The organism is Cupriavidus sp. 21MJTG02-4, from assembly GCF_057798975.1.
In genome coordinates this window covers 1-56,677 of sequence record NZ_JBYOJP010000024.1, presented here as the reverse complement: position 1 = coordinate 56,677, position 56,677 = coordinate 1, and the positions used below count along the sequence as shown (strand labels likewise).

General features: G+C 61.8%; 50 protein-coding genes, 1 rRNA gene and 1 pseudogene (1 of these 52 cut by a window edge). 25 read left to right on the top strand and 27 right to left on the bottom strand.

Annotation, left to right across the window (positions count from 1 at the left end; genetic code table 11):
• From AC3FKH_RS31360 to AC3FKH_RS31335, 6 genes are all read left to right on the top strand, one after another.
• Window positions 1–448, top strand: partial view of a MaoC family dehydratase gene (locus AC3FKH_RS31360; protein ID WP_488679575.1) — the 3' portion only. The gene continues 23 nt to the left of window position 1, outside the view; only the last 448 of its 471 coding nucleotides appear in the window; its start codon lies beyond the left edge, outside the window; its stop codon occupies window positions 446–448.
• A 181-nt stretch (window positions 449–629) separates the two neighbouring features.
• Window positions 630–1,505 carry an HpcH/HpaI aldolase/citrate lyase family protein gene (locus tag AC3FKH_RS31355; RefSeq protein WP_326348415.1) on the top strand — a complete coding sequence of 292 codons (876 nt, stop codon included), beginning with the start codon at window positions 630–632 and terminating at the stop codon, window positions 1,503–1,505.
• 26 nt (window positions 1,506–1,531) lie between these two features.
• On the top strand, window positions 1,532–1,993 hold the full coding sequence (locus tag AC3FKH_RS31350; protein ID WP_042877232.1) for a MaoC family dehydratase: 462 nt from the start codon (window positions 1,532–1,534) through the stop codon (window positions 1,991–1,993).
• Window positions 1,994–2,017: 24 nt separating this feature from the next.
• On the top strand, window positions 2,018–3,184 hold the full coding sequence (locus AC3FKH_RS31345) for an acyl-CoA dehydrogenase family protein (RefSeq protein ID WP_326348416.1): 1,167 nt from the start codon (window positions 2,018–2,020) through the stop codon (window positions 3,182–3,184).
• Window positions 3,185–3,328: 144 nt separating this feature from the next.
• Window positions 3,329–4,012, top strand: a complete 684-nt coding sequence (locus tag AC3FKH_RS31340; RefSeq protein WP_488679574.1) for a nitroreductase — start codon at window positions 3,329–3,331, stop codon at window positions 4,010–4,012.
• 211 nt (window positions 4,013–4,223) lie between these two features.
• Window positions 4,224–5,027, top strand: a complete 804-nt coding sequence (locus AC3FKH_RS31335) for an IclR family transcriptional regulator (protein WP_488679573.1) — start codon at window positions 4,224–4,226, stop codon at window positions 5,025–5,027.
• Window positions 5,028–5,068: 41 nt separating this feature from the next.
• Here AC3FKH_RS31335 and AC3FKH_RS31330 read toward each other — a convergent pair whose 3' ends face one another.
• Complete coding sequence (locus AC3FKH_RS31330; protein ID WP_488679572.1) at window positions 5,069–5,824, bottom strand: IclR family transcriptional regulator; 756 nt, start codon at window positions 5,822–5,824, stop codon at window positions 5,069–5,071.
• 347 nt (window positions 5,825–6,171) lie between these two features.
• Here AC3FKH_RS31330 and AC3FKH_RS31325 point away from each other — a divergent pair, with 347 nt between their 5' ends.
• The 3 genes and pseudogenes from AC3FKH_RS31325 to AC3FKH_RS31315 all read left to right on the top strand — a co-directional run bounded on the left by AC3FKH_RS31325 (window position 6,172) and on the right by AC3FKH_RS31315 (window position 10,929).
• Window positions 6,172–6,921, top strand: a complete 750-nt coding sequence (locus AC3FKH_RS31325) for an SDR family NAD(P)-dependent oxidoreductase (RefSeq protein ID WP_488679571.1) — start codon at window positions 6,172–6,174, stop codon at window positions 6,919–6,921.
• 183 nt (window positions 6,922–7,104) lie between these two features.
• Window positions 7,105–7,332 (top strand): hypothetical protein, encoded by a 228-nt coding sequence (locus AC3FKH_RS31320; RefSeq protein ID WP_488679570.1) that lies wholly within the window; start codon window positions 7,105–7,107, stop codon window positions 7,330–7,332.
• 93 nt (window positions 7,333–7,425) lie between these two features.
• Window positions 7,426–10,929: pseudogene (locus AC3FKH_RS31315) on the top strand (pyruvate carboxylase).
• Window positions 10,930–11,106: 177 nt separating this feature from the next.
• Here AC3FKH_RS31315 and AC3FKH_RS31310 read toward each other — a convergent pair.
• The 4 genes from AC3FKH_RS31310 to AC3FKH_RS31295 form a co-directional block, all read right to left on the bottom strand.
• The gene (locus tag AC3FKH_RS31310) at window positions 11,107–11,889 is read right to left on the bottom strand and encodes a flavodoxin family protein (protein ID WP_488679569.1); all 783 of its coding nucleotides are present in this window, start codon (window positions 11,887–11,889) and stop codon (window positions 11,107–11,109) included.
• Window positions 11,890–11,966: 77 nt separating this feature from the next.
• The gene (locus tag AC3FKH_RS31305) at window positions 11,967–12,602 is read right to left on the bottom strand and encodes an SDR family oxidoreductase (RefSeq protein ID WP_488679568.1); all 636 of its coding nucleotides are present in this window, start codon (window positions 12,600–12,602) and stop codon (window positions 11,967–11,969) included.
• A 91-nt stretch (window positions 12,603–12,693) separates the two neighbouring features.
• Entirely contained in the window at window positions 12,694–13,629 is a 936-nt protein-coding gene (locus tag AC3FKH_RS31300) for an alpha/beta hydrolase (RefSeq protein WP_488679567.1), read from the bottom strand.
• 217 nt (window positions 13,630–13,846) lie between these two features.
• Window positions 13,847–14,767: an alpha/beta hydrolase gene (locus AC3FKH_RS31295; RefSeq protein ID WP_488679566.1), complete on the bottom strand. Its 921-nt coding sequence runs from the start codon at window positions 14,765–14,767 to the stop codon at window positions 13,847–13,849.
• 203 nt (window positions 14,768–14,970) lie between these two features.
• On the opposite strand from AC3FKH_RS31295, the gene AC3FKH_RS31290 reads away from it, so the two are divergent.
• The gene (locus tag AC3FKH_RS31290; protein ID WP_488679565.1) at window positions 14,971–15,945 is read left to right on the top strand and encodes a LysR family transcriptional regulator; all 975 of its coding nucleotides are present in this window, start codon (window positions 14,971–14,973) and stop codon (window positions 15,943–15,945) included.
• 170 nt (window positions 15,946–16,115) lie between these two features.
• Here the strand turns inward: AC3FKH_RS31290 and AC3FKH_RS31285 are convergent, their stop codons facing one another.
• From AC3FKH_RS31285 to AC3FKH_RS31275, 3 genes are all read right to left on the bottom strand, one after another.
• Window positions 16,116–17,540 (bottom strand): MmgE/PrpD family protein, encoded by a 1,425-nt coding sequence (locus AC3FKH_RS31285; protein ID WP_488679564.1) that lies wholly within the window; start codon window positions 17,538–17,540, stop codon window positions 16,116–16,118.
• A 521-nt stretch (window positions 17,541–18,061) separates the two neighbouring features.
• Entirely contained in the window at window positions 18,062–18,724 is a 663-nt protein-coding gene (locus AC3FKH_RS31280) for a DUF2889 domain-containing protein (protein WP_488679563.1), read from the bottom strand.
• 28 nt (window positions 18,725–18,752) lie between these two features.
• Window positions 18,753–19,187, bottom strand: a complete 435-nt coding sequence (locus tag AC3FKH_RS31275; RefSeq protein WP_326348430.1) for a YybH family protein — start codon at window positions 19,185–19,187, stop codon at window positions 18,753–18,755.
• A gap of 1,334 nt (window positions 19,188–20,521) precedes the next feature.
• Between AC3FKH_RS31275 and AC3FKH_RS31270 the strand changes: the two genes are divergently transcribed.
• Window positions 20,522–22,219, top strand: a complete 1,698-nt coding sequence (locus AC3FKH_RS31270) for a site-specific integrase (protein WP_488679562.1) — start codon at window positions 20,522–20,524, stop codon at window positions 22,217–22,219.
• A gap of 75 nt (window positions 22,220–22,294) precedes the next feature.
• Here the strand turns inward: AC3FKH_RS31270 and AC3FKH_RS31265 are convergent, their stop codons facing one another.
• Entirely contained in the window at window positions 22,295–22,456 is a 162-nt protein-coding gene (locus AC3FKH_RS31265; RefSeq protein WP_488679561.1) for a hypothetical protein, read from the bottom strand.
• Window positions 22,457–22,618: 162 nt separating this feature from the next.
• Here AC3FKH_RS31265 and AC3FKH_RS31260 point away from each other — a divergent pair, with 162 nt between their 5' ends.
• From AC3FKH_RS31260 to AC3FKH_RS31205, 12 genes are all read left to right on the top strand, one after another.
• Complete coding sequence (locus AC3FKH_RS31260) at window positions 22,619–22,867, top strand: helix-turn-helix domain-containing protein (RefSeq protein WP_488679560.1); 249 nt, start codon at window positions 22,619–22,621, stop codon at window positions 22,865–22,867.
• A 103-nt stretch (window positions 22,868–22,970) separates the two neighbouring features.
• On the top strand, window positions 22,971–23,381 hold the full coding sequence (locus AC3FKH_RS31255) for a PH domain-containing protein (protein WP_488679559.1): 411 nt from the start codon (window positions 22,971–22,973) through the stop codon (window positions 23,379–23,381).
• Window positions 23,378–23,683 carry a hypothetical protein gene (locus AC3FKH_RS31250; RefSeq protein ID WP_488679558.1) on the top strand — a complete coding sequence of 102 codons (306 nt, stop codon included), beginning with the start codon at window positions 23,378–23,380 and terminating at the stop codon, window positions 23,681–23,683. Before AC3FKH_RS31255 ends, AC3FKH_RS31250 begins: the two co-directional genes overlap by 4 nt.
• Window positions 23,684–24,152: 469 nt before the next feature.
• A complete protein-coding gene (locus AC3FKH_RS31245; RefSeq protein ID WP_488679557.1) occupies window positions 24,153–24,710 on the top strand; it encodes a superinfection exclusion B family protein in 558 nt (185 codons plus the stop codon).
• Window positions 24,711–25,029: 319 nt separating this feature from the next.
• Window positions 25,030–25,656, top strand: coding sequence for a hypothetical protein (locus AC3FKH_RS31240; RefSeq protein WP_488679556.1), 627 nt, complete (start codon window positions 25,030–25,032; stop codon window positions 25,654–25,656).
• A gap of 54 nt (window positions 25,657–25,710) precedes the next feature.
• A complete protein-coding gene (locus AC3FKH_RS31235) occupies window positions 25,711–25,980 on the top strand; it encodes a hypothetical protein (RefSeq protein ID WP_488679555.1) in 270 nt (89 codons plus the stop codon).
• Between the two features lie 426 nt (window positions 25,981–26,406).
• Window positions 26,407–26,883, top strand: coding sequence for a hypothetical protein (locus AC3FKH_RS31230; protein WP_488679554.1), 477 nt, complete (start codon window positions 26,407–26,409; stop codon window positions 26,881–26,883).
• A 243-nt stretch (window positions 26,884–27,126) separates the two neighbouring features.
• Window positions 27,127–27,405: a hypothetical protein gene (locus AC3FKH_RS31225; protein ID WP_488679553.1), complete on the top strand. Its 279-nt coding sequence runs from the start codon at window positions 27,127–27,129 to the stop codon at window positions 27,403–27,405.
• Between the two features lie 114 nt (window positions 27,406–27,519).
• Window positions 27,520–28,002 (top strand): hypothetical protein, encoded by a 483-nt coding sequence (locus AC3FKH_RS31220; protein ID WP_488679552.1) that lies wholly within the window; start codon window positions 27,520–27,522, stop codon window positions 28,000–28,002.
• A 446-nt stretch (window positions 28,003–28,448) separates the two neighbouring features.
• Window positions 28,449–30,173, top strand: a complete 1,725-nt coding sequence (locus AC3FKH_RS31215; RefSeq protein ID WP_488679551.1) for an SIR2 family protein — start codon at window positions 28,449–28,451, stop codon at window positions 30,171–30,173.
• Complete coding sequence (locus AC3FKH_RS31210) at window positions 30,170–30,805, top strand: hypothetical protein (RefSeq protein ID WP_488679550.1); 636 nt, start codon at window positions 30,170–30,172, stop codon at window positions 30,803–30,805. Before AC3FKH_RS31215 ends, AC3FKH_RS31210 begins: the two co-directional genes overlap by 4 nt.
• Window positions 30,802–33,234, top strand: a complete 2,433-nt coding sequence (locus AC3FKH_RS31205) for an AAA family ATPase (RefSeq protein WP_488679549.1) — start codon at window positions 30,802–30,804, stop codon at window positions 33,232–33,234. The genes AC3FKH_RS31210 and AC3FKH_RS31205 overlap by 4 nt, the downstream gene beginning before the upstream one ends.
• Before the next feature lie 85 nt (window positions 33,235–33,319).
• On the opposite strand, the gene AC3FKH_RS31200 is transcribed toward AC3FKH_RS31205, so the two are convergent.
• The 3 genes from AC3FKH_RS31200 to AC3FKH_RS31190 all read right to left on the bottom strand — a co-directional run bounded on the left by AC3FKH_RS31200 (window position 33,320) and on the right by AC3FKH_RS31190 (window position 34,759).
• Entirely contained in the window at window positions 33,320–33,820 is a 501-nt protein-coding gene (locus AC3FKH_RS31200) for a hypothetical protein (RefSeq protein ID WP_488679548.1), read from the bottom strand.
• A gap of 211 nt (window positions 33,821–34,031) precedes the next feature.
• Entirely contained in the window at window positions 34,032–34,349 is a 318-nt protein-coding gene (locus tag AC3FKH_RS31195) for a hypothetical protein (RefSeq protein WP_488679547.1), read from the bottom strand.
• A 104-nt stretch (window positions 34,350–34,453) separates the two neighbouring features.
• On the bottom strand, window positions 34,454–34,759 hold the full coding sequence (locus AC3FKH_RS31190; protein WP_488679546.1) for a hypothetical protein: 306 nt from the start codon (window positions 34,757–34,759) through the stop codon (window positions 34,454–34,456).
• Between the two features lie 506 nt (window positions 34,760–35,265).
• On the opposite strand from AC3FKH_RS31190, the gene AC3FKH_RS31185 reads away from it, so the two are divergent.
• Window positions 35,266–35,586 (top strand): hypothetical protein, encoded by a 321-nt coding sequence (locus AC3FKH_RS31185; RefSeq protein WP_488679545.1) that lies wholly within the window; start codon window positions 35,266–35,268, stop codon window positions 35,584–35,586.
• Window positions 35,587–35,685: 99 nt separating this feature from the next.
• Here the strand turns inward: AC3FKH_RS31185 and ybgF are convergent, their stop codons facing one another.
• The 10 genes from ybgF to katG all read right to left on the bottom strand — a co-directional run bounded on the left by ybgF (window position 35,686) and on the right by katG (window position 48,083).
• Window positions 35,686–36,444 carry a tol-pal system protein YbgF gene (ybgF, locus tag AC3FKH_RS31180; protein WP_488679544.1) on the bottom strand — a complete coding sequence of 253 codons (759 nt, stop codon included), beginning with the start codon at window positions 36,442–36,444 and terminating at the stop codon, window positions 35,686–35,688.
• Between the two features lie 392 nt (window positions 36,445–36,836).
• Window positions 36,837–37,040, bottom strand: coding sequence for a cold-shock protein (locus tag AC3FKH_RS31175; RefSeq protein WP_488679543.1), 204 nt, complete (start codon window positions 37,038–37,040; stop codon window positions 36,837–36,839).
• Between the two features lie 263 nt (window positions 37,041–37,303).
• The gene (locus tag AC3FKH_RS31170; RefSeq protein WP_488679542.1) at window positions 37,304–37,525 is read right to left on the bottom strand and encodes a hypothetical protein; all 222 of its coding nucleotides are present in this window, start codon (window positions 37,523–37,525) and stop codon (window positions 37,304–37,306) included.
• Window positions 37,526–37,808: 283 nt separating this feature from the next.
• Window positions 37,809–39,242: an HDOD domain-containing protein gene (locus AC3FKH_RS31165; RefSeq protein ID WP_488679541.1), complete on the bottom strand. Its 1,434-nt coding sequence runs from the start codon at window positions 39,240–39,242 to the stop codon at window positions 37,809–37,811.
• Between the two features lie 8 nt (window positions 39,243–39,250).
• A complete protein-coding gene (locus AC3FKH_RS31160; RefSeq protein WP_488679540.1) occupies window positions 39,251–40,954 on the bottom strand; it encodes a putative bifunctional diguanylate cyclase/phosphodiesterase in 1,704 nt (567 codons plus the stop codon).
• A 450-nt stretch (window positions 40,955–41,404) separates the two neighbouring features.
• Window positions 41,405–41,854, bottom strand: a complete 450-nt coding sequence (locus AC3FKH_RS31155) for a potassium channel family protein (protein WP_488679539.1) — start codon at window positions 41,852–41,854, stop codon at window positions 41,405–41,407.
• A gap of 15 nt (window positions 41,855–41,869) precedes the next feature.
• Window positions 41,870–42,910 (bottom strand): DUF2955 domain-containing protein, encoded by a 1,041-nt coding sequence (locus AC3FKH_RS31150; RefSeq protein WP_488679538.1) that lies wholly within the window; start codon window positions 42,908–42,910, stop codon window positions 41,870–41,872.
• On the bottom strand, window positions 42,900–44,018 hold the full coding sequence (locus AC3FKH_RS31145) for an HlyD family secretion protein (protein ID WP_488679537.1): 1,119 nt from the start codon (window positions 44,016–44,018) through the stop codon (window positions 42,900–42,902). The genes AC3FKH_RS31150 and AC3FKH_RS31145 overlap by 11 nt, the downstream gene beginning before the upstream one ends.
• Window positions 44,011–45,561, bottom strand: coding sequence for a TolC family protein (locus AC3FKH_RS31140; protein WP_488679536.1), 1,551 nt, complete (start codon window positions 45,559–45,561; stop codon window positions 44,011–44,013). Before AC3FKH_RS31140 ends, AC3FKH_RS31145 begins: the two co-directional genes overlap by 8 nt.
• Window positions 45,562–45,896: 335 nt before the next feature.
• The gene (gene katG / locus AC3FKH_RS31135; protein WP_488679535.1) at window positions 45,897–48,083 is read right to left on the bottom strand and encodes a catalase/peroxidase HPI; all 2,187 of its coding nucleotides are present in this window, start codon (window positions 48,081–48,083) and stop codon (window positions 45,897–45,899) included.
• Between the two features lie 371 nt (window positions 48,084–48,454).
• On the opposite strand from katG, the gene AC3FKH_RS31130 reads away from it, so the two are divergent.
• Window positions 48,455–48,919, top strand: a complete 465-nt coding sequence (locus AC3FKH_RS31130; RefSeq protein WP_483711335.1) for a ferritin-like domain-containing protein — start codon at window positions 48,455–48,457, stop codon at window positions 48,917–48,919.
• 3 nt (window positions 48,920–48,922) lie between these two features.
• Here AC3FKH_RS31130 and AC3FKH_RS31125 read toward each other — a convergent pair whose 3' ends face one another.
• From AC3FKH_RS31125 to rrf, 5 genes are all read right to left on the bottom strand, one after another.
• A complete protein-coding gene (locus AC3FKH_RS31125; protein WP_488679534.1) occupies window positions 48,923–49,387 on the bottom strand; it encodes a (2Fe-2S)-binding protein in 465 nt (154 codons plus the stop codon).
• A 15-nt stretch (window positions 49,388–49,402) separates the two neighbouring features.
• Complete coding sequence (locus AC3FKH_RS31120) at window positions 49,403–51,688, bottom strand: xanthine dehydrogenase family protein molybdopterin-binding subunit (protein ID WP_488679533.1); 2,286 nt, start codon at window positions 51,686–51,688, stop codon at window positions 49,403–49,405.
• Between the two features lie 7 nt (window positions 51,689–51,695).
• Window positions 51,696–53,543 carry a GMC family oxidoreductase gene (locus AC3FKH_RS31115; RefSeq protein WP_488679532.1) on the bottom strand — a complete coding sequence of 616 codons (1,848 nt, stop codon included), beginning with the start codon at window positions 53,541–53,543 and terminating at the stop codon, window positions 51,696–51,698.
• A 31-nt stretch (window positions 53,544–53,574) separates the two neighbouring features.
• Window positions 53,575–56,103, bottom strand: a complete 2,529-nt coding sequence (locus AC3FKH_RS31110; protein WP_488679531.1) for a hypothetical protein — start codon at window positions 56,101–56,103, stop codon at window positions 53,575–53,577.
• A 282-nt stretch (window positions 56,104–56,385) separates the two neighbouring features.
• Window positions 56,386–56,499 (bottom strand): 5S ribosomal RNA (rrf, locus tag AC3FKH_RS31105).
• Window positions 56,500–56,677: the final 178 nt, after the last annotated feature.

Sequence of the window (56,677 nt, the reverse complement as noted above, 5' to 3'; positions counted from 1 at the left end):
CTACTTCGAGGACTTTGTCATTGGCAGTGCCAGCCGGCATGCCATCCGCAAGACCATCTCGGAGGCAGATAGCCTCCTGTTCAGCACGCTGACCTATGGCATGGAGCCATTGCACGTGGACCAGGCGTATGCCGAAGCCGCGCCATATGGCATGCGTGCCGTCAACAGCATCCTCCTGCTGGGGCTGGCATGCGGCATCGGTGCGGCCGGACTGGCACGGGGCCCGGTGTCAGGCACTGTTGCCTTCAGCGACGTGCGATTCACGCGGCCCGTCTTCATCGGCGACACCATTCATATTGAAAGCGAGGTGCTGGACAAGCGCGAAGACCCCGCGTGCCCCGACGCCGGCCTGATCGAACTGGAGCGTCGCGCCTATAACCAGCGCAACGAGGTGGTGGCCAAGTTCCGCTGCCTGCAACGGTTGCCGAGACGCCATCCGGCGGGCTGAAGCCGTCCGTGCATCGCCGGTTCGCGCAATGCGAATCGGTGGTTCGCCAGTCACTACTTGAGCAAAACGACCTGGCCCATCTAGCATCAAGGCCACGGGATTTCCCAAAAATTTTTTGCCGTTCATCTAACGATTGTAAGGCAGCAATCATTACCAGGAGACCAGGATGAGTGTAAGTGCCATGAAACCGATTCGATCCATGATGTTCGTACCGGGCAACAAGTCGAGCTGGATCGAGAAATCTGTGGCATCCAAAGCGGATGCGCTGATCCTGGATCTGGAGGACAGCGTGCCGCCGGCCCAGAAGGTCGAGGCGCGCGAGATCGTCAAGTCCAGGCTGGACTGGCTGGCCGGGCAGAAACCGCGCATCTGGGTGCGCATCAATCGCAGCGCACATCTGTACGACTTCGAAGACATCCTGGCCATCGTCCATCCGGTGGTCGAGGGCATCGTGATTTCCAAGCCCTGCGGCCCCGAGGACATTCATACCGTCTCGTCCATGCTGGCCGAGGCCGAATACCGCGCCGGCATGCCGGTGGGCCACACCCGGGTGATTCCGCTGCTGGAGACCGCCCGCTCGCTGCAATACGCCTACGAGATCGCCCAGCACGAGCGCGTGCCTGCCATCGTCGGCGCCACGGCCAAGAACGCCGACGTGGCCCGTGCCCTCAAGACCGTCTGGTCGCTCGAAGGGCGCGAGACCTTGTACCTGAAGTCGCGCATCGTCATGGCCGCCCGCGCCGCGGGCAAGCTGCCCATCGGCGGAGTATGGCAGCAGGTGCATGACCTCGAAGGGCTTAAGGTCTCGTCCGCCAACGACCGCCAGCTTGGCATGAGCGGCGAGCTGGTGCTGCACCCCTCAAACGTCGAGATCGTCAACAAGACCTACAGTCCCACCGAGGAGGAAGTGGCGTTCTACCAGGGAATGATCGACGCACTGGAAAAGGCAGAGGCCGAGGGGCGCGCCTCGTGCATCTATGACGGCGAGCACATCGACATCGCGCATGTGAAGACGGCGCGCGAAATCATCGAGCTCGCACAATCGTTCAACAACTGATTGCGAATACCCAAGGAGATAGAAAAATGGCAGGCCTTTACTTCGAAGAATTCAAGCCCGGCATGGTGATCGAGCATGCCATCCGCCGCACCGTCACCGAGACCGACAACGTCCTGTTCTCGGCCATGACCTACAACTGCGCACCGCTGCACATCGACGCCGAGTACAGCAAGAATACGTTCTACGGCCAGCGCCTGGTCAACAGCATGTTCCTGCTGGCGCTGGTGGCCGGCATCACGGTGTACGAGACCACGCTGGGCACCACGCTGGGCAACCTCGGCTTTGGCGAGATTGCTTTCCCCAAGCCCACCTTCCACGGCGACACCATCCGCGTCGAGACGGAAATCATCGAAACGCGCATCTCCAAGAGCCGTACGGACTCTGGCATCGTCACCTTCAAGCACGTTGCCAAGAACCAGCGCGACGAAATCGTCTGCACTGCCGTGCGCACCGGCCTGATGATGCTGCGCCCTGCCGACAAGGCCTGATCTGACACCTGATGGAGTGAAGCGATGGATTACAAACTCAGCGCCGATCAGCTCGCCATTATTGATGCGGCAGAAAAGATCTGTGCGGACTTTCCGCTCGAGTACTGGCGGAACAAGGACAAGAACCACGAGTTTCCGCACGAGTTCTTCGAGGCTGTTGCCAGCGGCGGCTGGCTCGGGATCTGCATGCCAGAGGAGTTCGGCGGGGCGAATCTTGGCGTGACTGAAGCTGCGCTCTTCTTACGTACCGTGGCCGAGTGCGGCGGGCAAGCGGGCGCGTCCACGATCCACATGAACATCTTCGGCTTGCAGCCGGTCGTGCATTTCGGCACGGATGCCCAGAAGAAGGCCTGGCTGCCGCCCTTTGTCCGTGGCGAACACAAGGCGTGCTTCGCGGTCACCGAGCCGGACACGGGCCTTGATACCACCAAGCTCAAGGTCGTGGCGAAGAAGCAGCCCGATGGCAATTACCTGATCTCGGGCAAGAAGGTCTTTATTTCGACCGCGCAGGTCGCCGACCACATGCTGATTCTCGCGCGCACCACACCGGTCGAGGAGGTCAAGAAGCACGGCGAAGGGCTGAGCCTGTTCTACACCAAGCTCGACCGCAAGTATGTGGAGATTCGGGAGATCGACAAGCTTGGCCGCGCCGCCGTCGACACTAACGAGTTGTTCATCGACGATTTGCCGGTTTCCAAAGACTCGCTGATCGGTGAGGAAGGTAAGGGCCTGAAGTACATCTTCCACGGCATGAACGCAGAGCGCGTTTTCGTCTCCGCCGAGCAGGTCGGTATCGGCCGCGCGGTACTCAAGCTTGCCACGCAATACGCTAAGGACCGCGTCGTCTTCGGTCGTCAGATCGGCAAGAACCAGGGTGTCCAGCATCCGCTGGCCCGCAACTGGGCAGAGCTCGAGGCTGCCAACCACATGCTGCTCGCCGCTGCCGATCTCTACGACAAAGGGATCTCCTGCGGCTCCGAGGCCAACGCGGCCAAGCTGCTGGCATCCGAGGCCTGCATGAACGCTTGCCAGACATCGATCCTCACGCATGGCGGCTTCGGCTACGCGAAGGAATATCACGTGGAACGATTCATGCGCGAAGCCTGGATCGGCTACATTGCGCCCGTCACCCCGCAGCTTATCCTGTCGAACATCGCCGAACGCAAGCTCGGCCTGCCGAAGTCTTATTGACCGGTTCGTGGCCCACAACCTGCTGGGTCCGAGCAAGTCGTTCTGATGGGCCATGGCGCCAACCTTCTCGTGTTCGGGGAAGGTTGGCGAGCATCGCCGGGGCCGCCGCCCGGCACGAACTAACTCCTGGAAGGACTGGTCCCCATGACCGCACACCATGCCGATATTGATGCGCTACGGCGCTTGATCTTCGGGCGCGCCACGTGCCGCGCCTATTTGCGCGATGGGGTGCCGGAGGACGTGATCCGCAGCATCGTCGACGCCGCGCGCGGCACCGCCTCGTGGTGCAACACGCAACCCTGGGATCTGGTAATTACTTCGGGCGGGAGCACTGAAAAGTTCAGGAATGCGCTGATGGAGCAGGTGCGGAAGCACCCCGAACTGGACTCTGACTTCCCGTTTCCGGACGAATACCGTGGCGTGTACCTCGACCGTCGTCGCCAAGCCGGCTTTCAGCTCTATGAAGCGCTGGGGATTGGCCGCGGCGACAAGGAGCAGCGCGAAAGCCAGTCGTTCGAAAACTTCCGCCTGTTCGGTGCGCCGCATGTGGCGATCGTCACCGTGCCGGAGGAGCTGGGTGCCTATGGCGCTGTGGACGCGGGCGGCTTCGTCAGCGCCTTCCTGTTGTCTGCCCAGGCTCATGGCGTGGCCACCACGCCGCAGGCAGCACTGGCCATGCAGTCCAGCTTCATCCGCAAGTACTTTGCCATTCCGGAGGGACGCAAGGTGGTGTGCGGCATCTCCTTCGGCTACGCCGACAGGGCACACCCGGTGAATGGCTACCGCACCGAGCGTGCCCGGGTCGACGATATCCTGCGCCTGGTCTGAGGCGCGCGCCGGGCTCTCAGCGGGCGGGGCAGACTGGGCCGGCGTTATCCAGTGCCGGCCGCCCGGCACGCGGGGTGCTGGATCGCGGTTGGCGAATCGCCGCGTCGCGGAAGACAACTGGGCGCCTCGCCGCCAGCCGATTACGCTTGAGGCGTGACGGGAATAACGGCACGGTCCAATGAAGGCCGGGCCGGCAACAATGGAGACAGCCATGGCAACCGTTCAAGCCGCGAAGCAATCGAACCGTAATCTCGACAAGGGTGACGTGCGGGTGGTGCCGCTGGCCCGCGGCCTGGCCGTGCTGGCTGCATTCAGCGCCGAGCATCCGTGGATGGGCAACCAGGAGATTGCCGTGGAGACCGGCATTCCGGCCCCTACCGTGTCCCGGATGCTGCATTCCCTGGCAGCACTCGGCTACGTGCGCTACGACGAGAGCCGGCGCAAGTTCCGGCTTGCCTCGGCCGCATTGACCCTGGGCTACGCGGCCGTCTCGGGCGACAGCGTGCAACGCGCCGCCCGCATCGAGATGCAGAGATTCGCCGACGCCAGCGATACGCATGTCATCCTGGGTGCGCGCGACCGGCTCGATGTCATTGTCAATGAATCGCAGATTGGCAAGAACGTCTATCTTGACACGCACCTTGCCGCCGGGATCCGCGTGCCGATTGCTTCGTCCCCGATGGGCTGGGCGCTGCTCGCCGCATTGCCGGAACGGGAGCGCTTCTACCTACAGAGCAACGTCGAACGCAAGAGCGGCCGTGACTGGCCTTCGCTGCGCAGGCAGATGGCCGAGGGCATGTCACAGCTCCACCAGTACGGCTTTTGCATGTCGCCTTGCGGGCGCGAGCTGGCTTCGGTTGCGGTGCCTGTCAGTGTGCCGGGACATCCGTCAGTGGTGCTGGCCAGCGTTGGCCGCAGCGCGCGCATGAATCGCGCCAGGATGGAGCGGGAGTTGGGCCCGAGGCTCGCTGCGACGGCGCACGCCCTGGAGGAGCGCCTGAGTACACGTCACTGATGCCACAGTGGCGCCCAGGGGAGGGCGCCACGGACTGACCGTCAGATCTGCGTATCAACGTCCCGGAGCAGCTCGACGAGGTCGGCTGCCGCGGCCTTCAGCACAGGCGCGAGGCGTTCTGTGATGGCTGCCATGTCCGGCTCCAGTTCAACCGCGCCGCAGCTCAGCGACATCAGTGTGGCCGAGCGTCCCACCGTGACAGGAAGGGCAATCCCGTAAGCGTTGCGCTGATACTTGCCCAAGGAGGTACAGACCTCAAGGGTCTGCAGGTCCTCGAAAGCCGCAGCGATGCCGCGTTCGAGTTCGGCGATGCGCGCGCCATCTGCGCGCTTGAGCGTTTCCAGGTATTCATGCCGGGCCTCGGGGTGCAAGCCCCACAGCCAGGCACGGCCGGTCGCCGTCCAACCCATCGGTAGCAGCGAGCCCACGCCGAGGCGCAGGGTCGCAATGCGCGAACTGGTTCGATGTGCGATATAGAGCATATCGAGCTGATCGGGCACGGCAAGGGCGACCGACACATTGAGTCGGTCCGCCAGTTCCTGCAGGAAGGGATTCACGCGATCGGTGACCGGGTTGGTTTCCAGGTAGGTGTCGCCGATTTGGAGGGAAGCCGGGGCCAGCTCGAACTGAGTGCTGCCGGCGACGCGGCGCAGGAACCCCAGCGCGATCAGGGTGGTGGTCAGGCGCGACACCGTCGCTTTCGGCAGGCCGGTGCGCTTGACGATCTCGCTGTTCGTGAGCGGCGTACGTTCGGCACGGAAGGCACGAAGAACATGAAGGCCCCGTTCCAGGGTCATCGTGATTTGTGCGGGAGGTGTCATGAACGGGTTGCCCTTTCAGCGCACCACTCCGGGAGGGTGCTTGTCTGATCTCTTGTCAGCGCCTTGCGCTGCGTTTTCCATACCGCTGGAACTGATGGTAGAGGCGGCAACCGCGCGACTCAAATGCCGATTCGCGAGCCGGCGATTGCCGGAACGCGAACCAGGCCGGCCGGTGTTCGCGGGCGGCGAACCGCAGCTTCACCAATTACCAATTGATTCGGTGCGGCTCGACTTATACGATTCCGGTGTCCGTTCGGCGCTGGTGCCGGACCGCCTGTCTATCGCGATGGCATCCGCCGCCGCGGCAAATGAAAAGGAAGGAAATGGATCTTCAGATCAAGGATCGTGTCGCCATCGTTACCGGTTCGGCACGAGGCCTGGGTGCGGCAACGGCGCGCCGGCTGGCGGAAGAGGGCGCGCGCGTGGTCGTGACGGACGTGCTCCGCGAGCGGGCAGAGGAGACTGTCGCAGCGCTGCGTGCTGATGGCCTGCAAGCCCATTGTGTAATCGCCGACATCACCAAGTCTGAAGACGTGAGCCGGCTGGTGGAAGAAACGGTTACTCAATTTGGCGGGGTGCACATCCTCGTCAACAACGCCGGATTCCCGCGGGACAAGTATCTGGTGAAGATGAGCGAGGAAGACTGGGACCTCGTCATGGAGGTCATGCTCAAGGGGGCGTTCCTGGCGACCCGGGCCGTGATGCCGCATTTCATCGAGCAGGGCTGGGGCCGCGTCATCAACATCAGCTCGCGCGCGCATTTGGGCAATCCTACGCAGGCCAACTATTCGGCGGCGAAGGCAGGGCTGATCGGCATGGCCAAGGCACTGGCCATCGAGGAAGGGCGCTATGGCGTCACGGTGAACTGCGTGGCACCTGGATTTATCGAGACGGAGATGGTGCAGGCCTTGCCTACGTATGAAACCATCAAGGAGCGTGCCGTGCAGATGCAGCCTATCAAGCGCGTTGGTCGTCCGGGAGATATCGCCGACGCGGTTGCCTTCCTGGCCTCCGAGCGCGCGGGCTTCATTACCGGCGAGGTACTGCACGTGAGCGGGGGGCGCTTCGGCTAAGCCAGGCCAGGGGGCATGAACTGCGAGCCTATCTGGTTGCCATGTAAGCGGAGCGGCTTGATCGGATCGCTGCCGGGCTACGCGCGCCATTCTTGCGCCAAGACGATCGGGTGGGCACGCATCTGGTTGTGCCGGCAAATTTTCCGTCGCCTGGCTCTCGCGCTACGTTGCAGGACAGGCGCCTTGGATTTGGAAGAGGAAGGCACCGCGATGTACTACGAAAGAAATGGAGCCGGCGCGGACAGCCGCGAGCTTGCCGGCGATGACCGCAAGCCCCGTGCCGGACAGACGGGAAGCGAGCGTTTCGATAGCAATAAGCAGTCGCCAAGGCGGAAAAATTGGGCGTGGGCGGCTACGACAGGGCAATACGACTGGATGGATTCGCACCCCATTTTTGCCCATTACAACTGACGGCAGCGCGGGCCTCAGGCACAGCGCTGCATCCCCGATCATCTGACATGCCGTGACGCTTGTGCACGGCATTGCCCACTTTCTTGTGCGCCCATGAGTTACACCCCGATCAAATCCCTGCTGATTGCCAACCGCTCCGAGATCGCGATTCGCGTGATGCGCGCCGCGGCCGAGATGAATATCCGGACGGTAGCGATCTATTCGAAAGAAGACCGCCTCGCGCTCCATCGCTTCAAGGCGGACGAAAGCTACTTGGTTGGCGAGGGCAAGAAGCCGCTCGCGGCCTACCTCGATATCGACGACATCCTGCGCATCGCCCGGCAAGCGAAGGTTGACGCCATCCACCCCGGCTATGGCTTTCTCTCGGAGAACCCAGATTTCGCACAAGCCGTGATCGATGCGGGGATCCGCTGGATCGGCCCGTCGCCGGAGGTCATGCGCAAGCTGGGGAACAAGGTGGCGGCTCGCAATGCGGCGATCGAGGCGGGCGTGCCGGTCATGCCGGCGACCGATCCGCTGCCCCACGACCTGGACAAGTGCAGGCGCCTGGCGGCCGGCATCGGCTACCCGCTGATGCTCAAGGCGAGCTGGGGCGGTGGCGGGCGCGGCATGCGCATGCTGGAGAACGAGCAGGATCTCGAGACCGCGCTGCCGGCCGCGCGGCGCGAGGCATTGTCGGCATTCGGCAACGACGAGGTCTACGTCGAGAAACTGGTGCGCAACGCGCGCCACGTAGAAGTGCAGGCGCTCGGCGATACGCACGGCAACCTGGTGCACCTGTATGAGCGCGACTGTACCGTGCAGCGTCGCAACCAGAAGGTGGTGGAGCGCGCGCCGGCCCCTTACCTGGACGATGCCGGCCGCGCGGCACTGTGCGACGCGGCCATGCGGCTGATGCGTGCAGTCGGGTACACGCATGCGGGCACGATCGAATTCCTGATGGATGCCGATTCCGGCCAGTTCTATTTCATCGAAGTCAACCCACGCATCCAGGTCGAGCACACGGTGACCGAGATGGTCACGGGCGTCGATATCGTCAAGGCGCAGATCCGCATCACCGAGGGCGGCCATATCGGCATGACCGAGAACACGCGCGATGCCGATGGCAAGATCGTCGTGCGCGCTGCCGGCGTGCCGGAACAGGCGGGGATCTCGCTGAACGGGCATGCGCTGCAATGCCGGATCACGACCGAGGATCCCGAAAACGGCTTCCTGCCGGACTATGGCCGGCTCTCCGCCTACCGCAGCGCGGCAGGCTTCGGCGTGCGCCTGGACGCCGGTACGGCCTACGGCGGCGCGGTGATTACGCCGTACTATGATTCGCTGCTGGTCAAGGTCACCACTTGGGCGCCCACCGCCCCCGAGTCGATCCGGCGCATGGACCGCGCGCTGCGCGAGTTCCGTATCCGCGGCGTCGCGTGCAACCTGCAGTTCCTTGAAAACGTCATCAACCATCCCGCCTTCCGCTCCGGCGACGTCACCACGCGCTTTATCGACAAGACGCCGGAACTGCTGGCCTTCACCAAGCGCCAGGACCGTGCGACCAAGCTCCTGCGCTATCTCGGCGATGTGTGCGTCAACGGGCATCCGGAAATCAACGGCCGCTCGCTGCCGCCGCTGCCGTTGCCCAGCCCGGTGCTGCCCGCGGTGGATACCGCCGGCCCGCTCCCGACCGGCACGCGCGACCTGCTGCGCGAACTCGGCGCGGAGAAATTCTCGCGCTGGATGCTGGAGCAGAAGCGGGTGCTGCTGACCGACACGACCATGCGCGATGCGCACCAGTCGCTGTTCGCCACGCGCATGCGCACGGCCGACATGTTGCCGATCGCGCCGTTCTACGCGCGCGAACTGCCCCAACTGTTCTCGATGGAGTGCTGGGGCGGGGCGACCTTCGACGTGGCGCTGCGCTTCCTCAAGGAAGACCCGTGGCAACGTCTTGAGCAACTGCGCGAGCGCGTGCCGAACATCCTGTTCCAGATGCTGCTGCGTGGCTCGAATGCGGTCGGCTAGACGAACTATGCGGACAACGTGGTGAAGTTCTTCGTCCGCCAGGCTGCCAGCGCCGGCGTGGACGTGTTCCGCGTGTTCGATTCGTTGAACTGGGTGCGCAATATGCGCGTGGCCATCGATGCCGTGGGCGAGAGCGGCGCGCTGTGCGAGGGCGCGATCTGCTACACCGGGGACATCTTCGACGGCTCCCGCCCCAAGTACGACCTGAAGTACTACGTCGGGATCGCGCGCGAACTGCAGGCTGCGGGCGTGCACGTGCTGGGCATCAAGGACATGGCGGGGATCTGTCGTCCGCAAGCCGCGGCAGCGCTCGTCAAGGCGCTCAAGGACGAGACTGGCCTGCCCGTGCACTTCCACACGCACGATACCAGCGGCATCTCGGCCGCTTCCGCTCTGGCTGCCATTGGTGCCGGCTGCGATGCCGTCGATGGCGCGCTCGATGCGATGAGCGGGCTTACTTCGCAACCGAACCTGTCGAGCATCGCGGCGGCACTGGCTGGCAGCGAGCGCGACCCCGGACTTAGCATGGAGCGCCTGCACGAGGCGTCGATGTACTGGGAGGGCGTGCGTCGCTACTACGCGCCGTTCGAATCGGAGATCCGCGCCGGCACGGCCGATGTCTACCGCCACGAGATGCCCGGCGGCCAGTACACGAACCTGCGCGAGCAGGCGCGCTCGCTCGGCATCGAACATCGCTGGACCGAGGTGTCGCAGGCGTATGCCGAGGTCAACAAGATGTTCGGCGACATCGTCAAGGTGACGCCGACCTCCAAGGTGGTCGGCGACATGGCGCTGATGATGGTGGCCAACGACATGAGTGCCGCCGATGTCTGCGATCCGGCCCGGGAGATCGCGTTTCCGGAATCGGTGGTTTCCCTGTTCAAGGGCGAACTGGGCTTCCCGCCAGATGGCTTTCCGGCGGAGCTCTCGCGCAAGGTGCTGCGCGGGGAGCCGCCCGCGCCTTACCGGCCGGGCGACCAGATTCCGGCGGTGGACCTCGACGCCGCGCGCGCCGAGGCGGAAACGGCGTGCGAACAATCCATCGACGACCGGCAACTCGCCTCCTACCTGATGTACCCGAAGCAGGCGGTCGCCTACCACGCGCACGTCCGGACCTATAGCGATACCTCAGTCGTGCCCACGCCGGCCTTCCTGTACGGCCTGCAGCCCCAGGAAGAGGTGGCCATCGACATCGCGGCGGGCAAGACTTTGATGGTTTCCCTGCAGGGGATGCATCCCGATGCCGAGGAGGGCAACATCAAGGTCCAGTTCGAACTGAACGGGCAATCACGTACGGCGCTGATCGAACAGCGCAGCGCCGAGCAAGCCGGTCCGGCGCGTCACCGCCGGATCGTTGCCGATCCCGACAATCCGCTGCATATCGCCGCGCCGATGCCGGGCTCCATTGTGACCGTGGCGGTGCAGCCGGGACAGCGCGTGGCCGCAGGCACGACGCTGCTTGCGCTGGAAGCGATGAAGATGGAGACCCACATCGCGGCCGAGCGCGATTGTGAGATTGCCGCAGTGCATGTGCAGCAGGGCGACCGGGTGGCCGCGAAGGACTTGCTGATCGAACTCAGGCAGTGAGGTTGAGCGCATATTTGCGCCGTTCCGGAAGTGGGGATCCGGAACGGCGCGGCAGAGGCCGCTCGCGGCTGCCCTGTGGCTGGCCCCTGCTGGCGCCAGCGGGCGCGTTTCCCCAAGGCTGCGGGGCATCTGCAAAGCAGACTCAGGATCCCTTCGCTTTGCCTCCCTGAAAGAACATCAACGCCCGGATTGAGCCGCGAACCATTCGTCGTCGATGGCGCGCAGCATCTCGTCGGGCGTGAGTTGGCGCGTCATTCGTCCGCGGAGCACATGGCGATGCTCGAAGGAACGCGCGCCGTGCGCCATCACCTTGTCTCTCAAGGCCGCGACATAATCGTCGCCAAAATGGCTATTGTAGGTGTTGAACAGCACCACGCGCTGGCCGTCGAAGCGATTATTCTCGACAAAGGCCCAGATGGGCGGCGCAGGGCTGTACAGCCACACTGGCGAGCCGATCCAGACGGTATCGAACGGTGTCAGGTCGATTGTGCGTGGGGTGATATCGGGGAGCGCCTTCGGCTTGCTCTTGAGCGCGTTCGCGTCATGGAGCGCATGCACCAGTCCGATCAGTCCGAGCCGGTAGTCGGGTGCCTCCAATGCGAACAGCCTGGCATCCAGCCGTTTGGCCACGTGGCGCGCGGCCAACGCCGTATTGCCTGAGCGAGAAAAGTACACCACTGCAGTGCGCGAAGTCGGCGCGGTGGCGGTGGGCACATACGGCCCCTTTTCCTCTAGTTGGCGTGCCTGGCGACTCTCGATCCAGGTAACAGAGCGCAGCACACCCAGTGCCGCTATCAAGGCGAGGCCCAGCGCGATAAGGAACCAGTGCAGAAGCGTCATGCGGCGTTTCATGGTTGTTCTTGCATGAGAGGTGGCGTTGCTGCCAGATGCAAAAGCGCCGTGAATCATTTCCGCTTGATCACGGCACGCATTGCAGTACAGGGTGGGTTTCGCGGTCATCGACCAGCACCCGCGCCGGCTGTGGGGGCTTGCACTGCTGGAACGCACAGTTGATGCACATGCCCGCAATACGTCCCTTACATGAAGAACGGCTTGTCGCCGTCGCTGTTTGGCTTGTTCACGCCCAAGTTCTCGTCCAGGTGCAGCGCTGGCGATTCGATGATCCTGGTGATCAGGTCACCCACGCTCCTGCGCGAGACGACTGTACCCTTGAACGGCTCATTCCTGACCGTCAGCTCATAGTCCACCTCGTCCTCGTCTGTCAGCCAGGCAGGACGCAGGATGGTGTATTGCAGGCTCGAGGCTTCAATGGCATCGGCCGCGCGGCGGAAGGGCTTGAGATCTTCTCCGATCGTGGCGTTGTTCCATTCGCCAAACTTGCCTGGCACTTCGTCGTAGATGCCCAGCGACAGCACGAAGATCAGCCGCGTGACCCCGGTGGCTTGCATGGCGGCAATCACTTGCTTTGCTTGCGCGTCCAGGTCGTCGCCAGTGAGGTTGGCATAAACGATATCCTGGCCCGTCATTGCCTGTTGAAGCAGCCTCTTGTCGAGCACGCTGCCGATCACGACCTTGGCGTTCGCGGGGGTATCTCCGAGCTTCCTGGGATTGCGCACGAGCAAAGTCAGGTTGACATCCTTGTCACCGGCCAGGGCTTTGACGACCCATTGTGCGATCTGGCCATTGGCACCGAGTACGAGTACGTTCTTCATGGTTGCATTCCTTTTCTATGGGCTATGGACTCAGGCACCTATGCAGGTGCCGTTGTCCGCGATGCTCAGGGGCAGCCGCATGCCCCTGTCTTTAGAGGTTGTCCTTGAAGAAAGGCACTACCTTCGCCATGGCGAGGGCCACAGGCTCGGCCTTGTCGTAGAGGTCGTAGTGCGACCAGCCTTCCGCCACAACGATTTGCTTGTTCGTGGAGGCAGCACGGCCGTGGATCTCCCAGCCGTCGCGGTAGGCGCCGAAACCGCCGGGCTTGTCGCCAATGACGATCATCAGTGGCTGGGTCAGCAGCACCTCGGCGTTCAGGAAGGCGTCCCAGCCCATGGCGGCACTGCTGAAGGACATCAACTGGCTGGTGGCGCCATTGGGTTGCTGGCCTCGGGAGGTCTTGTAGTATTCGGTGGCCTCGAGCACGTCAATGTCCGTGACGCCAGCCTTCCTGCCTGCCTCAACCGACTCCGGCAGCAGGTTGACGGCGCTGCGGTCGCCGCCCTTCGCCTCGGCGGTGCGCAGCTTGGCCATGTTCTCAATGGACTCCAGCGGCTTGAAGTTGGCGAACCCTTCCCGGATCAGGCGGCCGAAGTTGACGCCGGTGATCGATACCAGTGCCTTGAGGCGATGGTCGGTGATACCCGCATGGATCGTGTAGGCGCCACCGCCGCACACGCCGATGGCACCGATGCGCTGCTCATCGACGTAGGGCAGGGATTGCAGATAGTCGACGGCGAAACGTATGTCAGAGACGCGAATCGCCGGGTCCTCGATAAAGCGTGGCGTGCCACCGCTGGCGCCCTGGAAGCTGGCATCGTGCACCAGCACGATGAACCCTTCCTTGGCGAGCCCGGCTGCATAGATGTTACCCGCTGTCTGCTCCTTGCAACTGCCGATAGGGTGCGTGCTGACGATGGCGGAGTACCTCTTGCTTTCGTCGAAGCTCGGAGGCAGGTAAAGGTCGGCGGCCGTGTCCCAGCCGAGGTTCTTGTAGGTGACGTGCTTGATAGTGGTCGATGACATGCTTATCTCCTGATCGGGTTCTGGTTCAGTGTGGAGAGAACCGGCTCAGATTCCGCTCTTCAAAGACGCAGCGAGCAATACCCAGGGCCGTGAAAATGCGCGATGCCGAAATGGAGGGTATGTCGGCGTCCGTGCCGGCACCAGACAGACAGGTCTCGTGCTGTAGCTGCTTAGAAGGGGGTAGCGCGGCTTCATACACGCAGCCGCGCCGGAGGGGTTACTTCAGGGTGCGCTGGAAGAACGGGGTAAGCACGGAGACGGCCTCATCCACGTACTTCAGCACGTCGTAGAGCGACATGTGGTTGGCGCCCTCGACAATATGCATGTGCTTGTCCTTGCTGGCTGCGCGAGCGAGAAGATCGTCGCTCATCCACTTGCTGCCGGCCACGCTGCCCACCACGCTCTGGATAGGCTGGGTGAGGAAGGCCTCGGCCTTATTGTAGGCGTCGTAGGAGACGATTTGCGTCAGGCTGCGGGTAGTCATGAAGCCGGGGGCGTTCGGATGCTCGCAGCGGGGCGTGTGGTAATACTCCCATGCTTCTTCCAACTCTTTGTTCGGGGCATCTTCCTTGCGCATGGGGGCCAGCGGGAAACTCTCGTTCCTGGCCGCGTTGCCAGCGTCGGTAGTGCGGGCATTCGAGCCGAGTTCCAGCACCGCTACGGCATCGGAGTCCTTGATGTTGTTCTCCCAGCCATTCCGGAACATCGAGCCGATGTTGACCGCGCTCACCGTTCCGACGGATTTGATCCGGCGGTCGTTGATTGCAGCGTTGGCGGTGTACCCCGCGCCGGCGCAGATGCCCATGGCGCCAATGTTCGCGTGGTCCACGTAAGGCAGCGTGGTCAGGTAGTCGATCACCGCACTTACGTCTTCGGTACGAACGTAGGGATTTTCCAACTGCCGGGGCTCGCCCGTGCTTTCGCCCTGGTAGGAGGCGTCGTAAGCAATGGTGACGAAGCCCTTTTCTGCCAGCTTCCTGGCGTAGAGGCCGGCGGTCTGCTCCTTCACGCCGCCTCCCGGGTGCGACACGACGATGGCCGGGTACTTCTTGCTCTTGTCGAAGCCCTCCGGAAAGTTGATCACGGCAGCCAGGGTGATGCCTTGGCCGTTGAGGTTCTTGAAGTTGACTTTTTGCATAGGGATCTCCCGAGGTTCAGTGGAAAGCAAGCACGCATTCATCACAGCTTCAGACCTCCCGGGTGTCATATGGGGCGCCCATTTCACCCAGGGACATTGCCCGAGAGTCTGTCGCTTGAGTTCGTATGGTAGGAAGCGTATTGACAAGCGACAAGGCACTGACATCTACTACACATGTAAGTCTGGCTTAACAATGACGCACGATGGATCCATCCAAAATACCTGCGCTCGCTTGGTTCTCTCTCATTGCACAGCACGGTAGCTTCACGAAGGCTGCAGCGGAGATGGGGGTCACGCGTGCCGCGCTGTCGCAGAGCCTTAAAACTCTGGAGCAGCAACTGAATGTCAAGCTCATCTACCGCACGACGCGCGACATGTCGTTGACAGAGGAGGGGCAGCGTCTGTTCGACAAGATCCGCCCGGCGTTCGGGACGATTGAGCAAGCCGTGCGCAGTGTAGGCGAAGCCAATACGTCCCCCTCGGGTCTATTGCGAATCAACACATCGAGGATTGCATCCCGGAACCTGATTGAACCGCATCTTGCGGAATTCCTTGCGCGCTATCCCGAGTTGAAGCTGGAAATCTTGCTGGATGACGGGTTCTCCAACATTGTGGCGGATGGATGTGACGCAGGCGTCCGCATGGGAGAAAGCCTGGCGCAACATGTCGTGGCTGTCCCGATTTCTCCGTCGTTGGAGATGGCCGTCGTTGCCTCGCCTGACTACTTCGAGCGCCACGGTATGCCGGAGTCTCCCGCCGATCTGGCCGAGCATGACTGCGTGGCGTACCGACACACATCGAGCGGAGCCATCTTTCGGTGGGAGTTCAGTTCCCCGGAACCGAATGGCCATGCGTTCGTTGTAGTGCCTCAGGGATCTTTGATCACCAATGATGACGACAGCATGATCCGCATGGCCCTTCAAGGCGCCGGACTCGTCCAACATGTGGATATTGCGGTGCGCCATCTGATAGCGGACGGTTCATTGATGCGCGTCCTTCAGCCTTGGTGCAAGCCTTTTGCGGGGTTCTACCTCTATGTTCCCTCGCGCGCTCAGTTGCCCCTGAAGGTTCGCGTCCTCATGGACTTTCTGATTGAAAAGAGAGGCCTCCTGGAGGCCGAGAAATCGGCTTTGGAGAATAGGCGGCGAAACGTCAAGAAGCGACGTGCAACGGGATAAAGGCGCTGCCGAAGTCGCCTCTGAATCAGTGAACTTCTCTGAGCATGACGCGGGCCATCGAAGGAGACACTAGCGTCGCGCGCGTTGCGTCGACCAGAACCCGTGGACAGCGCGCTGCCTCGGGAGATGATTCGGTACGACGCGTGGGAAGGGTTGGCGTTCTACTTTACCTACTGCCGCGCGAGCAGGCGCATGATCCTGCCAAAGTCATCGACCTGCTCCAGGTGCAGGACGCTGTCCAGGACCTTGTCGATGGTTGCGGCTGAAAGAAGACCATCGACGAAGGTGCGGAACTTGCAAACCAGTTCCTCCGTGGCCATGTAGGTCTGCGGGTCGGCCGAAGGCGTGCCCTTGGGGTAATGCTTCTCGGCAGCGAACGTCTGGCCACGTGCACGGATCTCAACGCGTGACGGGCGGCTGGTGATGTCCGCCGAAATGGACTGGAAGTAGGTCGGGTGTGTTTCCAGCTTTACCCGGTGCATCAGGGTCATGACCGATGGGTCGAACACGACGGACGGATCCTGCCATTGTCTGCCGGGTGGGATGCGGTGAGCAGCGACAGCCAGGCCATGCGCGAAGCAGAACTGCGCGTCATGCAGCTCGGTGATCTCGCGGTTTGTGAAGCAAGGCAGCTCGTAGGCCCAGCCCTCTCCGTAGGAAGTGATTCCCTTGATTTCCTCGACGCGTATGTCGTGCTGTGCCACGAGATCGATCAGTAGGTCCAGGGGTGCGTGCATGACGCGGCAGTGCGGATAAGGCTTGAACATCTGGAAGGCGGGGAAGCGCCATTCTTCGCCGAGTCCGGTGGTAAGAAGCTCGGGTGACCAGCGCGAGGTACCGACAAAGCGCGGATACCCGAATTCTTCGTCATCCAACATTTGCAGGTCACCACGGTGGCCAAGATCTCCCATGTCCGCGGCCGACAGCGCGGCATTGGTCAATGCGCCGGCCATCTGGTATTTGATCGTCGCGGTCGGCGTGTGCATGAACCAGGCGCGCTGCGAGTTGACCGGCGCTGTGGCGGCGGCGATGCCCAGTGCATTGGCCAGCCGGTCTACGTTAAGCCCCTTGAGCTTGGCAGCCGACGCTGTCGCGCCGAAAATCGTGCTGCTGTAGCCAACGACCGATGTATTCGCAGCCTTACCATCTTTGGTGTCGCGATAACCGCTCATGGCGGCGCCCAACCGGTAGGAAATCTCGTGCGATACGGCGATGGCGGCGATCAGATCACTTCCCGAGCGCTGGTGCACCTCGGCGGACGCGAAGGCGCCCGGCAGCACGTAGGGGCTCACGTGGCCAGGCAGCAGCACGGAGTCCGCGTCCAACGCATTGATCAGCTCGCCGTTGGCGAATGCCGCGCCGTGCGGGGTGGACTTGTGAGATGTACCGATGATTGTCGCACTGCCTCCGGTGCCACCCAGCCGCCGGCCGGCCTCAATGCCGATGCGCCCCTTCGGATGTTCAATGCCTGCCAGCGCGCAGCCGATGGCGTCGAGTACGTCGCGCTTGCATTCTTCAACGACATTCGGTGGCAGCCGCGCGATTTCGGTATTCACCGAGAACTCTGCCAGGTGTTCGATAATGGTCTTGCCCATAGGATATTCACTCCTTTGCCCGCTTGAGGTCGGTGACGATCTTCATCGTGCGCTGCAGATTGTGCTGAAGGAACTGGGTGAAGGGTGCGTGGCAACACGGCGCTCGATAGGACAATCGTCGTCGGTTGCGTGTGGCTGCACGCTTCTCCTTCGTAGTGGCCGCTAGGCGGCGCGCAAGCTCGTCGTTGTCGTCCGCGCAGTTGCGGTGAGACGTTGGCGCAAACGAGTTTCGACGCCGCCGGCGGGCATCGTCAAGCGGTGGCCTCGCCAAGTTCCGTACTAAGAAAAATGCCATCATTGGGTCCCGCTTCGATGGCTTGCCAACGCGGTGATGGCTGTGGCTTGCGCCAGTTTTCGTGGCGGCGCGGTCAAGTGGTTTGTTGCGGAGTGGGTTTAAGAACGTCCTTGCGCTGAAGTCTTGATTGCGCGCTTGTTCAGAAGGAGCAAAGTTCCTGCATTCATTGTGGATAGCCGCAATTCCACGGTGTACCTGGCACGGCGGCGGCCGCCAGCGTCGATGGTTAGTCCGGAGCGGCTGGATTGGTGCCTGCCGAAGCGTTGCCGGGGGGTTGGTAGAAATCCGGGGCTAACCGCCTGATCACTTCGCCGTCAAGCCGCCAGCCGAGGCACTTGTCCCAATGCGGCTTGGGCGATGTCGCCGCCGGAGGTCTGATGCGGGGTTCGGGCAGGGCTTCCCATTCCTGGCGCCGCGTTTCGCCGCCCACGGTCTGGTAGGCCACGGTACCGAGATTCATGAGCAGTTCGCGCAGATGCGTGCAGCCGCGGGTGCTGCCCAATGTGATCTCCAGCGCCTTGCGCCAGCCGCGCGCAATGCTTGCGCCAACCAAGCCTTGCAGCGGCGGAATGCCCCCGGTGCATTCGCGAAAAGGAATCGAAGGCAGTACTGCAGCGATGGCCCGGACGGTATAAGTGTTGTCCAGCGTGATGCGGACCCGCATGTGGTGTATAGGCACGTCGGGCGGTTGCTCACCGCTTTCCCAACTGGGCCAGGGCGCGGTCTTGCTGTCCTTCATCTCACCTTCGATGTCCCATAAGCCGTCATCACGGCGAAAGCCTTGCATGATGACAGCGCGGGTATGCAGGTGGCGTCGTGGTGCCGACGGCGGCAATTCGTTGGCAAACGTTGGCGCGGAATGGTCGGCGGGCGCTTGGTCTTCGTGCATCGGGTCCTCTCGATGAGGGGTGCGCCGGCTATTGGATAGGCGGTGCTTCCGGTGTCGGGGAAAAGTGGTGCTGCAGAATCTGCCACACGCCCAGGCGCTTGACCAGCACCCAAGTTGTCCGCAGCGCCGATTCGGTTTCGCGCCCGTCTACGAGCACGAAGCGGAAGTTTGCATGCCCCTGCGCCAGCAACGTGTCCGCGCCAAGTTCAACCAGGGTCTGATCGGCCAGAGACATCGATGCCGAGCGCAGGGTCCCGGTGTACGAGGCAAAGTACCCCAGGATCGCCGCCTGGCCCACAGCGTGGCCCGGGCGGCCCCCAAAGAACAGCGCCTCGGGCGCGTACAGCGCGGTCAGCGCGTCGGCATTCCATGTCAGTGCGGCGGTGTTCCAGCGGCGCTCGACATCTTGCAGTACGGCCTGCGCTCGCGCGGCGTTCGTGCTTGTCGCGTGATGTTCGGTCATGGTTGCCTTGTCATATCATTGCCAGGCGCGACCCGGGAGTTCCCGGCCACGCCATCCCTGTGCCAATGCCGGCAATGCTACGGCGACGACGCCCGCCAGCTCAACCGAAAAGACAGGGAGTTCCGTACCTTGGAATGCCACAGCGCGGCTGCACGGCGGGAGTTTGCCGAGATGTTTCAAAGTACGGGAGAGTCCGCACAGAGTGATTGGTAATTTTCCTCGGGTACAGCATAGTGAACGCGTGCATGCCAGAAGTCGGTAGCCGTTGTCTCCATGCTCGCCTCAGCGAGCTTATGCCCCGCGGCTCGCCGCGGGGCTTCTTTTCGCACGATTGCCTCAATCTTCGATGGCGGAATCTGCCCCTACGGCGATTTGAAGCAACTCATCCGTCCTTTCCACGTGAAGGTTCCGGAAGCCGCGCTCGCGGATCTACGCCTACGCGTCACGGCAACACCGTGGCCGGACCCAGGAAACGGTAGCCGATCGGACCCAGGGGGCACACCTGACCCAACTGCGCGATCTGTTGCACTACTAGGGGACGCCTTACGACTGGCGAGAAGCCGAAGCCAAGCCGAACACTGAGCGGGCGGACGCGATCTGCTGCATCCAGGCGCAGATGGCGGACTACGGGCTGACGCTGGACGAACTGGAAGCGGCAGGGCGCTTCGATCCGCCGCTTCTGCCGGCGGTCTGCTAGCGCTGCATTCCAGCAGTATGGTCGCAGGGACAGGTGAAACTTTCCGGCTTGCTCCCCGAGTGTCGTGGCGATCCGCTCGATGAGGTTCCGCTCCAGTCGTGTCAGGAAGCGGTCCGATTGCGATGGAACGGCACGGTCTCCCTGACGACCCTATCATCGATAGCGTGTAAACGCGCATCAGCGACGTTTAGAGTGCCGCCTGACTCGGGCAGCAAAAATGGATCGCTGTTCTCATACAGCAGATGGGCCGATAGGGTACGTGTTGTGCAGCGATTCGACGGGGAAATTGGCTCGATCTCGAGCGCGTCGTTGCCGACGCGGATCATTACGCCGTCATCCCTGGGGTTGACGGTACACAGGCCGCCGCACTCCGCAGTGCTTAACGCATGCCACGCTGGACCGGCGTCCCTTACCTCGGGCCAGCGGCACGGCGGCAAGCACTGCGGTATCAGTGGTCACACGCCTCCTGGAACCGATCGCGTACTAGGGCATCACCAGTACGCGGAACTAGCCGCACCTGCCCTTCGAAGCCAGGTTGGAATCGGCAGCTATGATTCTGCAATCATGCGAGCAATGACAGCTATTACGATAAGTATCCTTATCGTAATAGCTGGATCCTTGCGCTAAACTGCTGGGCATGAAATTCCGCCTCACCCCGAACGACCCGCAACCGACGGCGCGATCCGACTTCCCGGATGCCGCTGCGCTCGCCGCCCTGCGTGCTTGGCATGCCGGCCTGTCGACCCGGGAGGCCGTCGTCCGGTACTTGGATGAGGCAAGGGTGCAAGGGCGGTCGTCGCGCGGCGTCCTGGGTCGGATCCGGCGCCAGCTGGCAGCGTATGCCCGCAGCCGCCAGCGCGAGGACCTGGCCCGGCTGTTTGAAATTGTCGCTGCCGACCGGGCGGAGCAGGGCTGGGCTGCCGACCAGGCGATCGAACTGCTGCGTGCGCTGCCGGCGCCGGTGCCAGCCATCAGCGACGACATCGGGCTGTGGCTGGCGCCGCGCACGGTCGCCGCACTGCGGGCGCACGGGATCGACACCCTGGCGGCGCTAACCGTGCGCGTGCCACGCCGGCGCCGCTGGTGGGCCGCGATCCCCGGCCTGGGCGCGACCGGAGCCCGGCAGGTCGAAGATTTCTTCGCCCGGCATCCGCAGCTGACCGAACGGGCCCGGGCGCTAGCCGCACAGACGCCGGACACAATTGTGGTGCCTTGGGAGCAGTTACGCCTGCCGCATCAGGTCGACGGCTCGCAAGGACAGTTCCGCGCGCCGCGCGCGACCTGCACACTTAACGCCGACAACGACTACGCGGCAATCCAGGCCTGGCTGGAGTTGCACGAGTCCCCAGCCACCCAACGGGCCTATCGCAGGGAAGCGGAGCGGCTGATCCTGTGGGCGATTATCGAGCGCAAGCGGCCGTTGTCGTCGCTGACGACGGAAGATGCGACGGCCTACCGCAGCTTCCTGCGTCGGCCAGTGCCTCATGCGCGCTGGGTCGGGGCAGCAAGACCGCGTTGCACGCCAGACTGGCGCCCGTTTTCGGGCGCCTTGTCGGCGCGCTCCACCGCCCATGCCTTGTCCATCCTGGGAGCGATGTTCCGTTGGTTGATCCAGCAACGCTATGTGCTGGCTAACCCGTTCGCAGGCATCAAGGTGCGGGGAGGGGGACGTACGGCTGCACTGGACAGCTCGCATGCCTTCACCGAAGGCGAATGGCTGCTGATCCGCACCCTTGCCGATGGCCTGGAGTGGTCGTATGGCTGGGACGCGCCGGCGGCGCAGCGGCTGCGCTTTGTGCTGGACTTTGGTTATGCCACCGGACTGCGCGCCAGCGAGCTGGTTGGCGCAACCCTCGGTGACATCGAGACCGACGGGCAGGGCGATCACTGGCTCAAGCTGATGGGCAAGGGCAGTCGTGCCGGCCGGGTTGCGCTGCCGCCGTTGGCGCGGGCCGCGCTGGATCGTTACCTAGTCGCGCGCGCACTGCCGGTGACAGCAATTCGGTGGGATCCCACGACGCCGCTCGTCGGCGGGCTTGGTAAGGACGCGGCAACCGGCATCACCAGCACGCGCCTGTGGCACGTGGTGAGGCGATTCTTCACGCAGGCTGCCGAGCTGATCGCCAATGACCAGCCGGCTGCGGCAGGAAAGCTGCAGCGTGCCAGCCCGCATTGGATGCGACATACGCATGCGACCCATGCCCTCGCGCGCGGTGCCGAGTTGACAACCGTCAGGGACAACCTTCGGCATGCTTCTATTTCAACGACATCGATCTACCTGCATGGGGACGACGTGAAGCGGGCTCGCCAGCTCAACTCCGCTTTTGGGGCCTGAGTCGCGCTCAACAAGCGCCTGTCTTTTAGCGAAATTTTTCCGGGGGCGCCGCACCCACGACCCATGCGCCACCGGCTACGTCACCGTGCCGCCGCCATACCACTCCATGGTTGCCTGATCGCGGAAGCGGTGCCACAGCTCGTTGTCCACCTCGACGAAGACGGCTTCGAAGTTGCCATGGTCGTCGTCTTGGTTAGCCGATTCCTCGCGCAGGGGCACTCGCTCGATACCGTCCAACTACTGCTACTCCCACGTTGATCATGTCTCTCCCTATCTGGAAGTCACCAATCGCGACTTCTTGGAGGCGTGCGCCGTCCTCGGTTCCCTCTTTTAGGGGGCTTGACGGTAGTCCCCGCTGGGGATATATGTAACCAGGAAAATTAGACCGAGATAAATACAATGGGATCAAAGCAGAAGCCCTATCCGGTCACCCAGCAGGATTTACTGCGGGAGGCAATGAACCAGCTTGGCATGACGCGCGAAGAGTTCGCGGCACGCCTCAGTGTGTCCAGGCGAACTCTCGACAAGTGGCTCTTGCCGAGCGGGTCCTCTGATTTCCGAGCCTTGCCAGAGATGGGGCGTGCCTATATCCAAGAAATTCTGACGTGGCACCACGCGTCAGGCTCAGTTTCAGTCATGATGCGCTAGGACGTGAAAGCTCTCCGCCCTTACAATTTCAGCCGCGATCGACGTAGATTCATGTAACGTTCAAAAACAATTGATAAAAAATGGGGTAAGAATGGCATCTTTCGTGGAAAATTCTCTGATTCCTGGCGAAAAAATCGAAACGAAGGCGACGATCACGTGGCTGAGTCAGTTTTGGTATTTTCTGTTTGCAATTGTCCTGATCATGACAGTGATCTTCCCGATCATTTTCATCCTGCTGGCGATCCTCAACGTGACTACAACTGAGTTGGCCGTCACGAATAAGAAGGTTATCGGGAAGACGGGATTCATTCGTCGCGTTTCCATTGACCTGCCCCTTGATAAGCTCGAGTCGGTCAATATCAACCAGGGAATCATGGGCCGCATTCTGGGTTACGGTCGAGTGACGATCCGAGGCATCGGGGGCAACAATGTGAGCATTCCTTTCATCAAGAAGCCCATGGATTTCCGGCGCGTCATCATGGGACTGATGGATCGGAAGACCGCGACTGCGTGACGGGACGAAAATCGATAAAGGCCATCAGAACGCTGCATCTTGATAACGGGAAAAGCGCTTCAGGCAAGAGCAGGTTAACTCCAAAAAAAGTCATGATTGGTGGGCTTGGGAGCTTCACCGACTTCTCGGCCAGTGCCGTCAAAGCACGTATGTTCCAGCAAGCAGCGAAGTATTGCGCCGACCAAGGGCGTGTGATGTCGCCGATGGGCAGCACGGGCAAGGATTCGGGCTACGGTACGTACGCCTCTGCCGAAGTGCAGTTCCGCTGCTTGGCCCCCACGGCCGCCAGTTCGGCGAGATAACCCCCCGAGCGTGGCCGCCGCTAGGCGGCGACGGCGGTCAGCCGCCACAATGGAAATGACAACTAAGACACTCCGTTTTCAACGGACGACAGCTCCGCAACGTGCGTTCCTGATTGCGATCTCGGCAACCCGGTCGGGTTACCGCGCGCGAGTAACAGAGTTACTGCAATCGGGCGAGCGCGTGCCGGTTACGGTACCACACGGTCTCCGCTACCAGGTGCCCCCGGTCACCTTCTATCGCATGAGACAGCACTACCGAGGTGAACTGATTGCCGACATCAGGGCGCAGCTCGAACATGGCCACGTGGATCGTCTTGACCCCACAGCAGATATTTCACGCTTCGATTGCTTTATCAGTGCGAACTTAATAGGTTGGCCAGAAGGGTATCCGGAAGCAGTGGATGACGATATGAGCAATTGGCACGTCCCAGCCGGTGTATAGCAACCGTCAAAGGCCAACGAGGAGCCCATGTTGGGAGTAGTCAACGATATCCAGGAAGGCGTCAAGGCCTTTGGGGAAGTTGCAGTGAAGCCCCTGCTCGCCATTGCATTTGGCAGCAGCTTCTTGATCTTCGCGCCGACAACGATAGTCGAAGCTGCCGGGATGACCAAGCTGGTGAGCGACTATCGTCAGTGGCTAGGCGGAGCCTTCACGCTTTCGTGTGCGTACCTGTTGGCGCATGCAGTTAAATACGCTGCTGACATCGTCAAGACGTGGCGTGCGGCACGGTCGCTGGACAAGCAGCGTATTAAGTGGCTGGACACACTGACACCAGATGAGAAGGCGCGCTTATTGCCGTACATTCGGAATGAGCGCGCGTCGATCACGTACCCAATGGGGGATGGCGTAGTTGGAGGACTACAAGGCAAAGGGATACTTTATCGGGCCTCCAACATTGGCCACGCAGTCAGCGGATTTCCCTATAACCTACAACCCTGGGCCCGCGAGGCATTAGAAGAGAATCCTGAACTGCTGGATGGGGCCGAACAGATCCAGCGCACTCCGCATGACTGGATGGCCCGGTAGAGCCAAGGATAAGATAATGACATCGGATAGGACGTGGAAGGGAAGGATTGTCCGCACTGGTAATGACTACCTGTTCTCTCAGGGCGGGTCGTTGGCTACACGTCGAACCTGGCAGACGCCAGAGCATTCGAAACAGAGGAGGAAGCTATCGAGGCTGGCCGCGATCATTGCGATCCTGGCTTTGTGGTGATACGCGACCCGCGCTGAGAAAACGGAAAGCAATGCTACCAACCCTGAGATGGGAGGAGCGTCTCCACTACAGAGACGGTCTTCGGACAGCAAGATATGCAGCTCTTGCCGACGCAGAAGGATTTAGCATATGGGCAAGTACATCGATTCTGTTCGACAGTTATCACGCGAGTCGGTCGTTCTGACTGAGATGCCCGATTGCTATCCAGGACTTTTCTCGCGATTTGATGCCCTCTACAGGGCGCTCATGGCGGCCCGCAACGACGCGATGCATTCTGGAGTGTACGCGCGTCACGCTACGGCGGCCGCAATCGAACTATGCATTGGGCTTGAGGAGGCGTTGATGCAAGAACAGCAGACGGCTCGTACAAAAGTCAAAGACTTCATGGTCAGAGGAGCCGTGACCGTACATCCGTGGCAACCTGTAGCCTATGCTCGGCAGCTCATGTTGATGCATTCATTCACGTATCTTCCAGTCTGTATCGGGGACAAGTGGAAGCTGCTTCCCGAGGTTTCCATGGCAAAGTTCCTTCCCCGCGGCGGCCCACAGAGAAAGATAGCACTAGGCACGTCCATTGAGAGTGCTGCCTCACGTGAGGACAGTCCCCTCGTTCTTGTAGATGCCCGTGTCGTCAAGCCTGACCACGACGTAGCAGGCCTTCTTGATGATGTGAGCCTAAACCTGCCTACACTGTGGCTCGTGGACGATGAGAATGGAGGCCTGTCCGGGGTACTTTCACCCTTCGAGCTGATGTAAATGCATAGGAAAAAGTACCAGATCTCACCATGCATGAACGTAAATTCATTCGAAATGAAGAACAAGCTGGATGTCGGTGATGAGTTGGAGGCTAAGTGCAACCTCTATGGGCCGACGGACGGAAACGAAAGGCCCTTATTGCTCCATAAAGCGGGGAAGCGCTACAAAATAGTTCTTAGTAGCCTCACCACAGTCGCGATTATCGCGGAGACAGGTCGTAAGAACATCATTGACCGCAATGGGCACTACCTCATGAGCTTCGACTGGCATCCCATGCCAGCTCATGGCACATCCAATACCGTCTTGTACGAGGAAAAGTCATGAGGTTTTCTGAACGAAATGGCTATGCTCAGGTGCATGCGGTTCCTGAAGTAGCACGCCTTGAAGCCTCGGAAGAGCTTCGAGCCATTGTAATCAACGCCGCCATGGATTGTGGTATGAAGCCAGATGGCCTGCGTCACCTATTTTGCCGGCTTCTTCAGAAGAGGGCAGATTCCAATAACTGGAGTGAGGGCAACAGGAGCAGGAATATGACAATGCGAACCTATCGGCACTTCGTTTGTGTAAATGGGCACAAAGGGGAAGAGCGAACGTCAGAAAATGACCAACCGTTCTCGGCTTCGTGGGAGTCAATCCGCACGCGCGGCCTGGTACCGACTGGAAACGACGCACTAGGGTACACCAGCTACAAGTGCGCGACTTGCGGCGAGCCAATGTCCGCGACGCGGGACTCGTGAAGCTGAATCGGGAATGATGATGGTTCGAGACGAGGACGCTGTATTTAGTTCATTTGCTGAGGAGCATTCGCAAGAGCAGTTCTCAGTCAACCGCAGTGCCGGACTCGGTGCTGCAGGGGTATGTGCTGCAATTGCGCTAACTTTGATTCAGACTCAGATCAGAACTGTTGACGCGGTCGCCAGTATCATCTGTTCCTGTATTGCAATCCCGCTTTTCGTTCTTTCTTCCGGAATTAACGAATATTTTCTTTTTCTTGGGGAAAAGGCATATGGATTTTACACCCATATACGTATCTACCTACGCCTAATCAATGGATTCGCCAGCCTTCTACTGATCATTTCCTTTGCTTGCGCGGCGCACAGCCTTTCACCGACCGCTTCGTACGCTCTGCTGATAGCGGCAGTCATCGCCGTTATAGGTTTTAGGCGATTTCATCAGAAGCTGGGATCGTGGATTGCGAAGGATGCTACGGATCGCCTCGATGGCTGAGGAGTGCTTCCCCTGAACTTGTCAGTTGTCCGCCGCGCCAACCTATACTCCTGTCTTTTCTGATCAGAGAAATGTCTGAGAATCGGTGGCTGGCATTGGGCCGCAGCAGTTGGTCCGTTGAACGCAAGGAAAAAAGCACCGGGCGCATCACGCAGTCAGACGGATGCCTGTCAAACAATGGATAGACATGAGTCGGCCCAACTGATTGGGAAACGCCGCGGAGGTAACCAATAGAGGAAAATAATGAAAAAGTCGCTTTACCTTGTCGCACTCACAATGGCATCGTTCAACGCACACGCCGGGAATCCTGATCAGTGTGCAGCGTTCGGAGACAAATTCGCCGAATATGCGCGCTACCGTGACGCAGGAATGAGTATGGAATCCGCGCTTAAAGAAGCGAAAGCTAAAGACGGGAAGAGCGGTGAAGCGTTTGTCGCTGGAGTCTATTTGAACCCCGAAATGCTGCACATGACGCCGAACGAGATTCGTGCCCTTGCATTTAAGACTTGCCTCAATCGGTAGAAGCGTAGACGAAAATGACTGCGAAACATGCCGAGAGCGCTGCGCTATCCCAGACACGTGATGCTGTCCTTGTTGGTTTGATTAAGTATCCGGCGTAGAGGAAAAGAAGAATCAATGGTCATCGCAACTTTCGTGGTCGCCGTGTACGCGGCCCTGGTCTCAACTGTGGTCGCCATGGTGACGCTCTACGAAAAGCTTGGCCGCGCCCGCCTCAAGTTCAAGGCGAGCGTTGATTGGGCTCCCGGAAGCCATTTCTCGACGCCTAACGAAGCCGCCGTATATCTAACGGTGACTAACCTAGGGCATAGGAAGGTCTCGTTGACCCACATAATTCCCATCGCAGAGGACGCGAAGGAAGGCCAGGTAGTGGAGCCAGCCGGATTGCCGTGTGCAATGGCACGCGGAGAATCGACGACTATCGTGGCCGACGCCGCGTTAGCCGGTGACGGATGGGCTCGAATTGAGGTGGAAGATTCTGTGGGGCGACGTTACCGGATTGATGCCGAAACGCACGCCAAAATGAAAGCACAAGCGCGTCCGTTGCTCGAGTGGCAGGCAAAGATTCGCGCGACCTCCGGTGGCCATTCTCTTGCCTAGTCAACGCCGGGGGCGGTGTCGGACCGGGGCCATGATGACTACTAACAGAAACCAAACGACGCGATAGAACGATCCCGCGAATGGACGGTCGCTTGGCCGCCTGGAACTACAGGACCCCGGTTTCTGCCGAGAAAGCAACCGGCGGCGCGAACAATCGCGACCGCTGAGGTCATAGACCGCTTGCTTCCATTCCCGTCTCGGCCAGGTGGAGAGGCCGGCCTAATCAAGATATCAGCGCTGCCGGCGCCTTGGTAGAATATGGTGCGAAGCACCCCTAAGGTTTCGGTACCTGTGTTCTCCGGTAGATCGGCTGATCTGAGCAGTTGCCAAATTAACTAGCGGGGAAGGGGACGTGCAAAATCGTCCCGGGAAGTACTAGCCCGACGACGTCGTAAGCGACAGAAAAACAAGGCATAGCGATGGCTCCAACAGCGAACGAGATTACGGTGCGAGAGGTGCTTGCGAAGTTCGAGGCCGAGTTTGCTCCCGTTGCCAATGCTGTCGAGAATGGTGAATTTGCGCTTTGGGTTGGCTCAGGAATTTCGAGACAGGCGCCCAACCTAGGTAACCTCATCGAGCGCGCGTTCGACTATGTCCGGGAGAGGGCAATCGATCCCGTAACAACGGCTGCCTATATGCCAGCGCTTGAGGAAGTGCTCGCGCTTGCAGAAATTGATCCTACACAAGTCGGCGCGCGATACGGACAGCCGCTTGCGCTCTGGCCTGAGCGTATCGAGATCATTGAACGCCTTTGGAATAAGTATTCACGCGTCCTCGACATCCGCATCGCTGGAACAGATGCAGATTTCATTCTTTGGGATGCGATCGACATCAGAGAGGCCTTCGCGCAGCCTGAGCCTCCTGCCGTTGAGCATTTATGCATCGCAATCCTTATCCTCGAGGGCGCGATCCAAGCAATTGCCTCAGCGAATTGGGACGGTTTCATTGAAACAGCTGTTGAACGCCTGAGTAACGGCGTGCCGGGAATTATTCAGGTGGTTGTCGATCCCGATCAACTTAGGGGACCTGCGGGTCGAGCGCGGTTGCTTAAGTTCCATGGTTGCATCGTACATGCCACCCGCGAGCCGTTGGTTTTCCGGCAATTCCTGACGGGGAGCCATACCCAAATCATGGATTGGCCCGAAAAGCCTGAAGTCGCCGCAATGCGGAATACAGTTGTCGGCCTTGCGACGACGCACAAGACACTGGTGCTTGGGCTTTCGATTCAAGATAACAATCTTCAGACACTCTTCACACGTGCTAAGGCAGTCCATGCTTGGCCTTGGCCTTGTGCGCCGGCTGCCCCCGCGCATATTTTCTGCGAGGACAAGATCCAGCCGGGTCAGCGCGACGTGCTGCGTCTCACCTACGGCAACGCATACAATGCCAATCCCGCGGCCGTCCATGACGCCACGTTGCTCCGAGCCTGGGGTGAAAAAGTACTAATTGCGCTTGTACTAAGGCTCCTTGCGGACAAGCTGTCGGGGTTAATGGCGACGTCTCTAATCGCTTTGGGGAAAGGGCCGATGGCAGACATACTTGACCCCCTGCTTAGGTCATTGCGAGACGACATTTCCGATCTTGCGGTCCCCGCTCAGGGGGGGCAAAGTCGGACCGGCGCTGTGAACCGTGCCATCGCTCTCTGGTCGCGCATGCTTTCATTGTTCCGGAGTGGTGCTCTTCCCGCAAACGCCGATGCCTATGAGGCACTGAGCAATTCGACGCCCAATCTGATGGCTGCTGATCCGAATGCGCAAGCCATGGGCCTGGGACGTCTTGGGGTCGCCTTGTCTTTACTTCAGTATGGACGCGCAACGGGGCTTTGGGAACTACGTCAGCCGGCAGCAAACGACGTGACGTCGGGAGCTATCACAGCTCGTGCCTCGCGTCCCGACGGAGTGGATCGCCCCCTGTTCATAGTAAGGTCGGCCACGGAAGCTATCGCTTTAAAGAGCAAAGGGGCCTTCGCCGATGACAATGTGATTGTCGTCCACGCGGACGATGCTTGGCATCAAATGGTGGCGGGTGGTGCAAGTGCCCGGCGCGTGCGCGTCGCGCCTGGGCGAACAGGTCGAGTTGGCGAGACACATGTCAGCCTTGGTAATCTGCTTGAACGCAGCGAAAACGCCGCGACACTGCAACAGGAATTTGTCGCGGAGATGATCCTATGAATGACTCGCCTCTCGTGCAAGCAATCCGACAGCGACTTTGCGGTGCAGGTTACAGCGACCTCCGCACACCTTTCAAGGTAGCGGGCGTCGAGTTCGCATTTACCGGTGCGTTGCACGGTCGTGGCGGCCGGGCGCTGGACTTGGTACTTCTAGTCGATACGACAACAGGTGACTTTGGTGATCGCGATGGCGGACGAGTCCGGCAAAGGGTGGAAGCGCTAAGCCGAGCGCTTGACGTCACTGGCTCACGCTATGTTGTGACGGTGATCCTCGCTGGCGCAGCGCTTGCCGAGGGTATTGAAGCACTCTCGGACACCTGCCGGGTGCTGCACGTGGAAGGCGTCGCGCTGAACGATGCAGGCAAGCTGGCTAACGAGACCGCGGAACGTCAACTCGATGATCGTATTCGCGTGCTCCTGCCGCTCACACTCCCGGGACTACTTCCTGAGACGCCGGACGGGGCCGGCCCAGCCCTAGAGCAACTCATTCGCGCGCTTCCTCCAGGCACGAAGCAGAGCATTGTCGATGCGGCTATCGCTGCTTCGATCGACGGTGAGTTGGCAGTGACAGACGCTGTTGCGCTGGTAATTTACCGTGCATTGCAGTCGGAACTTGGAGACGAGCAGTCGTGAGCGAACTCACCCTCAAGAGCCTAGATATCAGCAACTTCCGCAGCATCCGCGGTCAGATACATGCGCCGCTCGATGCCAACGTAGTTTTGGTCCACGGCGAGAATGGTGCTGGCAAGACCAGCTTGCTATCCGCGGTCGAGTTGGCGCTGACCGGACAGATTCAGTCGTTGGGCCGCGCAGATCCTGGCTATGAGAAGCAGTTGTTACATCGCTCAGCGACAGAAGGTGGCGTTCTGCTTCGAGCCATGGCTGGAACATCCGAGCAAAGGTTCAAAGCCACCCTCGATGCATCCGGTGCTAAGTCAATCGCTTCGCTTGAAGGTCAGCGCGCGGCTTTTTTTAGAGAGAGAGCGTTTTTGCCGCAGTCTCTGCTCGGGCAACTACTACAGATTTACCAAGATGCTGGGAACGATGCGACATCGCCTTTGGCGCAGTTTGTGGCCAAGTTATTGGGACTCGACCGGCTGGATGCGCTTGAAGCTGGGTTAAAGCCACTCGCGGACGTGAGGAACGTCCGCAAGAATGTGGACGGGTGGCTGGCGGCGGAAAATGAGAAGCTGCGCCTCGATCGGCTACTTACCGATCAGAGGAGGGTGCGGCAAGGACTCAATGAACAAATTCAAAGCGCGGTTAGGGAACTGGCGGTGCTTTGCACCGCGCTCGAATTGTCCGTTGACGTCAAGGAAGATACGTTGGAGGCGGTAGCAGCCGCGCTCATGAATGGCAACGATGCAACAGCCTTTGCGCGACTCACGGATCAGCAGCGTAGACTCGCCGCGATCCAGCGCGAGATTGATGCTGCGCAGAACGCGATCAAGTCTAATGGTGTTCTTGGTCCGGCTAGCGCGGAAGAAGCCAGGATCGCCTTTGGGCGCTGGGAGGCCGAATATGGGGAACGTGTCGGCTCGCTCCGCACCCGTATTGAGGTGTTGCTACCAGATATTTCCCTGGGTGATGATCTGGCGCAGTTTGCCGAAGCTGCGCTGATGCGCCTAAGGACCGAGCATAAGCAACTTACCGTTCGCACATCGCAGGCGCGGACTGAAATTTTACGGCATGGTGTAGCTCAGGACGAGCGTGATGTAGCGCTGCGCCAACGGAACACGATCGACGAAGAAGTTGCCCGCCTCTCAAGCAACGCGGGCAGCATCGGGGCGGCGTTGGCCGAGCTGACATCATTTATTGTCGACGAGATTTGTCCGGTCTGCGACCGAGATTTTAGTGACGTTAGCAAGGTACCGTTGAGCGCGCATGTCCATGGCAAGGTGCGGGCGCTGTCTGCATCTGCAGAGCGGTTGATAACACTCGGCCGCACCCGGAGTGAAGCGCAAATAACGATCGAGCGGCTTAATCGCGAAATAGAGGCGATCGCCGTGCGCAAGCTAAACGAGGAAGGGCTTGCCGAACTCGATCGGCGACTGGCCACGGTCGAGGTACTGATAAGCGAGATCGACAGTATTATCGATGCTCTGCATGCAGGTACACGATTGCGCGCGGCCGACATCGCTGCGCGGCGTGCTGTGAGCGAATCCCAAGCACGTCACGTATCTCTTGCCGCCGCGCGCGAAACATTGGACGAATTTTCGCTCTCGATCGGGGCTCCCAGGCTGGAAGAGGGCGAGACATTTGAGGCAGCCACTTCGCGGCTATATGCGCTTCTTGGCACCCAAGCAGCACGTCTTGAACAGCGACTTTCGATGCGTCGCCGGGGGAACGATCATATCGAAAGCATTCGCTCGGCGCTTACGCGCCGGAAGGAAGCCGAAGACCAGATCTCGGTCGATTCCGCGTCATGGACACGCGCCGATCGAGCGCTCGAGCGGGCGCAGACCCTTCGCGAGCACGGCAATGTTATTCGAAGCGCAGTAGACAAGATTCGCTCTACCATTATTCGGCGGGAGTTCAACGACCGGCTCAATCGAGTGTGGCGAGACCTGTTCGTGCGGCTGGCGCCAGCCGAGCCATTCGTTCCAGCATTCCGCATCCCGGAGTCGTCCACGCAGAAGCTTCAGCCCAAGCTCATCACAGAGCATCGGGATGGTGGCGAGGCTGGAGGAACGCCGGGTGCCATGCTAAGTGCCGGCAACCTCAATACGGCTGCACTGACTTTGTTCATTGCGTTGCACCTCTCGGTGCCCCGAGAATTGCCTTGGCTGATTTTGGATGATCCAGTGCAATCAATGGACGACGTCCATATCGCCCAATTCGCTGCACTGGTTAGGACTCTGTCAAAGGAGCATAATCGCCAAGTGGTGATCGCCGTTCATGATCGCCAACTGTTCGAGTATCTCAAGCTGGAACTAAGCCCCGCCTTCCCGGAGGATAGCTTGCTAACGCTCGAACTCTCTCGTGGCGCTCGTCGAGACAGCGTTTGCCTCTCCAACCGATTCTCGTTCAAGCAGGAGACGGCTCTTCTTGCTGCGGCGTAGCCGATAACACCAAGCAAGCCTTGTGTATCTTCTCAGTAACGGTGGTCGAGCGGTACTTTGAACTGGGCAGCCGATCATTGAACGACTATTTGGGCAGCTTAGCTCGTCTGCGGGCATCGTTCCAGGCCAGCCAACCCAAACGGTGAGCACGCGCGTCATGCCAAGCGTGATGCCAAGGTTGCTCGGCCACATCGTGGTAGCGACACACAGCCTTATGGAAAGCGGTGGTGTCGATGAGCGGACGCAGATCAAATCGTCCCAAGATGTTTGCCGGAAGCGGGAGCCCCACCGTTTCACAAAGGATTTCCCAGTCCCAGTCACTATCGCAGGCGATGGTTAGGCTGCGGGGCAGAGTGTTGATCCATTGCCTGAGGTCGTCCACCAATTTTGCCCGGTCGACGGTTGTATCCTGGAAACTCCCAAGTAGGGGAAGAACATTTGCTCGTACGAAAGCACTGCAGGATTCGTGATCGAAATCCTGCAATTCTCGATAAAGAGCATGCTGCCCGTCTTCCGACACCATACCGATGCTGATCAGCCTTCGGTCAATCGGATTGGTAAACTCTGTATCCAGGAATATAAGCATCGAAGGGTCTAGACTGGCGTAGCATCTTCAAATTGCGCTCAGTACCTGCAGGTTTCTACGGCGAAAAGCGCGCTTTTGCCATTGAACCGTCTATCTCACCAACCTCCGCCAAGATTTAACATAAGCTTTCTTATGCGTTTTTCGCATAACAGTAGGGCACGCGTTTGGGCAATAAGCAGTCGGCGGATTCCCATCAGTTCCGTATGCAGGCCTATTCCGGTCCTCGGATGATTTCTCCCCACGAAAATAGAGACGTCGCGGTTGTCCGCTTTATCGGGGCGAGAACTTGTAGTGCGATGCTAACCAACTGGACAGGCCTAATGATCTCGCGGTCCACATCGTGAATCTTGGCTTCCGTCGTATAGAAAGCTCGCTCGTCTCCGGCACTTCGCCAAGCTTCTGTCAAGACGGCGTTGTAGTGCCCGGTAGCTTGGGTACCGGTACCGTCGTTGCTGATATCAACGGCAGCAAGCAGCTTGGCTGCTTCCTCATCGCCGTCTGGCACCAATTCAATGCGTACCCGCAACATAGGTGATTCCTTGCCTGATTGGTTCACTAGATGAGGGCCTTGCTACGACGCGCTTTCCGTGTCAACTACGGATGGCGACCACAGAGGGTGTCGCGAAGGCGCTGCTACTGGGCTTGCTCCATGTCGTCAAGCTTGGCTCGAAGTGTTTCGACGAGCCAGCAGAGGAACCTTTCCCATCCTTCCCGTGTAATGGCCAAGCCCTTGCCGCTCTCGACCAGAACGCAGGTTGATAGATCCCCGTCTGTAAGCTCGGGCTGCAGCAGCAGCCAACGAGCAAGGATGCTCTCCAACTCGTACGGGACGTCATGCAGGCAAAGGTAGGAGCCGACTTCAGTCTCGACGTAAGGAAGCCCGGCAGGCAGCCAGGCCGACAAGAGCCGCATTTTCTGTTGCAGTGACATAGCAATCATGGCTGAGACGCCGTTCCTTCTTGTCTCTAATGGTAAATGGGATCCCAATGGGAAAGCCAGAATACTGGCAGAAGTGACCCAAAAGTAACCACGCCGGGATTGTCAGCGAGCTGGACTGAACTTAGGTTCGTGCGCGGTTCCCATCTTCCCGAGCGGGAAGATTTAGGAAACAAAGACTGGGCAAGCGCGAAAAACTTCCCGTTCGGGAAGAAATGCCTAGTGGGAGCCGCCGACCGGCTGCAGTTCGACCATCCCATGGCGTCGGGCTACCGGACAAGCCTTGACGTAAAGCCGTACGGAAAAGATAAAAAGTATCCCATGGACCATTGCAGGACACTTTTACGTCTAGTTACCGGGCAACTTTACGTTAGAGGACTGACATCTCTAATCATCGCAAAGGTGACATTACTAATAACGGCCAACAAATTTAACACGCATAATGTTTGTTATGTTAAATCACTTTCGCTGGCTGGGGACGGCAGTTCACACCATCTAGGCAAGCCCCCATGATTTCCCTTACTGCCTTTCCCCAAGTGCTACTGATTGCAGTTGTGGCCATACTGATGGCTCGCTGTTTCGCGCGGCGATCACATCGACTCAGGGAATTCGCCACCATGCTTGCAATTGCTGCCTGGATCACCTGCTCCTTCGCGGTTGGCCTTTTTGCCAACGCCCTGGGACGCTCCGGCGCCACATGGACTATCTTTTCGTTGATCCTGAGTCCGTCTCTTGGGTTGATCGTTGTCGCCGTGCTCGACAAGAAGTGGAACAGGTCTGCTCGCGTGATGACCGCCATTGCCCCTGCAGCGGTGTCAATGCCCGTATAGCCTGCCCGCAGGACCTCTTCGGGATCAACGCCGAGACCCCACACTTTGGAAAAATGTGGGGATCGCCGGAATTTGCAAGGAGGGCCGGATGGCCCTCACTTACTTCAGCGTCTTCAACCGGTTGCTAGCCGCATGCGCGCCTTCGGTACCGGGATACTTCGCCACCACCTGTTCCAGCGTTTTGCGCGCGGCCGCCTGCTGGCCGGACTCGAGCTGATTATTGGCAACCGCGATCATTGCGTCCGGCACCTTGGGATGGGTCGGATTGGCATGGATCATTTTCTGCAGTACCCAGGTGGACGCCTTATAGTCGCGCTGCGCGTATAGCGAGTTGCCGAGCCAGAACTGTGCCAGCGGCAGGTACGGGCTCTGCGGATACCGCTTGATAAACGACGAGAACGAATTCCCGGCGCTCTTGAAATCGCCTGACTGAAAATGCTTGAGCGCGGCGTCGTATTCGGGCTTCTCGCCCGGCTGCGAGGCGCCCTGGCGGTTCTCGACCGAAGCATGCTGCGGCTCGAACTTCTTCAGGCGCGCATCGAGGTCAGCGTAGTAATCCTTCTGCTGCTTCTGCAGCGTCGCCACCGTGTTCTGCAGCACTTCGTTCTGGCCGCGTAGCCGAGCCAGCTCCTGGCGTAGCCCTTCGAGCTGGTTCTGCAGGTCGAGCGTGGTGCGGCTGTTTTGCTCAAGGCGTTGGGTCGCAGTCGCCTGGAAATTGTTGAACTGGTCGCGCAGGTTGATGACCGTTTTGCGCGCCTGTTCATCGTCGAGCACTCCGGCATGCGCCTGCATGGGTGGCAGCATGCCGCCGCCAGCAATGGCGGCGAGCCACAACAGGGTGGAAACGCGTACTTTCATGGATAGTCAGTCAGCTGATCAGTCGTTGATGTCCACGCGGCGGCTCTCCGCCCGCGAGGCTTCATCATGGTCTTAACCAGAGCGGCTGAAGCGCAGGGTCCCTGCTCGCCGCGCTGGTCCGCCAGTATCGCTTAGATGATTGAGAGAATGCGGAGGACGGCATCCCGGCCGACACGCAATGGGAGGACGTGCCGGAACGCGAGTCAGGGTGTTGTGCGCTTCGAAGCATCATCGCGACGATCGATGAAGCGCTGTGCCCAGATGAACTGACAATCCCGGAGTTCAGGACGAAAGCCGTGTTTGCGACCCTTGAATCACAAACACGGACAATCGAACGCCACCGAATGGAACAGAGACCCTCCCGCCGGGGTCTGCACCTTCTTACTTGGCGACTAAAGTTTCCGAATCTGTGAGGCTTGTGGACCCTTTGGGCCTTGCTTCACTTCAAACTCGACCTTGGCACCCTCATCCAGCGACCGGTATCCACTTCCTTGAATCTCGGATTGGTGGGCGAACAAGTCCGCGCCCCCGTCGTCCGGTGTGATAAATCCGAAGCCCTTCTCATTGTTGAACCATTTCACGGTGCCAGTTGCCATCTCGTCCTCTGGAAATTTTTGAGTGAACCGAACTCGTATTGAGAAACCCACGCTTCCCGCAACGCCCGTGAAACTTGGCGCCGCCTACAGACGAGCATAGCTGAAGAGCTCATCATGGCGTCTCAGGGTTTACCGAGGTGACTGACTCGACGAACGCAGGTGCGCACCATCACGTTGCGCGTGATTACGCGCGTGATACTGCTTGGGCCACCACGACACTGGATTGCAGGCGTCACTACGCGCGCTTGACGGAACGCGGTCCTCTAATCCTGGCCTGCCCGCAGAACGGTCAATTCCAGGCCTGTTCCGCCTTTGGCAATCTTCAGCGAGGCCAGTTCTCCATCGAGACGAGCGAACGGTGCCAGGAGTCGCCTTAGCTGGTCCAGCAATGCACTTCCCAATTGCTCATCGTCCCGTCCGCCTTGCGCCCACTCATGATATTGATTGTGAGCTTCCACAACTCCATTCATAAATTCCAGCGCCATTGCAGTCCCCTCTTACGATATTTCCGCCAAAGCGTAGTCCCGTGGTGCGCTTTCGGAATATCGGGCAAAAGTATGTTTCGCGGATGAATGAATGGTTACCCGGGCCGATCGAATCGATATGGATGCAAGTCTCCATCAAGATGCGGAATGGGGCGTCGGAACAAGAATAATGCCCGGGTGGAGGCACGGCATCACCTCCGGATCCGGAGGATCGGTGTCGACAACAGGCGCCACAGTGGCGTGCAGCAGGCGGAACAGCCGTTTTGTTTTGTCTTGGCCGCCGCTATCGCTGCGGCGCCGAACGCAAGACCGCTGTCGCGATTTCCCCGGCGAGTTCGCCCGCCGCTGCCAATTCATTCTTGCTCAGGCCGCCGGCAATGCGGGTCGTGCCCCAGTCGCCGCAGATCATGGCGACGCAGCGGTTGCGTACCTTGACGGGAATCAGCAGCACGGAACGCGTGTCGGGCATGGCGTCGCGATACCAGCGCGGGACGCGATGCGATACGGCTTTGTCGCTCAGGTCCTCGATCAGCAAAGGCTGCGGCGCGATCATCGCGAAATGGAACATGTCGGGCACGAAGCCTTCTTCGAACGACAGGCGCTCGAGCTTGTCCCGCATGCCGTCGCCAAACCCCAGGCGCGCACCGAAGCGCTTGCTTGTCGGGTGCAGCAGCATCAGGAAACAGTGCGAGAAGTTCAGCGCCCGCATGGCCGACTCCAGCACCAGCGGAGCAAGCTGGGATACCGTCCTGCCGGCACCCTCCTGCCGAACCTCGTCGAGCGCGTGCTGCAGGCGCTTCAGCGTATCGGCGGGCTTGCCCCCCTCTTCCGCAACGCTGCCTTCGCCCGAGTCAGGGGTCTCCGAGCGCGCCATCGTTGTCTTCAGCTTCCCGGCCTGCTGGATCGCCGTATTGACGTGGGACGGCTCCAGCCCGAGTCTTTGCGCGTGGGCCAGCAACGGTCCCAGGACGATTTCCTCCGGTTGCTCGGCAAGCATGGAGGCCGCCGCGTCGGACGACAGGCTGGCGACCGCGCCCAACCAGTCGGCATGGGTTTCCAGGACGGATTCTTCGTGCAGTTCGCGACCCAGCATGCCGTCCGCGATCAACGTCGGCAGGCGCCACCGGAAGGCTGCCGCCTTGGCGATCTCGTCGAACGAGATGCCGATGACTTCGCGGCAGGCATCGCTTTCGCTCATGGCGCCATCCGCGCTCAGCGTCGCGATGCGGTCCCACTCGTCCGGGAAATAGAAGATCACCATCAAGCGGCTGACGTGGTGCATCAGCGTGCAGACGACACCCTCTTCCCCACCCAGGATGCCGCGCGCATCGTTCAGCGCACGGGTGATCTCGCCGGCCATGATGGCCTGCTTGAGCGCCCTCCCCGACTGAGGCCGGTTCGGGGCCACGCCCTGGAAAAAGTCGAGCACCTGGACGCCCAGCGTCAGATGCGTAATGGTGTCCACGCCCAGCACCATGATGGCGCGGGATACCGTGGTGACCTCGCCGCCGAATGAACGGTACATGGCCGAGTTGGCCAGTCGGATGACCTTCTGTGAAAGGCTGAAGTCCGACAGGACCGTGCTGGCCATTTCCCCAATGCTCATGTCGCTGTTCAGCGTCTTGAAGACATTGTCGATGCAGTACTGCAGCGTCGGGAAATCGCCCTTCTGGACCATCCTGGCCCAGAGCTGATCAAGAAACTGTTTCTTTGGCATGGTCTCGATTACGCGGACAGTGCGTCCTCGGTGTCGATGCGGAACCTGCCTGCGCGGACAGCGTCCTCGAAATCATTGGGGGCCATCGCCCGGGCGAAGCGCCAGCCTTGTGCCAGCTCGCAGCGCTGGGCCGCCAGCAGATCGCATTGCGCGTCAGTCTCGACACCTTCCGCAATGGCCACCAGCCCGAGTTCCCGCGCCAGCGACAGTACGGCGGAAACAATGGTTTGGGCGTGCGGGGAATCCACCATGTCCGCGACAAAGCTGCGGTCGATCTTCAGTGCCGACAGCGGAAAGCTGCGCAGATAGGACAGGCTGGAATAGCCGGTGCCAAAGTCATCGACCGCAAAGCGGATACCCAGTGCCCTGAGTTCGGTCAGCAGATTCCCCGCCCCCTTCGGGTCCGTCATCAGCGCGCCTTCCGTGATCTCCAGCACCAGCCGGTGCGGGTCGATGCCGGTATCGCGGATTGCGCTGCGCACGCTGTCGACAAAGCCCGGATGCCTGAACTGCACCGGCGACACGTTGACCGACACGTAGCCAAGCTCCACCCCGTTAGCATCCCACGCGGCCAACTGCGCGCACGCGCAGCGTACCGCCCAGGCGCCAAGATGATTGATCAGTCCGTTGCTCTCGGCCAGCGGCACGAAAATCTCGGGCGAGATGGCCCCCTCGCAATGCTCCCATCGCATCAGCGCCTCGACTGCGCAAACGGTGTCCGGGCCGACCCGGAAGATCGGCTGGTAATGCAGGAACAGTTCACCGTTGAGGACCGCCTCGAACAGGTCCTGCTCGATGCGGAACTGCTCGTTCAGCCGGTGATCCAGTTCCGACGAGTACAGGCAATAGCGGTTGTTGCCCTGCGCCTTGGCCTCGTACATGGCCCGGTCGGCCCGCCGCAGCAACTGCGCCTCGGTCTCCCGCTCGCCCGTGGCGAAGGCCAGGCCAATACTGGTCGTGACACGCACCTGGCAGCCGGCCAGGTGGAATGGCTGCCGGCAGACTCGCATGATCTGCTCGAGCACGCCCATTGCCGCCTCTTCCGTAGTCACGTCGTCGAGCAGGACCACGAATTCGTCGCCCCCCAGGCGCGCAATGGTGTCGCGGGTGCGTAGCGTCCCCGCGAGTCGCAGGCTAAGTTCTTTCAACAGGATGTCGCCGACCTCGTGGCCGAGCGAATCGTTGACCTTCTTGAACCCATCCAGGTCCATCAGCGCAATCGCAAAGCGGCCGCGCTGCGAGGCATCGCCGGTGAAATACGCGTCCACCCGATTGCGGATCAGCCCCCGATTACCGACACCGGTGAGCGGGTCGGTGAGCGATTGTTCTGTCAGTCGGGCGAGCTTCTGGGCCCATTTGGTGACGTCGGTGCCAAACAGGAGTATTGATGTCCGGCCATCCGTGCCAGCATGTCGGCAAATGCGCAGATCGATCCGGCGCGTGCCGGTAATGGCGTTGGCAAATCGGATCTCGGCCTGTTTGGGAAGACCGTCGCGGAAACAGGCTTGCAGCAATTGGGCCGCGCGCTCGCGTTCGTCAAAGGCGACAATGTCCTTGAGAGAGGCACGCAGCAGGTACTCTCGCGGAAACGCGAGCAGATCGGCCGAAGCATTCGTGGCCTGGAGGATATTGCCGGTCTCGCTGACCTGCAGCGCCAGTCCACCCCATGCTTCCAGCAGCGCCCAGGCATCCCGGCTTCCGGCAGGAGCCATCGCTCCCGCAACGCCGCCGGAACGGTTCGGTTCCCGTGCGTTGCCTGCCTGAACAGCATCAAACGTGGACGACGTCATGTGGTCTTTGGCCTAGCCTGTTTGGCGATCGCGCCTTGCCGATCCCGGGGGCCGGCGGTACCGCGAGGGAACCCGGTAAAAAAGACAGCATTAATGGTTCAAAAACACGACTTGCCGACATGGGCGAATCGACGGGAAGCCAATTCTATTACGGCTACCCGGGGTCGCGCTTGAAAACCCGTCATGCCATTGACATTCACAACCCAATCCTCTCGTTTCAATAGCCGGGGGGTAGACAAAGCCTTGATCTATGGATATGCGGGGGCTATGCGGCCGCCTTGACGAGACTCAGGATTTCGCTATGTCAGTGGTTATCGGCAATGGTTGCCGTGTCTTTAGATTCCGCGTGAACGCGAGTGGACGACGTCGCTCCTATGTCGGCTCTTCATGCTTCAGCCTTGCCGCGCTGTTCTTGATGACATCGAGCACTGCGGCCGTCATGACCGCCGTCGATACGCCGAACATCAGGATGCCCTGGGCGGCTTCCATCGGACCAAGCAGGCGCCAGCGCTCGGACATGACAATGTCGCCATAGCCCAGTGTCGAGAAATTCACCGCCGAGTGGTAGAGCGCCTTCCCGAAGTCCGCGAACTCGCCGAGCAGCATGAACAATGCCGCCCAGATCGTCACCTGGGCAAAATTGCCGAGCAGCGTGACCAGCATGATCGCCGACAGCATGGCGACATCCAGCCAGAGTGGTTCGCGGCCCTGCCAGTCGTTGCGAAAGCGGGCATAGCGGCGCAGGCACACGGCCACGGCCAGTGCTTGCAGCACCAGGCACGCAAGCATGACCGGGGCTGCGACCAGCAGATGGAGGCGCATGGCGGGCTTTCCTTGTCAGGGCGTGGAGGGCGAAGGGCGGCTACGTTGCTCCAGCAGTTCCAGCATCAGGCAGGCATACAGTGTGACCCCGATGAACAGGCCCATGCGGACTGCGAAGGCATGGTAGACGTCCTTGCCGGCCGCGCTGTCCTCGACCGACTGGCCCAGCAGAATGATCAGCGTCACCAGGGTGTTGAGCCAGAAGCCTGGCGAGAGCCGGCCGGCAGGTCCGGCAAAGAGCTTGCGCGCCAGCAGCAACGAGAACAGGAACATCCAGAGAAAGTACATCCACAGATGCACGAACAGGCCCAGGGCCCACCAGAACAGGACGGCCAGCAGTCCGCCGAGCAGCGTGGAACCAATCAGCTCGCGGGCGGCGCCGCGCGCCGTCGTGCAGCTTTGCCGCCCCAGGCTGACCGCCTTCATGAGGATTGGCATATAGGCCGCCGGGTCCCCCAGCGCCAGCAGGACAGGCGGCATGACCACGAGCGCCGCGCGCAGCGCCATCCAGTCGGCGGTGCTTTGCGACACCGCCGGCGGACGCCGTTGCGCCGGCCAGGCCGCCGGCTCGGGAATCAGCCAGAAACACAGCGCCAGGACCGTCACCGCAAGCAGCAACCCTTTGACGAGCGCGGCCACCACGGTCAGGGCCAGGCCGAGGTCCGCGGTCCCCGCCACCGAAACCATGGTCAGGCCAGCCGCCAGGAACGTGCCGACCAGGCTGTTGCCGCCCCGCAGGCCATAGCGAAAGGCCAGGAACAGTCCGAGGCCGGTGATCAGCACCCCGCTGAACGGGTACTGGCTCAGGAACGGCACCACCAGCAGGCCGCTGCCGGTGGCCAGCATGGCGACCAATGCCAGCCCCACGGCGGCCTTTGCAGGTAACGGCCGGTCGAGCGAAGCCAGCACGAACGCGCCAAGCACCGGGGCCACCATCGGGATGGGCCAGCTCAACGCGTAGCTGGTGGCAAGGCAGAGCGCGGTGCCAAGCGCCAGCCGCAGCGCCCGACGCCCGCGAATCGCGACCGCACCCGCCACGCCGCCGTCAGTAGACATAGGACAGCCAGCTCATCACGCGCAGGAACAGGCGGCCGAGCGGATTGAGCACGTTGCCCTCGGCCGGGAAGGCCATGACCTCCGCCTGCCCGCCCACGCGAATGCCCTTGAGCGTCTCCAGCTCGCCCTTGTCGATCTCGACGATCACCGGGAAGCGCTGCGCCGGACGCAGCCAGTCGCGGCTGTTCTGGATCGTGGGCAGGCTGCCCGGCGGCGGACTCTGGCCCGCGCTGACGCCGTAGCCGACGCTGCGCACGCGGCCCGCAAGCACCCGCCCCGGCAAGGCGTCCAGCACGATCCCGACCGGTGTCCCGGCTTCGACGCGACCAAGGTTGTTCTCGGTCATATCCGCGCTGATCCAGAGGTCATGGATCGCAATCAGCGTCATGACCGGGTTGCCGGCAGCGGCGTACTGACCGGCTTCCGTGCGCAGGTCAGTGATCAGGCCGGCGGTGCGTGCGCGCACCTGCGCGTTGGCAAGGTCGAGCTCGGCCTTCTCCAGCGTCGCGGCGGCGCTGCGCAGCTTGGCGTTGTCCGCTTCGCTGCCGCCCTGCTGCTCGCGCGCGCGTTCCACCTCGGCCCGGGCCGCATCGACCTGGCTGGTGGCCTGGGTGTGGGTGGCGCGCGCCACCTCCAGCCGCCGCAACGATACGGTGCCGGGATCCTCGCTGTACAGGCGTTCCAGGCGATCGCTATCCTGGCGTGCCTTGACCTCGTTGGCCTGGGCGGCACGCAGCGCGGCCTGTGCCGACGCGATGCCCGCGGTGCTGGCGCCGATCTGCCGGCGCATCGATTCCAGGTCCGCGCGCGCCCTATCCGCCGCTATGCGGTAGTGCTGTGGATCGACCTCGAACAGGACCGCGCCGGCCTGCACGTCCTGGTTGTTGCGGACCAGCACGCGCGTCACGCGGCCCGATACCTCCGACGCCACCGGAACGACGAAGGCCTGTATGCGCGCCTGCTGCGTATAGGGCGTAAGGCGATCCGCGAACAGGTACCACGCCAGGCTCAGCACGATCAGCGCCACCGCCCACCTGACGCCCTTGCGCGCGGGGTCCGCTGATGGCGGCGGCGGCGGTGCCGGTGTCGGTGCAGCGACATCACTCATCAGGTCTGCCTCCTTGCACGGATGAGCGTTTGCCGGCTGGCTCGCTCGTTGCCTCTTCGATTAGCCCGCCCCAGTCGGTGCGTTGCTCCATCTGCTGACGCGTCGCCGCATCGACGAGCGGCTGCCCGGTTTGCCAGCCGCCGCCGAGCGCCTTGTACAAGGCGATGAGATTCCCCACCGCCGCGCTGCGGTTGACGAGGTAGGCATCCTGCTGGGCAAACAGCGCGCGCTGGGCGTCCAGCACGCGCTGGAAATCCGAGTAGCCCTCGCGGAACAGGGCATTGGCCAGGGTCAGCGAGCGGTTGGCGGCAGTCGACGCCTCCCCCAGGATCGCCTCGCGCTCCAGCGCCTTGATCAGCCCGCTGGCGGCATCGTCCGCTTCGCGCGCGGCCTGTCGCACGCTGTCCTGGTAGGACACGATCAGCTGCTGCAGGCGGGCATCCTGGATGCGCACGTTGTTGCGGATGCGTCCGTAATCGAGAATGTTCCAGCGCAGGCTCGGCCCCGCTATCACCACGAAGCCGTTCGGTGTGCCGGGCAGCGAGCTGGCCGACCAGCCGATGTTGCCGAGCAGGGTCAATGATGGATAGAGATCGGCCTTCGCCACGCCGATCAGCGCCGATTGCGCGGCCACCTGCAGCTCGGCGGCGCGGATATCCGGGCGTCGTAGCAGCAGGTTGGCCGGGACATCTTGCAGCACGGCGCGGTCGATCAGCGGCACGATGCCCTCTTTCTCGGGCATATCGAGCAATGCATGCATGGGCGCTGGCGGCCGGCCAATCAGGATCGCGAGCGCATTGCGCGCATGCAGGATCTGGCCCTCCAGTTCCGGGATGCTGCTCAGGGTGCCCAGGTACTGCGTCTTGGCCTGCTGGAGGTCGAGCTCATCGCTCTCGCCCCCCTTGAACAGGCGCTCGGTGATTTCGAAGCTGCGCTTCTGCAGCCGGGCGTTTTCCCGGGCGATGTGCAGCCGCGCTTGTGCGGCACGCAAGGTGAAGTAGGTCTGGGCCAGTTGCGCATGCAGCAGCACCAGCACGTCCTCATAGGTCGCGCGCGAGGCAAAGTAGGCCGCATCCGCCGATTCGATCGCGCGACTGAAGCGTCCCCAGAAGTCCAGTTCCCAGCCTACGTCCACGCCAGCGCTGTACTGCCAGACACGGGTGGGCTGGACGCCCCCGGACGGCCGGCTATGGACGTAGAGCGCTTCCGCACTGGCCTGCTGGACCTGCGGGTAGCGGCCGGCCTGTGCAATGCCCAGCTGCGCCCGGGCCTCGACCACGCGTAGTCCGGCGATCCTGACGCCGGCGTTATTGGCATCGGCCTCGGCAATCAGTCGTTCCAGGACTGGGTCGTTGAAAACCTGCCACCACTGGCTCAGGTCCGGCTGCTGCCGCGGCTGCGTGGCCTGCTCGAGTGCGGCGGTGCTCCATTGTTCGGTCCAGCTCGCGTGCTGTGCCTGGAAGTCCGGACCCAGCCGCGCGCATCCGCCAAGCAGCAATGCCACCGCCAGCAGCCGGCAATGCAGCGCGGCCCGCTTTGCCATGGTCAGAGGCTGGCTGCTGCAGCCATGCCGTTCAGATGCCGGTCAGGAGACCAGCGCAAGACGCAGGACGCCTGGGGCCCGGTTTTGCTCATGGTGCCAGGCGAGCCTTGATGGGTCGTCATTTCGGATGCGGGAACCTGCGGCATACGGGTCTCCTCTGCGAAACCGCCATGTGACGATTCGATAGACGGGGCAATTATGCGTTGCCATGGTGATTTCGCCTATCCATCGTTCGTGTCAGGCGCGCAACAGCCGTGCAGCGCCTGGCGCCCACAAGAAAACGGCCGGTCTTGCGACCGGCCGCTGGGGCTACGCGTTATGTCGTCAGCCGACGCTCAGCGGTTGGCGACCTCGAAGCGGTCCAGGTTCATCACCTTGTTCCAGGCCGCGACAAAGTCCTGGACGAACTTCTCCCTGGCATCCGAGCAGCCATAGACTTCGGCCACCGCGCGCAGTTGCGAGTTGGAGCCAAAGACCAGGTCGACCCGCGTGCCGGTCCATTTCAGCTTGCCCGTTGCGCGGTCGTAGCCTTCGAACACGTCCTTGCTGTCCGCAACCGGCTTCCACTCCGTGCCCATGTCGAGCAGGTTGATGAAGAAGTCGTTGGTCAGCGTTTCCGGGCGGTCGGTGAAGACACCGTGCTGCGTTTGTCCGACGTTCGCGTTCAGCGCGCGCATGCCGCCGACCAGCACGGTCAGTTCCGGCACCGTCAGGGTCAGCAATTGCGCCTTGTCGATCAGCAGTGCCTCGGCCGGAATCGCGTAGGTGCCTTTCAGGTAATTGCGGAAACCGTCGGCAATCGGCTCCATAACGCTGAACGACTGCACGTCGGTCTGCTCTTGCGACGCGTCCATGCGCCCCGGCGTGAAGGGGACCTTCACGTCGTTGCCGCCCTTCTTCGCCGCCTGCTCGATGCCGGCGCAACCCGCCAGTACGATCAGGTCGGCCAGCGACACCTTCTTGCCGCCGCCTTGCGTGCCATTGAACTCGTTCCGGATACCCTCCAGGGTTTCCAGCACCTGGGCGAGCTGGGCCGGCTGGTTCACCTCCCAATCCTTCTGCGGCGCCAGGCGCAGGCGCGCGCCATTGGCACCGCCGCGCTTGTCGGAGCCGCGGAACGTCGACGCCGAAGCCCAGGCCGCCGATACCAGCTGTGACACCGGTACGCCCGAAGCCAGGATCTTGCCCTTGAGCGCGGCTATGTCCTGCTCGTCGATCAGCACGTGGTCCACGGCGGGGATCGGATCCTGCCAGATCAGTTCTTCGGCCGGGACCTCCGGACCCAGGTAGCGCGAACGCGGGCCCATGTCGCGGTGCGTCAGCTTGAACCATGCGCGGGCGAAGGCGTCGGCGAACTGGTCGGGGTTCTCATGGAAGCGCCGCGAGATTTTTTCGTAGGCCGGATCCACACGCAGCGACAGGTCCGTGGTCAGCATGGTCGGGCCACGGCGCCTGGACGGATCGTGCGGGTCCGGAATCGAATTGGCGCCCGCATCGCCCTTGGGCTTCCATTGGTGGGCACCGGCCGGGCTCTTCGTCAGTTCCCAGTCATAGCCGAACAGGTTCCAGAAGAAGTTGTTGCTCCACCGGGTCGGCGTGCTGGTCCAGATGACCTCCAGGCCGCTGGTGATGGCGTCGCCGCCCTTGCCGGAACCATAGCTGCTGTGCCAGCCCAGGCCCTGCGCTTCGAGCCCGGCGGCTTCGGGCTCCGGACCCACGTGGGAGGCCGGGCCGGCACCGTGCGTCTTGCCGAAGGTGTGGCCGCCAGCAATGAGCGCAACGGTCTCTTCATCGTTCATGGCCATGCGCGCAAAGGTCTCGCGGATATCCACGGCGGCCGCGGCCGGATCCGGGTTGCCATTCGGGCCTTCCGGGTTCACGTAGATCAGCCCCATCTGCACTGCCGCCAGCGGGTTTTCAAGGTCGCGCGCGCCGGAGTAGCGCTTGTCGGCCAGCCACGTGCTTTCGGATCCCCAGTAGACATCCTGGTCCGGTTCCCAGACATCCTGGCGCCCGCCACCGAAACCGAACGTCTTGAAGCCCATCGACTCCAGCGCGACGTTGCCGGTCAATACGATCAGGTCGGCCCACGAAATTTTCTTGCCGTATTTCTGCTTGATCGGCCACAGCAGCCGGCGTGCCTTGTCCAGGTTGACGTTGTCGGGCCAGCTGTTCAGCGGCGCAAAGCGCTGCTGCCCCGAGCCCGCGCCGCCGCGGCCGTCGCCGGTACGGTACGTGCCGGCGGCATGCCAGGCCATGCGGACGAACAAACCGCCGTAGTGGCCGAAGTCCGCGGGCCACCAGTCCTGCGAGTCAGTCATCAGCGCGGTGAGATCCTTCTTCACTGCCGCCAGATCCAGGCTCTTGAAAGCCTCGGCGTAGTTGAACCCCTTTTCCATGGGATCGGCCAGCGAAGAATGCTGGCGCAGGATACTCAGGTTCAGCTGATTGGGCCACCAATCACGGTTCGATGTCCCCGAGCCGGCGGCGTGATTGAACGGACACTTCGCTTCAGTCGACATGTGTTCCCCTTGCTTAGTTGCATCCAGATCGTTCGTTATTGGATCGTTTGATCCCACCGCACGGCTCAAGGCCTGGCACATCCAGCCACTGCCCTGCATAGAGTACTGTTTCTCCACACGGGCCGGAAATAGGTTTACTTCATGGCCGAGCAAGAAAAAAACTAAGGCCAGAGCCGCATTCTTTCTTCTTTCGCATCCTCGCTTCAGCTACGGATCTTCATGACCGGGCGGTTTCGCCCCGTTCGGGTGAGACACGCGCATCGGCGACTAACCGGAATCGGCGGACAGTGTACGCCCGGCGACTAGAATGAAACAGCCCGACCCGTCGGGTACACCAAAGCCACTGATACCACGCTGCAGGAAGGATTGCCATGACGGAACTCGAGAAAGACAAAGTCGTCGGCGTGCTGAATCGAATACTCGAAGCCGAGCTCGCCGGCGTGGTGCGCTACACGCACTACTCGTTCCTTGTGTTTGGCTTCGGACGCATCCCGATCGTGTCGTGGCTGCGCGAGCAGGCTAACGAATCGTTGCTGCATGCCCACCTGGCCGGCGAATGGATCACGACGCTCGGCGCCTATCCGTCGCTGGGCATCGGCAAGCTGCTGGACAGCCATACGTTTGATATCGCTTCGATTTTGCGCGAATCCCTTGCGACAGAGACGCTTGCGCTGCAGCTGTACCGCGAACTGCTAGGCCTCGTCGAAGGCCGTTCGGTGGCGCTGGAAGAATATGCGCGTCAGCAGATCCAGGTCGAGGAACTGCACGCCGGCGAAGTCGACAAGATGCTGCGCAAGCCAGGACAGTCGGCAACGGCACAACCCAGCCCGGGTTGAACCCTACCCGCGCGGCCCCTGCCCGGCAGCGTGGTGGATCGCCGCGCGGATGCGCGGATACGTGCCGCACCGGCAGACGATGTTCCCGAGCGCCGCGTCGATGTCCGCATCGGTGGGCTTCGGCCTCGCCTTGAGCAGCGCGCAGGCGGCCATGATCTGCGCGCTCTGACAGTAACCACACTGGACCACGTCGACATCGAGCCACGCCGCCCTGACGGCGTCGATCTCCTTACCCCGCACGCCTTCGATGGTCGTGATCTTCATGGCCGGGCCCAACTTCGACAAAGTCAGCTGGCAGGCGAGTTCGGCCTTGCCATCGACATGCACGGTGCAGGCGCCGCAGATGCCCACGCCGCAGCCGAACTTGGTTCCCGTCAGCGCCAGGTCGCAACGCAGTATCCAGAGCAGTGGCATCTCGGGCTCCGCGTCCACGCTGACCGGCTTGCCGTTTACGTTCAGGGTCGCCATGGTTGTCCTCCTGGGCTAGGCGAGCTTCAGCGGCAGCGCGCGCAGCCGCTGGCCGGTCAATGCATACAGCGCGTTGGCAACTGCCGGCGCAATGGGTGGTGTGCAGACTTCTCCCGTGCCCTGCGGGGCCTCGGCGCTGGCGATGATCTCGGTCTGGATCGCCGGGCAATCCGCCATGCGCACCACCGGGAAGTCATGGAAATTCTTTTGCTGCACGACGCCATCCGCAAAGGTGATTTCCTGGAGCAACGCCGCCGACAAGCCGAAGAGGATGCCGCTCTCGGCCTGCTGGCGGATCAGGTTCGGATTCACCGGCGTACCGCAATCGATCACGCAGTACACGCGATGGACGCGGATGGTCTTGTCCCGCGCGACAGAGACCTCTGCCACCTGCCCGACGATGCTTCCGTACGACTGGTGCAGCGCCACGCCGCGTGCGCGCGCGATACCGTCGGCCGCGCGCGCCATCGGCTGGTTCCAGCCCGACAACGCTGCCACGCGCTGCAGCACGGCAAGGTGACGCGGATGCTCGCCGAGCGTGGCCGCGCGGAACGCAACCGGATCCTTGCCCGCCGCCACCGCCAACTCATCGAGAAAGCACTCCGTGAAGAAGGCCTGGTGCGAGTGCCCCACCGAGCGCCAGAAGCCGACTGGAATAGGCAGCTCGACATTCGCATGGGAAACGCGGGCCGCTTGCCATGCATAGGGCTGGTCGTAGGCACCTTCCGCGACGGTCTTGTCGACGGGAACGCGCGGGAAGCCGAAGTCGCGCGCCAGCATCTCCGGTACGATCGCCTGCCCTGCCGAACGGGCCTGCCAGCCCACGAGCCGCCCTTCGCGATCGAGACCGGCCCGCAACCGCGCCACGCAGGCCGGCCGGTAAAAGTCGTGCATCATGTCTTGCGAGCGCGTCCAGAGGGTCTGCACCGGCCGCCCCTTGGCCTCGCGCGCGATCGCGGCCGCCTGCGAGACGAAGTCCGCCTCGAGGCGCCGGCCGAAACCGCCACCCAGCATCATGACCTGCAGGTTGACCTGGTCGGGCCGCAGGCCAAGGACTTTTGCGGCATGGGCGCGGGCAATGCCGGGCACCTGGGTCGAGACCCACACCGTTGCCGCATGGTCCTCGTACTGGACCGTACAATTGATCGGCTCGACGGCGCCGTGCGCAAGATAGGGCGCGCGATACTCGGCGCTGATCACCTTCGCGGCGCTGCGCAGTACCTCGTCGACATCGCCACGCGCATAGTATTCATGGCCATCATCCCGATCCAGTGCCGCGGCGATGCGCGCCATCAGCCTGGCACTCGATGCCCCCGCTGCCGGGCCAGGATCCCAGTCAACCTTCAACACATCCAGCGCCTGCATCGCGCGGAACGCATTGTCGGCAATCACGGCCACGCCACCCGTGCCGCCGTTGAAAGGCGGCACCACAAAGGCCTTCACAACGCCGCGTTGCGCCAGGGCGGCACTGACGTCGGCATGCTTGACGCGGCCGCCGACGTTCGGGCACATCAGCACGCTCGCGTACAGCAGCCCAGGTGGCAAGGCATCGATGCCAAAGCGCGCCGAACCATTGGTCTTTGCCGCCGCATCGAGCCTGTGCAGCGGGCGGCCGATCAGGCGGAATGCGGACGGCGCCTTGAGCGGGACCTTGTCCGGCATCGGCTGGCGCGCGGCATCGGCAACCAGCTCGCCGAATGTCACGGAACGTCCCGAGCCATGCAGTACCCTGCCACCTTCCGTGCGGCATTCCGATTCGGTCACCCGCCAGCGCTGCGCCGCCGCGGACACCAGCATGGCCCGGGCCGAAGCCCCAGCCTCGCGCATGGGCATCCACAGGTCGCTGAGGCCGGAGGATCCGCCCGTGGCAATCTCGCCGATCTCGCGCATCAGCTTGCGCGTGACATGGTCCGCATAGCGGCGGATCAGGCGATGATCGTCCGGATGAAAAGGCAGCCCATCCACCACGACCTGAAGGTTGTTGAAGATCTTGTCGGGCGGCGCGTTTTCCACGCGCACGCGACTCCAGTCGGCATCGAGTTCCTCGGCGAGGATCATCGCCAGACCGGTATGCACGCCCTGCCCCATTTCCGAGCGGCACATCATGATGGTGACGCTGTTGTCGGCGTCGATCTTGACCCATCCGTTGAGCGCCACCTCGGTGCCTTGCGTCGGCAGCGGCACCGACGTGGTCAGGCGCTGGCGCACGGGCAGCACGGTCCAGCCGACAAGCAAAGCGCCTGCCGCGCCGATTGCGCCGATTGCGCCGATACCACCGAAGATGAACGCTCTGCGCTTCATGGCGGGGTCAAGGCATGGCCCGTGCAGCGGCCAGCAGTTCGTCGGCAGCCTTTTCGGCCATCATGTAGATGGCGCTCACCGGAAAAAAGCCCGGAATGCGCGGGAATGCCGAGGCATCCACCACACGCAGCCGACGCGTGCCATGCACGCCAAAACGGCTGTCCAGCACGCCGCCCGAAGCCCGTGCACCGATGGGGCACGAGCACGACGCATGATGGCCCCAGGCATTGTCGCGGATATAGCCGGCCAGGTCCTCATCGCTCTGGACGTGGGTGCCGGGCAGCTCTTCCTGCGCGATGTACCCCTGCTGCGCCAGCGGCTGGGCCAGCCCTCGCACAAAGCGGATCGCGCCGATCAGCGCGCGCATGTCCTCGCCCTTCGGATCATCGGCTTCCTCGAAATACCGGAAGTCGATATCGGGCACGTCGCGCGGATCGCCCGAACGCAGTGACACGATGCCGGCGCGGTTGCGCGTGTGCGCCTTGAGGATCGCCCACGTCAGCATGTTGTCGTGCTCCGCAAAGATTTTGGAGTAGCCGGGGTAGTAACCGACAAATCGCTCCAGAAGTGCCATGCAGAACATATCGGGCACCGGCGTGCGCCGGCCTGAACGGCGAATCACCGCCGTCGCCACGCCGTTGGTGGTGTAGACGCCGTCGCGCGCATCGAACCAGCTGCGATACGGCGCATCGTCTCGCATGAATTTCACGCCATGAAGCACGGCCCAGGAGCGCGACATCCGGTTCACGACACCGATCTCATAACGGTCCTGCAGGTTGCGGCCGACGCCGGGCAGGTCCACGCGTACCGGAATGTCGTGCTTGCGCAAATGATCGGCCGGACCGATGCCGGACAGCATCAGCAACTGCGGCGTGTTGAACGCGCCGCCCGCAAGAATGACCTCGCGCCGCGCGCGGACCTGGCACCGCTCGCCAGCCTCTGCGTTGGGCTTTGCATGGGCCTGATAGAGATGCCGGCCCTTCAGGTATTCGACGCCGCAGGCGTTGTCCTGGTGGTCGAACAGGACGCGCGTGGCCAGTGCATCCATTTCGATATGCAGCCGCGCCGGATGCCGCTGCGCCACGTCCAGCAGACGTTCGCGCGTACCGTGGCGCGCATGGCGCTGTGTGGTCAGCGGCGTGTAGCAGACGCCGTGAAAGCAGCGCCGCCCCCACAGCCGCGAATTGGGATCGCCCTGCCAGCGGATCAGCCGCAGCCACGCGCGCAGGCGCCGTGGCACGCTTCGCGCGGCCAGTTCCATCGAGCCGATGATGACGCGGACCAGCGCATCGTCGGCCAGCGCTTCCAGCGGCATCGCACGTTCCGTGTGCAGCCAGCCGTCCCATCCGTGCAGCGTAGGGTCCAGGCCAAAGCGACGCGCCAGGTTCCACAGCGGCCGATGGTGGCATTGCTCGACGCGTTTCGTATATCCGCGCATGCGTGCTGCCGTCCAGGACGGGTCGCCGGTCAGGTCGGCAATATAATCCCAGTCCGCATCGTGGGGATACACGAAGATCAGCGCGTTGTGCGCGGTGCAGCCGCCGAGCGTGCCCGCGCGCGGATACAGCACGCCCGACGGCCCGCATTTGGGATCGCGGCGCTGCTGGGCGTCATCGGCATAGTGGCGCACGAAGAAATTCCATGCCATGGCCGGGTTCTCGCTGGCGCAGGCGTGGAAGCCCGGCACGTCGTAGTCCTCGGGCATGCACGACATCTCATGCGCGCGCGCATCGCAGCCGGCTTCCAGCACGCACACGCGCATGCCTGCCTCTGCCAGGCGTGCGGCCAGCGTACCGCCGCCAGCGCCGGATCCGACGACTACGTAGTCCCATTCCGTTTCATCTCGCCCAGACATAGCCCCCCGCCACGTCGTCGGCCTTGCATGGTCAGAACGTCTTCAGGAAGGCGATCAAGGCCCGCTTGTCGTCATCGCTCAGCACAGGTTCCTTGCCGAACGCCCGCTCGTCGGCACTCAGGCCGTCCTGGTTGTTGAACTCCGCGGTGCCGAAGTAGTGGCCGCGGTTGACCACGAAATCCGGGCACTTGCTGAGCGACAGCATCGGCTTGACCACATCCGCATAGATCTTGCGCAGGTCATCGTCGGTCGCGCCTTCCGGCACTGACGCGAGGTCGCCCTTGAGCTTGAGCAGCAGCTTCAGCACCTTGGCCGCGTGGTCAGCCTTGGCGATCGGGTCGGATGTCTCCGACAGCGGCTGCAAGTTCGCCAGCAGGTTCACCGGCATCCGTGCCGGAGCCGGGCCGATGGTCACGTCGCCGCTCTCCCCCACCAGCCAGGGCACCCAGCGGTGGAGCAGGTCCTCCATGGGCCGCAGCGCATCCGGCACGAAGCCGACCGGAATGGTGATCTGGCTGCGTTCCGTGGTGCGGTCGATCACGCCCGGGACTTTCGTGCCGAGCACGGTGTCATGGGCACGCTTTTCGGGCCACAAAAGCTGTTCGATCGATGCGTCGAAGACCTGCATGCGGCTTTTGACCGAAGGATCGCTGCTGAATGGCCCGAGCGAATTGTTGAGCAGGAACGGCGCGGTCGACCAGATGCTGATCAGCGACGGCACCCGCGTATAACCGCGGCCACCGGCCGGCATGCGGTAGGGCCAGCGCTCGGCGGTGAACGGGTCGTACAGCGTCACGGTGCCGACCGACGGCAGGCTCTTGTAGGTTTGCGAAGAAAAGTTGTCCCAGATATTGCCGCGGATCGCATTGGTGGCCAGCGGGCTGCAGATATTCGTGCGCAGTAGCGTCGATGGCACGCGCACATCGCTCGACAGGTAATTGTTGGCAAGGAAGTCCGGCGCGCTGACGATGTCGCGCATCTTTGCCTTGTAGTCGTCGGTCTGGGTCCATTTCCAATAGCGCTGGACGCAACCAAGGTACTTGTCGCCGCCGCAGTCGCGCATCTGCAGGTCCGCTGGCGGCGGCGGTCCCTTGCTCGAATGGCAGCGCGCGCACGTCTCCGCGAACACGGTCTTGCCCCGGTTCAACAAGCTGGCACCATCGGGCGTTGCAGGATCGGCCAGGTAGGCCTTGCCGTCGGGGGCGTCGGCCAGGTGGTCGGCGGGCGTCGATTTCAGCAGGAACGCGGCCATGTTGAAGGAGCCCGCCTCCGTCGCACGCCAGTAGGAAGAATTCTTCTGCGCCACCGAGATCTCGATTGGCGAGATCGACTTGCCGCCGAGGATCGGATTGAAATGCAGCAGCCATTCCTCGCTGAACAACCCGATGTTCAGGTAGACGCGATTCAGTGCGCCGAGTACGCCCACGGAATCGGCGCCGTCCTTCAGCACGTGCGGTGTCCAGACCGTATCGGGCGCCTTGTAGAACTCCGAAAGCGCCCCGCTCTGGACGAAATCGTTCAGCTGCTTGTTGTTCTTCTCGCCGCCGGCGATGGTCTCCTGTCCGAGCCGCCGGGCCACGCCCATGCGCGCCATCAGGTCGTAGAGCGCATTCATCGTTCGCGGGTTGTTGATGTTGTCGGTCGAGACCAGCGAGGTGTCCATCGCCCCCGGGCGGAACGTATGGACGAGCTGGAACATGAAGTTCTGCTTGCCCGCGGGCGTAGAGGCGTTGTGGATGAAGAGACGGTCGACCCACATATACTGCGCGCCGACGGTCGAGCTGAGTTCCGCCCATTGCGGATGCTCGGGATCCGCTGGCGGATGGATCGGGCTCGGGCCGATGTGGCAAAAGCCGCAAGACATGCCCACGCGGTAAGGCCGGACGAGATCGGCGCGGTTGTAGTAGGACGGATCGGTGTAGTAGCGCTCCGCGTCCCAGGCCTTGGCGGCTTTCTCGTCGAAGGCGGGATTGGGAAAGAGCCGCAGGCCGACAATGCCGGTCGGGTAGCCGTAGTACGAGCCGACCGGAAGCTTCTGGCCACTGGCGAACGTCGTGCCGCGCGCGCCGGTCTTGACCCCCGGGTACGCCTGCTCGTTCTCGAACGGATCGGCCGGGCAATCCTTGGCGCGCTGGTCCAGCCACAAGCCAAAACGCTGCGGATCCGGTCCGGCTGGCTTGCTGAAGCATGGCTCGTTGAGGAGGCCAAGATAGGCCCAGCGGTTATCGCGCGAATAGCCCTGGCCTGGATGGGAGCTGATCGACTTGAGCAGGTCGAATGCGCCGAACGTGTAGTTCGTCATCGCGTCCCAGAACCGGTCATTGCCACCGGTCCACACGATCCACATGTTGCGGCCCTGGATCTCTTCCCTGGTCAGGGACACGCCGCGATCCATGTCGCGGAAGTAGTCTTCCGCCGCATGCCGGAATGACTCGGCCTTGCGGCCGGCCTGCTGCGCTTCATCCTCGACGTGGCCGGCTTTGAGCCTCGAGCAGCCACTGACAGTCACCACACAGCAAAAGATGGCCGCCCAAAGCATCGACTTGCTGTGCAGGTTCACCGTCGTCCCTCCCCGGCCGGATGGTCTATCACAGCAGCGTGTGCGCTACGCACGCCGTTGAGTACAGATAAACCTAGAAATGACGTGAGAAGAAGTCAAGCTTGTTACTGATCTACAACGCTATTTGGTGGCGGTGAGTTCGACGATGTTTCCGACAGAGATAAGCAAAGAGATGCACGGGCGCGCTGGCCGATACGTTGTGGGGTGGTCCGCGCCAATCCGGCGCCACCAAAGCAAAAACCCCTCGCAGCACATGCTGTCGAGGGGTTTTGCATTGTAAGAGCCTGGCGATGACCTACTTTCACACGGGTAATCCGCACTATCATCGGCGCGGAGTCGTTTCACGGACCTGTTCGGGATGGGAAGGGGTGGTTCCAACTCGCTATGGTCACCAGGCATAAAGGGTTGTGAGGCTGACGCGGTCAACCTCACCAATTCGGGATGTAGTTCTGTAGTCTTGGGTTGTGCTGTATCGCTCAGCACAAGGCGATCGACCCACCAGGCTAAAACACACTGGTTATAGGATCAAGCCTTACGGGCAATTAGTACTGGTTAGCTTAACGCATTACTGCGC

What these genes read in the sequence shown, in the direction of transcription:
- AC3FKH_RS31275 (WP_326348430.1), bottom strand. Translation starts at nt 19,187, where the DNA reads ATGACCGAACATCACGCGACAAGCACGAACGCCGCGCGAGCGCAGGCC.
- AC3FKH_RS31335 (WP_488679573.1), top strand. Translation starts at nt 4,224, where the DNA reads ATGGCAACCGTTCAAGCCGCGAAGCAATCGAACCGTAATCTCGACAAG.
- AC3FKH_RS31165 (WP_488679541.1), bottom strand. Translation starts at nt 39,242, where the DNA reads ATGCCAAAGAAACAGTTTCTTGATCAGCTCTGGGCCAGGATGGTCCAG.
- AC3FKH_RS31245 (WP_488679557.1), top strand. Translation starts at nt 24,153, where the DNA reads ATGTTGGGAGTAGTCAACGATATCCAGGAAGGCGTCAAGGCCTTTGGG.
- AC3FKH_RS31260 (WP_488679560.1), top strand. Translation starts at nt 22,619, where the DNA reads ATGGGATCAAAGCAGAAGCCCTATCCGGTCACCCAGCAGGATTTACTG.
- AC3FKH_RS31270 (WP_488679562.1), top strand. Translation starts at nt 20,522, where the DNA reads ATGAAATTCCGCCTCACCCCGAACGACCCGCAACCGACGGCGCGATCC.
- AC3FKH_RS31355 (WP_326348415.1), top strand. Translation starts at nt 630, where the DNA reads ATGAAACCGATTCGATCCATGATGTTCGTACCGGGCAACAAGTCGAGC.
- AC3FKH_RS31170 (WP_488679542.1), bottom strand. Translation starts at nt 37,525, where the DNA reads ATGGCGCTGGAATTTATGAATGGAGTTGTGGAAGCTCACAATCAATAT.
- AC3FKH_RS31115 (WP_488679532.1), bottom strand. Translation starts at nt 53,543, where the DNA reads ATGTCTGGGCGAGATGAAACGGAATGGGACTACGTAGTCGTCGGATCC.
- AC3FKH_RS31340 (WP_488679574.1), top strand. Translation starts at nt 3,329, where the DNA reads ATGACCGCACACCATGCCGATATTGATGCGCTACGGCGCTTGATCTTC.
- AC3FKH_RS31195 (WP_488679547.1), bottom strand. Translation starts at nt 34,349, where the DNA reads ATGTTGCGGGTACGCATTGAATTGGTGCCAGACGGCGATGAGGAAGCA.
- AC3FKH_RS31120 (WP_488679533.1), bottom strand. Translation starts at nt 51,688, where the DNA reads ATGAAGCGCAGAGCGTTCATCTTCGGTGGTATCGGCGCAATCGGCGCA.
- AC3FKH_RS31350 (WP_042877232.1), top strand. Translation starts at nt 1,532, where the DNA reads ATGGCAGGCCTTTACTTCGAAGAATTCAAGCCCGGCATGGTGATCGAG.
- AC3FKH_RS31160 (WP_488679540.1), bottom strand. Translation starts at nt 40,954, where the DNA reads ATGGCTCCTGCCGGAAGCCGGGATGCCTGGGCGCTGCTGGAAGCATGG.
- AC3FKH_RS31345 (WP_326348416.1), top strand. Translation starts at nt 2,018, where the DNA reads ATGGATTACAAACTCAGCGCCGATCAGCTCGCCATTATTGATGCGGCA.
- AC3FKH_RS31155 (WP_488679539.1), bottom strand. Translation starts at nt 41,854, where the DNA reads ATGCGCCTCCATCTGCTGGTCGCAGCCCCGGTCATGCTTGCGTGCCTG.
- AC3FKH_RS31230 (WP_488679554.1), top strand. Translation starts at nt 26,407, where the DNA reads ATGATGATGGTTCGAGACGAGGACGCTGTATTTAGTTCATTTGCTGAG.
- AC3FKH_RS31185 (WP_488679545.1), top strand. Translation starts at nt 35,266, where the DNA reads ATGATTTCCCTTACTGCCTTTCCCCAAGTGCTACTGATTGCAGTTGTG.
- AC3FKH_RS31225 (WP_488679553.1), top strand. Translation starts at nt 27,127, where the DNA reads ATGAAAAAGTCGCTTTACCTTGTCGCACTCACAATGGCATCGTTCAAC.
- AC3FKH_RS31130 (WP_483711335.1), top strand. Translation starts at nt 48,455, where the DNA reads ATGACGGAACTCGAGAAAGACAAAGTCGTCGGCGTGCTGAATCGAATA.
- AC3FKH_RS31175 (WP_488679543.1), bottom strand. Translation starts at nt 37,040, where the DNA reads ATGGCAACTGGCACCGTGAAATGGTTCAACAATGAGAAGGGCTTCGGA.
- AC3FKH_RS31145 (WP_488679537.1), bottom strand. Translation starts at nt 44,018, where the DNA reads ATGAGTGATGTCGCTGCACCGACACCGGCACCGCCGCCGCCGCCATCA.
- AC3FKH_RS31290 (WP_488679565.1), top strand. Translation starts at nt 14,971, where the DNA reads ATGGATCCATCCAAAATACCTGCGCTCGCTTGGTTCTCTCTCATTGCA.
- AC3FKH_RS31235 (WP_488679555.1), top strand. Translation starts at nt 25,711, where the DNA reads ATGAAGAACAAGCTGGATGTCGGTGATGAGTTGGAGGCTAAGTGCAAC.
- AC3FKH_RS31220 (WP_488679552.1), top strand. Translation starts at nt 27,520, where the DNA reads ATGGTCATCGCAACTTTCGTGGTCGCCGTGTACGCGGCCCTGGTCTCA.
- AC3FKH_RS31210 (WP_488679550.1), top strand. Translation starts at nt 30,170, where the DNA reads ATGAATGACTCGCCTCTCGTGCAAGCAATCCGACAGCGACTTTGCGGT.
- AC3FKH_RS31240 (WP_488679556.1), top strand. Translation starts at nt 25,030, where the DNA reads ATGGGCAAGTACATCGATTCTGTTCGACAGTTATCACGCGAGTCGGTC.
- AC3FKH_RS31325 (WP_488679571.1), top strand. Translation starts at nt 6,172, where the DNA reads ATGGATCTTCAGATCAAGGATCGTGTCGCCATCGTTACCGGTTCGGCA.
- ybgF (WP_488679544.1), bottom strand. Translation starts at nt 36,444, where the DNA reads ATGAAAGTACGCGTTTCCACCCTGTTGTGGCTCGCCGCCATTGCTGGC.
- AC3FKH_RS31150 (WP_488679538.1), bottom strand. Translation starts at nt 42,910, where the DNA reads ATGTCTACTGACGGCGGCGTGGCGGGTGCGGTCGCGATTCGCGGGCGT.
- AC3FKH_RS31305 (WP_488679568.1), bottom strand. Translation starts at nt 12,602, where the DNA reads ATGAAGAACGTACTCGTACTCGGTGCCAATGGCCAGATCGCACAATGG.
- AC3FKH_RS31280 (WP_488679563.1), bottom strand. Translation starts at nt 18,724, where the DNA reads ATGCACGAAGACCAAGCGCCCGCCGACCATTCCGCGCCAACGTTTGCC.
- AC3FKH_RS31295 (WP_488679566.1), bottom strand. Translation starts at nt 14,767, where the DNA reads ATGCAAAAAGTCAACTTCAAGAACCTCAACGGCCAAGGCATCACCCTG.
- AC3FKH_RS31310 (WP_488679569.1), bottom strand. Translation starts at nt 11,889, where the DNA reads ATGACCGCGAAACCCACCCTGTACTGCAATGCGTGCCGTGATCAAGCG.
- AC3FKH_RS31330 (WP_488679572.1), bottom strand. Translation starts at nt 5,824, where the DNA reads ATGACCCTGGAACGGGGCCTTCATGTTCTTCGTGCCTTCCGTGCCGAA.
- AC3FKH_RS31300 (WP_488679567.1), bottom strand. Translation starts at nt 13,629, where the DNA reads ATGTCATCGACCACTATCAAGCACGTCACCTACAAGAACCTCGGCTGG.
- AC3FKH_RS31285 (WP_488679564.1), bottom strand. Translation starts at nt 17,540, where the DNA reads ATGGGCAAGACCATTATCGAACACCTGGCAGAGTTCTCGGTGAATACC.
- AC3FKH_RS31200 (WP_488679548.1), bottom strand. Translation starts at nt 33,820, where the DNA reads ATGCTTATATTCCTGGATACAGAGTTTACCAATCCGATTGACCGAAGG.
- AC3FKH_RS31140 (WP_488679536.1), bottom strand. Translation starts at nt 45,561, where the DNA reads ATGGCAAAGCGGGCCGCGCTGCATTGCCGGCTGCTGGCGGTGGCATTG.
- katG (WP_488679535.1), bottom strand. Translation starts at nt 48,083, where the DNA reads ATGTCGACTGAAGCGAAGTGTCCGTTCAATCACGCCGCCGGCTCGGGG.
- AC3FKH_RS31190 (WP_488679546.1), bottom strand. Translation starts at nt 34,759, where the DNA reads ATGATTGCTATGTCACTGCAACAGAAAATGCGGCTCTTGTCGGCCTGG.
- AC3FKH_RS31125 (WP_488679534.1), bottom strand. Translation starts at nt 49,387, where the DNA reads ATGGCGACCCTGAACGTAAACGGCAAGCCGGTCAGCGTGGACGCGGAG.